The sequence below is a fragment of the Natronohydrobacter thiooxidans genome (genome assembly GCF_001884735.1).
GTDB classification, from domain to species: Bacteria; Pseudomonadota; Alphaproteobacteria; order Rhodobacterales; family Rhodobacteraceae; genus Roseinatronobacter; species Roseinatronobacter thiooxidans_A.
In genome coordinates this window covers 230,687-286,912 of the sequence record NZ_MJAP01000003.1, presented here as the reverse complement: position 1 = coordinate 286,912, position 56,226 = coordinate 230,687, and the positions used below count along the sequence as shown (strand labels likewise).

General features: G+C 63.2%; 52 protein-coding genes and 1 tRNA gene (1 of these 53 running past the window's edge). 26 read left to right on the top strand and 27 right to left on the bottom strand.

Annotation, left to right across the window (positions count from 1 at the left end):
- Window positions 1–79 precede the first annotated feature (79 nt).
- Complete coding sequence (gltA, locus tag BG457_RS03930; protein WP_071795690.1) at window positions 80–1,375, bottom strand: citrate synthase; 1,296 nt, start codon at window positions 1,373–1,375, stop codon at window positions 80–82.
- Window positions 1,376–1,442: 67 nt separating this feature from the next.
- Window positions 1,443–2,852 carry a glutamate--tRNA ligase gene (gene gltX / locus BG457_RS03925; protein WP_071795689.1) on the bottom strand — a complete coding sequence of 470 codons (1,410 nt, stop codon included), beginning with the start codon at window positions 2,850–2,852 and terminating at the stop codon, window positions 1,443–1,445.
- A gap of 83 nt (window positions 2,853–2,935) precedes the next feature.
- Between gltX and BG457_RS03920 the strand changes: the two genes are divergently transcribed.
- Complete coding sequence (locus BG457_RS03920; RefSeq protein WP_084657455.1) at window positions 2,936–5,023, top strand: ComEC/Rec2 family competence protein; 2,088 nt, start codon at window positions 2,936–2,938, stop codon at window positions 5,021–5,023.
- 87 nt (window positions 5,024–5,110) lie between these two features.
- Here the strand turns inward: BG457_RS03920 and grxD are convergent, their stop codons facing one another.
- The 5 genes from grxD to BG457_RS03895 form a co-directional block, all read right to left on the bottom strand.
- Window positions 5,111–5,470 carry a Grx4 family monothiol glutaredoxin gene (gene grxD / locus BG457_RS03915; RefSeq protein WP_071795688.1) on the bottom strand — a complete coding sequence of 120 codons (360 nt, stop codon included), beginning with the start codon at window positions 5,468–5,470 and terminating at the stop codon, window positions 5,111–5,113.
- A 15-nt stretch (window positions 5,471–5,485) separates the two neighbouring features.
- On the bottom strand, window positions 5,486–5,728 hold the full coding sequence (locus tag BG457_RS03910) for a BolA/IbaG family iron-sulfur metabolism protein (RefSeq protein ID WP_071796042.1): 243 nt from the start codon (window positions 5,726–5,728) through the stop codon (window positions 5,486–5,488).
- 82 nt (window positions 5,729–5,810) lie between these two features.
- The gene (rpiB, locus tag BG457_RS03905) at window positions 5,811–6,254 is read right to left on the bottom strand and encodes a ribose 5-phosphate isomerase B (RefSeq protein WP_071795687.1); all 444 of its coding nucleotides are present in this window, start codon (window positions 6,252–6,254) and stop codon (window positions 5,811–5,813) included.
- Window positions 6,251–8,422: a phosphoribosylformylglycinamidine synthase subunit PurL gene (gene purL, locus BG457_RS03900; protein WP_071796041.1), complete on the bottom strand. Its 2,172-nt coding sequence runs from the start codon at window positions 8,420–8,422 to the stop codon at window positions 6,251–6,253. Before purL ends, rpiB begins: the two co-directional genes overlap by 4 nt.
- Before the next feature lie 474 nt (window positions 8,423–8,896).
- Window positions 8,897–9,790, bottom strand: coding sequence for a LysR family transcriptional regulator (locus tag BG457_RS03895; protein ID WP_071795686.1), 894 nt, complete (start codon window positions 9,788–9,790; stop codon window positions 8,897–8,899).
- A 160-nt stretch (window positions 9,791–9,950) separates the two neighbouring features.
- Here BG457_RS03895 and BG457_RS03890 point away from each other — a divergent pair, with 160 nt between their 5' ends.
- The 4 genes from BG457_RS03890 to ccmE all read left to right on the top strand — a co-directional run bounded on the left by BG457_RS03890 (window position 9,951) and on the right by ccmE (window position 15,824).
- Window positions 9,951–13,364 (top strand): indolepyruvate ferredoxin oxidoreductase family protein, encoded by a 3,414-nt coding sequence (locus BG457_RS03890; RefSeq protein WP_071795685.1) that lies wholly within the window; start codon window positions 9,951–9,953, stop codon window positions 13,362–13,364.
- Window positions 13,365–13,439: 75 nt separating this feature from the next.
- The gene (locus tag BG457_RS03885) at window positions 13,440–14,252 is read left to right on the top strand and encodes a glutamate racemase (protein WP_071796040.1); all 813 of its coding nucleotides are present in this window, start codon (window positions 13,440–13,442) and stop codon (window positions 14,250–14,252) included.
- Between the two features lie 79 nt (window positions 14,253–14,331).
- The gene (gene argC / locus BG457_RS03880) at window positions 14,332–15,360 is read left to right on the top strand and encodes an N-acetyl-gamma-glutamyl-phosphate reductase (protein ID WP_071795684.1); all 1,029 of its coding nucleotides are present in this window, start codon (window positions 14,332–14,334) and stop codon (window positions 15,358–15,360) included.
- 14 nt (window positions 15,361–15,374) lie between these two features.
- A complete protein-coding gene (gene ccmE / locus BG457_RS03875) occupies window positions 15,375–15,824 on the top strand; it encodes a cytochrome c maturation protein CcmE (protein ID WP_071795683.1) in 450 nt (149 codons plus the stop codon).
- A gap of 64 nt (window positions 15,825–15,888) precedes the next feature.
- Here ccmE and BG457_RS03870 read toward each other — a convergent pair whose 3' ends face one another.
- The 3 genes from BG457_RS03870 to BG457_RS03860 all read right to left on the bottom strand — a co-directional run bounded on the left by BG457_RS03870 (window position 15,889) and on the right by BG457_RS03860 (window position 19,167).
- Window positions 15,889–16,665: an enoyl-CoA hydratase-related protein gene (locus tag BG457_RS03870; protein ID WP_071796039.1), complete on the bottom strand. Its 777-nt coding sequence runs from the start codon at window positions 16,663–16,665 to the stop codon at window positions 15,889–15,891.
- Between the two features lie 67 nt (window positions 16,666–16,732).
- Window positions 16,733–17,197, bottom strand: a complete 465-nt coding sequence (locus tag BG457_RS03865) for a cytochrome c-type biogenesis protein (protein WP_139257537.1) — start codon at window positions 17,195–17,197, stop codon at window positions 16,733–16,735.
- Entirely contained in the window at window positions 17,194–19,167 is a 1,974-nt protein-coding gene (locus tag BG457_RS03860) for a heme lyase CcmF/NrfE family subunit (protein WP_071795682.1), read from the bottom strand. The genes BG457_RS03865 and BG457_RS03860 overlap by 4 nt, the downstream gene beginning before the upstream one ends.
- Before the next feature lie 204 nt (window positions 19,168–19,371).
- On the opposite strand from BG457_RS03860, the gene BG457_RS03855 reads away from it, so the two are divergent.
- From BG457_RS03855 to thpR, 4 genes are all read left to right on the top strand, one after another.
- Entirely contained in the window at window positions 19,372–20,271 is a 900-nt protein-coding gene (locus BG457_RS03855; protein ID WP_071795681.1) for an AAA family ATPase, read from the top strand.
- Between the two features lie 86 nt (window positions 20,272–20,357).
- Window positions 20,358–21,617: a vWA domain-containing protein gene (locus BG457_RS03850; RefSeq protein ID WP_071795680.1), complete on the top strand. Its 1,260-nt coding sequence runs from the start codon at window positions 20,358–20,360 to the stop codon at window positions 21,615–21,617.
- Window positions 21,618–21,664: 47 nt separating this feature from the next.
- Complete coding sequence (locus BG457_RS03845) at window positions 21,665–21,988, top strand: antibiotic biosynthesis monooxygenase family protein (protein ID WP_071795679.1); 324 nt, start codon at window positions 21,665–21,667, stop codon at window positions 21,986–21,988.
- A 5-nt stretch (window positions 21,989–21,993) separates the two neighbouring features.
- Window positions 21,994–22,560: an RNA 2',3'-cyclic phosphodiesterase gene (gene thpR / locus BG457_RS03840; RefSeq protein WP_084657454.1), complete on the top strand. Its 567-nt coding sequence runs from the start codon at window positions 21,994–21,996 to the stop codon at window positions 22,558–22,560.
- Here the strand turns inward: thpR and BG457_RS03835 are convergent.
- Window positions 22,515–23,279, bottom strand: coding sequence for a M48 family metallopeptidase (locus BG457_RS03835; RefSeq protein WP_245770921.1), 765 nt, complete (start codon window positions 23,277–23,279; stop codon window positions 22,515–22,517). The genes thpR and BG457_RS03835 overlap by 46 nt on opposite strands.
- A 127-nt stretch (window positions 23,280–23,406) precedes the next feature.
- Here BG457_RS03835 and BG457_RS03830 point away from each other — a divergent pair, with 127 nt between their 5' ends.
- The 5 genes from BG457_RS03830 (at window position 23,407) to BG457_RS03810 (ending at window position 24,912) form a co-directional block, all read left to right on the top strand.
- The gene (locus tag BG457_RS03830; RefSeq protein ID WP_071796035.1) at window positions 23,407–23,721 is read left to right on the top strand and encodes a TIGR02300 family protein; all 315 of its coding nucleotides are present in this window, start codon (window positions 23,407–23,409) and stop codon (window positions 23,719–23,721) included.
- A 96-nt stretch (window positions 23,722–23,817) separates the two neighbouring features.
- A tRNA-Ala gene (locus tag BG457_RS03825) sits at window positions 23,818–23,893 on the top strand.
- 179 nt (window positions 23,894–24,072) lie between these two features.
- On the top strand, window positions 24,073–24,363 hold the full coding sequence (locus tag BG457_RS03820; protein ID WP_071795678.1) for a type II toxin-antitoxin system RelE/ParE family toxin: 291 nt from the start codon (window positions 24,073–24,075) through the stop codon (window positions 24,361–24,363).
- A gap of 2 nt (window positions 24,364–24,365) precedes the next feature.
- A complete protein-coding gene (locus tag BG457_RS03815; protein ID WP_071795677.1) occupies window positions 24,366–24,668 on the top strand; it encodes an addiction module antidote protein in 303 nt (100 codons plus the stop codon).
- A gap of 73 nt (window positions 24,669–24,741) precedes the next feature.
- The gene (locus tag BG457_RS03810; protein ID WP_071795676.1) at window positions 24,742–24,912 is read left to right on the top strand and encodes a YodC family protein; all 171 of its coding nucleotides are present in this window, start codon (window positions 24,742–24,744) and stop codon (window positions 24,910–24,912) included.
- A 458-nt stretch (window positions 24,913–25,370) separates the two neighbouring features.
- Here BG457_RS03810 and cobT read toward each other — a convergent pair whose 3' ends face one another.
- Complete coding sequence (cobT, locus tag BG457_RS03805; protein WP_071796034.1) at window positions 25,371–27,239, bottom strand: cobaltochelatase subunit CobT; 1,869 nt, start codon at window positions 27,237–27,239, stop codon at window positions 25,371–25,373.
- Between the two features lie 169 nt (window positions 27,240–27,408).
- Between cobT and BG457_RS03800 the strand changes: the two genes are divergently transcribed.
- From BG457_RS03800 to BG457_RS03790, 3 genes are all read left to right on the top strand, one after another.
- Window positions 27,409–27,996, top strand: coding sequence for an NADPH-dependent FMN reductase (locus BG457_RS03800; RefSeq protein WP_071795675.1), 588 nt, complete (start codon window positions 27,409–27,411; stop codon window positions 27,994–27,996).
- A gap of 233 nt (window positions 27,997–28,229) precedes the next feature.
- Window positions 28,230–28,628, top strand: a complete 399-nt coding sequence (locus tag BG457_RS03795) for a hypothetical protein (protein WP_139257536.1) — start codon at window positions 28,230–28,232, stop codon at window positions 28,626–28,628.
- A gap of 89 nt (window positions 28,629–28,717) precedes the next feature.
- Window positions 28,718–29,926, top strand: coding sequence for a DUF6895 family protein (locus BG457_RS03790; RefSeq protein ID WP_071795673.1), 1,209 nt, complete (start codon window positions 28,718–28,720; stop codon window positions 29,924–29,926).
- Window positions 29,927–30,021: 95 nt separating this feature from the next.
- Here BG457_RS03790 and cobS read toward each other — a convergent pair whose 3' ends face one another.
- The 3 genes from cobS to BG457_RS03775 form a co-directional block, all read right to left on the bottom strand.
- A complete protein-coding gene (gene cobS, locus BG457_RS03785) occupies window positions 30,022–30,993 on the bottom strand; it encodes a cobaltochelatase subunit CobS (protein WP_071795672.1) in 972 nt (323 codons plus the stop codon).
- Window positions 30,994–31,069: 76 nt separating this feature from the next.
- On the bottom strand, window positions 31,070–32,251 hold the full coding sequence (locus tag BG457_RS03780) for a cytochrome P450 (protein ID WP_071796033.1): 1,182 nt from the start codon (window positions 32,249–32,251) through the stop codon (window positions 31,070–31,072).
- Between the two features lie 5 nt (window positions 32,252–32,256).
- Entirely contained in the window at window positions 32,257–33,642 is a 1,386-nt protein-coding gene (locus BG457_RS03775; RefSeq protein ID WP_071795671.1) for a M20/M25/M40 family metallo-hydrolase, read from the bottom strand.
- A 117-nt stretch (window positions 33,643–33,759) separates the two neighbouring features.
- Here BG457_RS03775 and BG457_RS03770 point away from each other — a divergent pair, with 117 nt between their 5' ends.
- The 4 genes from BG457_RS03770 to ispG all read left to right on the top strand — a co-directional run bounded on the left by BG457_RS03770 (window position 33,760) and on the right by ispG (window position 38,294).
- On the top strand, window positions 33,760–34,161 hold the full coding sequence (locus BG457_RS03770; protein WP_139257535.1) for a hypothetical protein: 402 nt from the start codon (window positions 33,760–33,762) through the stop codon (window positions 34,159–34,161).
- A gap of 229 nt (window positions 34,162–34,390) precedes the next feature.
- On the top strand, window positions 34,391–35,614 hold the full coding sequence (hemA, locus tag BG457_RS03765; RefSeq protein ID WP_071795669.1) for a 5-aminolevulinate synthase: 1,224 nt from the start codon (window positions 34,391–34,393) through the stop codon (window positions 35,612–35,614).
- A gap of 126 nt (window positions 35,615–35,740) precedes the next feature.
- On the top strand, window positions 35,741–36,961 hold the full coding sequence (locus tag BG457_RS03760; RefSeq protein WP_071795668.1) for a RodZ domain-containing protein: 1,221 nt from the start codon (window positions 35,741–35,743) through the stop codon (window positions 36,959–36,961).
- Window positions 36,962–37,169: 208 nt separating this feature from the next.
- Entirely contained in the window at window positions 37,170–38,294 is a 1,125-nt protein-coding gene (gene ispG / locus BG457_RS03755; RefSeq protein WP_071795667.1) for a flavodoxin-dependent (E)-4-hydroxy-3-methylbut-2-enyl-diphosphate synthase, read from the top strand.
- Window positions 38,295–38,366: 72 nt separating this feature from the next.
- Here ispG and putA read toward each other — a convergent pair whose 3' ends face one another.
- Window positions 38,367–41,765: a bifunctional proline dehydrogenase/L-glutamate gamma-semialdehyde dehydrogenase PutA gene (putA, locus tag BG457_RS03750; RefSeq protein WP_071795666.1), complete on the bottom strand. Its 3,399-nt coding sequence runs from the start codon at window positions 41,763–41,765 to the stop codon at window positions 38,367–38,369.
- A 116-nt stretch (window positions 41,766–41,881) separates the two neighbouring features.
- On the opposite strand from putA, the gene BG457_RS03745 reads away from it, so the two are divergent.
- Window positions 41,882–42,352 (top strand): Lrp/AsnC family transcriptional regulator, encoded by a 471-nt coding sequence (locus tag BG457_RS03745; protein ID WP_071795665.1) that lies wholly within the window; start codon window positions 41,882–41,884, stop codon window positions 42,350–42,352.
- On the opposite strand, the gene BG457_RS03740 is transcribed toward BG457_RS03745, so the two are convergent.
- Both BG457_RS03740 and efp read right to left on the bottom strand, forming a co-directional pair.
- Window positions 42,349–43,566 (bottom strand): META domain-containing protein, encoded by a 1,218-nt coding sequence (locus tag BG457_RS03740; protein ID WP_071795664.1) that lies wholly within the window; start codon window positions 43,564–43,566, stop codon window positions 42,349–42,351. The genes BG457_RS03745 and BG457_RS03740 overlap by 4 nt on opposite strands.
- A 68-nt stretch (window positions 43,567–43,634) precedes the next feature.
- Window positions 43,635–44,198, bottom strand: a complete 564-nt coding sequence (efp, locus tag BG457_RS03735) for an elongation factor P (RefSeq protein ID WP_071795663.1) — start codon at window positions 44,196–44,198, stop codon at window positions 43,635–43,637.
- Between the two features lie 208 nt (window positions 44,199–44,406).
- Between efp and BG457_RS03730 the strand changes: the two genes are divergently transcribed.
- Entirely contained in the window at window positions 44,407–44,733 is a 327-nt protein-coding gene (locus tag BG457_RS03730) for a DUF6280 family protein (protein ID WP_071796032.1), read from the top strand.
- A gap of 60 nt (window positions 44,734–44,793) precedes the next feature.
- Here BG457_RS03730 and BG457_RS03725 read toward each other — a convergent pair whose 3' ends face one another.
- Window positions 44,794–45,390, bottom strand: a complete 597-nt coding sequence (locus tag BG457_RS03725) for a 2-hydroxychromene-2-carboxylate isomerase (protein WP_139257534.1) — start codon at window positions 45,388–45,390, stop codon at window positions 44,794–44,796.
- 90 nt (window positions 45,391–45,480) lie between these two features.
- Between BG457_RS03725 and BG457_RS03720 the strand changes: the two genes are divergently transcribed.
- Window positions 45,481–46,497, top strand: coding sequence for a ribose-phosphate pyrophosphokinase (locus BG457_RS03720; RefSeq protein WP_071795661.1), 1,017 nt, complete (start codon window positions 45,481–45,483; stop codon window positions 46,495–46,497).
- Between the two features lie 61 nt (window positions 46,498–46,558).
- Here BG457_RS03720 and BG457_RS03715 read toward each other — a convergent pair whose 3' ends face one another.
- From BG457_RS03715 to BG457_RS03695, 5 genes are all read right to left on the bottom strand, one after another.
- Entirely contained in the window at window positions 46,559–46,894 is a 336-nt protein-coding gene (locus BG457_RS03715) for a hypothetical protein (RefSeq protein WP_071795660.1), read from the bottom strand.
- Between the two features lie 3 nt (window positions 46,895–46,897).
- Window positions 46,898–47,752, bottom strand: a complete 855-nt coding sequence (locus tag BG457_RS03710) for an SPFH domain-containing protein (RefSeq protein WP_071795659.1) — start codon at window positions 47,750–47,752, stop codon at window positions 46,898–46,900.
- A gap of 66 nt (window positions 47,753–47,818) precedes the next feature.
- Complete coding sequence (locus tag BG457_RS03705) at window positions 47,819–49,042, bottom strand: multidrug effflux MFS transporter (protein WP_071795658.1); 1,224 nt, start codon at window positions 49,040–49,042, stop codon at window positions 47,819–47,821.
- Window positions 49,039–49,674 (bottom strand): DsbA family oxidoreductase, encoded by a 636-nt coding sequence (locus BG457_RS03700; RefSeq protein WP_071795657.1) that lies wholly within the window; start codon window positions 49,672–49,674, stop codon window positions 49,039–49,041. The genes BG457_RS03705 and BG457_RS03700 overlap by 4 nt, the downstream gene beginning before the upstream one ends.
- Window positions 49,671–51,182: a class I adenylate-forming enzyme family protein gene (locus tag BG457_RS03695; protein WP_071795656.1), complete on the bottom strand. Its 1,512-nt coding sequence runs from the start codon at window positions 51,180–51,182 to the stop codon at window positions 49,671–49,673. Before BG457_RS03695 ends, BG457_RS03700 begins: the two co-directional genes overlap by 4 nt.
- A gap of 63 nt (window positions 51,183–51,245) precedes the next feature.
- On the opposite strand from BG457_RS03695, the gene BG457_RS03690 reads away from it, so the two are divergent.
- Both BG457_RS03690 and BG457_RS03685 read left to right on the top strand, forming a co-directional pair.
- Window positions 51,246–51,869 carry a helix-turn-helix domain-containing protein gene (locus BG457_RS03690; RefSeq protein ID WP_071795655.1) on the top strand — a complete coding sequence of 208 codons (624 nt, stop codon included), beginning with the start codon at window positions 51,246–51,248 and terminating at the stop codon, window positions 51,867–51,869.
- A gap of 72 nt (window positions 51,870–51,941) precedes the next feature.
- Window positions 51,942–52,802, top strand: coding sequence for an alpha/beta fold hydrolase (locus BG457_RS03685; protein ID WP_084657453.1), 861 nt, complete (start codon window positions 51,942–51,944; stop codon window positions 52,800–52,802).
- A gap of 45 nt (window positions 52,803–52,847) precedes the next feature.
- On the opposite strand, the gene BG457_RS03680 is transcribed toward BG457_RS03685, so the two are convergent.
- From BG457_RS03680 to BG457_RS03670, 3 genes are all read right to left on the bottom strand, one after another.
- On the bottom strand, window positions 52,848–55,064 hold the full coding sequence (locus tag BG457_RS03680; RefSeq protein ID WP_071796030.1) for an RNA degradosome polyphosphate kinase: 2,217 nt from the start codon (window positions 55,062–55,064) through the stop codon (window positions 52,848–52,850).
- Between the two features lie 49 nt (window positions 55,065–55,113).
- Window positions 55,114–56,052, bottom strand: coding sequence for an META domain-containing protein (locus BG457_RS03675; RefSeq protein ID WP_071795654.1), 939 nt, complete (start codon window positions 56,050–56,052; stop codon window positions 55,114–55,116).
- Between the two features lie 86 nt (window positions 56,053–56,138).
- A protein-coding gene (locus BG457_RS03670) for a P-loop NTPase family protein (protein WP_245770920.1) crosses the window boundary here: on the bottom strand, window positions 56,139–56,226 show its end. It continues 617 nt past the right edge of the window; only the last 88 of its 705 coding nucleotides appear in the window; its start codon lies off the right edge, out of view; the stop codon is at window positions 56,139–56,141.

Below are 56,226 nucleotides of genomic sequence, written 5' to 3'. Positions count from 1 at the left end.
CCCCGCAGGCCCAGCCCCCCAGCCAAAGCAAAGCGCCGCCCCCAAAGGAGCGGCGCCAGGCTCTCAGCACAGAGGCGGGTCAGCGCGTCTCGATCTCGGCATAGTCGCGGCGCGGCGCCCCGATATAGCGCTGGCGCGGACGCCCGATCTTCTGCTCGGGATCGCCGATCATCTCTTTCCACTGGCTGATCCAGCCCACCGTGCGCGACAGCGCGAAAATCGGCGTGAACATCGAGGTCGGGAAGCCCATCGCCTCCAGAATGATGCCGGAATAGAAATCCACATTCGGATAGAGCTTTTTCTGGATGAAATATTCATCCTCCAGCGCGATGCGCTCCAGCTCCTTGGCGATCTTCAGCGTCTCGTTATCCTCGATCCCCAGCAGCCCCAGAACCTCATCGGCGGATTGCTTCATCACCTTCGCGCGCGGGTCGAAATTCTTGTAGACCCGGTGGCCGAAGCCCATCAGCTTGAACGGATCATCCTTGTCCTTGGCGCGTTTGATATATTCGGGGATACGATCCACCGTCCCGATTTCCTGCAGCATCTCCAGACAGGCCTGATTCGCCCCGCCATGCGCCGGACCCCAGAGACAGGCAATGCCAGCGGCAATACAGGCAAAGGGATTGGCCCCCGAAGAGCCCGCCAGCCGCACCGTCGAGGTCGAGGCATTCTGCTCGTGATCGGCATGCAGCATCATGATCCGGTCCATGGCGCGGCTCAGGATCGGATCGACCACATATTCCTCGGCCGGAACCGAGAAGCACATATTCAGGAAATTGCCCGCATAATCGAGGCTGTTCTTGGGATAGACGAAAGGCTGGCCGACCGAATATTTATAGGCCCAGGCCGCAATCGTCGGCATCTTGGCGATCATGCGGATCGCGGCGACCTCGCGCTGCCAGGGATCGTTGATATCGGTGCTGTCATGGTAAAAGGCCGACATCGCGCCGACCACACCGGTCATGATCGCCATCGGATGACTGTCACGCCGGAAGCCCCGGAAGAAATACTGCATCTGCTCATGCAGCATCGTGTGGCGCGTCACGCGCAGTTCGAAATCTTCCAGCGCCGAGGCCGAAGGCAGTTCTCCGTAAAGCAGCAGATAGCAGGTTTCCAGAAAATGCGATTTCTCGGCCAGTTGCTCGATCGGATAGCCGCGATACAGAAGTTCGCCCGCATCGCCATCAATGAAAGTGATGGTCGAAGAGCAGGAGGCCGTCGAAGTGAATCCAGGGTCATAGGTAAACACATCGGCCTGGGCATAGACCTTTCGGATATCCAGCACATCCGGCCCCACCGAGGGTTTCAGGATGGGCAGGTCCAATACCTTGTCCCCGATTGTCAGCTTCGCCGTTCCCGCACCATCCGCCATTGCACATCCTTTCCCAATAGCCCGCAAGCACAGCGCCTGTCGGGCAGATCCAGATCCGGGCAGGGCCTCAGCCCTCTCGGATCACCGCATCCTGCAACCGGCCAAGGGTTTCCTCCCGGCCAAGAAGAAGCATCATGTCAAACACGCTGGGGCTGGTCGTGCGTCCGGCAAGGGCAGCACGCAAAGGCTGCGCCAGCTTGCCAAGACCCAGACCATGCGCCTGCGCGATTTCCGAGACTACATCTTCCAGAAATTCTCGCTCCCAGCTAGCATTTTGCAGTCGCGGCGTCAATTCCCTCAGTATACCACGGGATACATTATCCAGCGCCGCCTGCGCTTTCTCATCCGGCACCACCGGGCGGTCGGTCAGGATGAAATGCGCCTTTTCAAGCAGTTGCCCGAAGCCGCGGGCCTTGTCCTTGACCAGCGGCATGGCCCGCAATAGCGCCGCGCGCCGGGTCTCACTCAAGGCATCTGCGCCGGTTGCGGCCAAATATCCCTCCAGTTCATGCAGCAGCGCAGCATCGTCGCCCGCGCTCATATGCTGGCCCGTCAGATGGTCCAGCTTCTTGAAATCCAGTCGCGCGGGCGATTTGCCAATGCCCGCAATGTCGAACCATTCTTTTGCCTGATCATCGGTAAAGAATTCATCATTTCCGTGACTCCAGCCCAGCCGCGCCAGATAATTGCGCATTGCCGCCGCCGGATAGCCCATGCGCTGATATTCCTCGACCCCCAAAGCCCCGTGACGCTTGGACAATTTCTTGCCGTCCGGCCCGTGGATCAGCGGAATATGCGCGAAAACCGGCAGATCCCAGCCCATCGCGCGATAGACCAGCATCTGCCGCGCGGCATTGTTCAGATGGTCATCCCCCCGGATCACATGCGTGACGCCCATGTCGTGATCATCCACCACCACCGCCAGCATATAGACGGGCGTCCCGTCCGAGCGCAGCACGATCATATCATCCAGCTGGTCATTGCGGATCCGCACATCGCCCTGCACCTGATCGCGGATGACCGTCTCACCCTCCTGCGGCGCCTTCACCCGAATCGCAAAGGGCGCATCCGGATGCGTCGCCGGATCCGCATCGCGCCAGGGCGAGCGGAACAGGGTCGAGCGCCCTTCTTCCCGCGCGGCCTCGCGAAACGCCTCGATCTCCTCTTGGGTCGCAAAACACTTATAGGCATGGCCCGAGGCCAGCATCTGATGCGCCACTTCGGCATGGCGCTCCGCCCGCGCCGCCTGACTCACCGGCTCGCCATCCCAATCCAGCCCCAGCCATGTCAGCCCCTTCAGGATCGCCTCACTGGCCTCGGGCGTCGAGCGCGCGCGGTCGGTATCCTCGATCCGCAGCAGAAACCTGCCGCCACGCCCCCGCGCATAAAGCCAGTTGAACAAGGCCGTCCGCGCACCCCCGATATGCAGATAGCCAGTGGGCGAAGGGGCGAAACGGGTGACGACAGGGGCAGACATGCGCGGATTAACCTTTTGGAAACCAGTTTTGGGCAGGGTGTTTTCCAGAGGGGTTCTAGGCAAGGAGAGGGGAGGAAACAAGGGTGCGCGCGCATGGCCTTTCCGCAGCGCAGCCCGGCCAGCTAGCGCATCCGGCGCTGCAGGCCATCGCCCGCCAGCGCGGGCGGCTGTTTCTCTATGTGCCGGTCTGCCTCGCCCTCGGCATCGGCCTCTATTTCGCCCTGCCGCGCGAGCCCTCCCCGCCGGAATGGGCCGCGCTCGCGGCCCTCACCCTCGCGCTTGGCCTGCTCGCGCGCGCCCTGCCCACAGATCTGGCCCCGCTCGCCATGGCCGCCGTCCTCACCCTCGGCGGCCTTTTGATCGCGGGCCACCGCGCGCATCAGGTCGCGGCCCCGGTCATGAGCTACCGCTATTTCGGCGCAATCGAGGGCCGTATCGTGAAAATCGACCGCTCCGCCAGCGACGCCATGCGGCTCACTCTCGATCAGGTCGTGCTGGAACGCACGCCCCCCGCCCGCACCCCGCAGCATATACGCATCTCCCTGCACGGCGCGCAGAGCCATTTCCCGCCCGAACCCGGCCAGCGCGTGATGACCACAGGCCATCTCGGCCCGCCGCCCGCGCCGTCAGAACCCGGCGGCTTCGATTTCCGCCGCCTTGCATGGTTCGAACGCCTCGGCGCGGTCGGCTATAGCCGTATGCCCGTCCTGATCGCCGCGCCCCCCGACCCCTCGGGCCAGAGCCTGAACCGCCTTCGCATGCGCATCTCGGCGGCGGTGCAGGACCACCTTCCCGGCGATCGCGGCGGATTTGCCGCCGCCATCCTGACCGGCGACCGCTCCGGCATCTCGCAGGCCCGCACCGAGGATCTGCGCCGCGCCAATCTCGCGCATCTTCTGGCCATTTCGGGGCTGCATATGGGTCTGCTCACCGGCTTCGTCTTCGGCCTCCTGCGCCTGCTCATGGCGTTGGTCCCGCCCTTGGCCCTCCGCCTGCCGATCCGCAAATTCGCGGCCCTCGGCGCGCTCGGGGCAGGGGGGTTCTATCTCGCGCTCTCGGGCGGCAATGTCGCCACCGAACGCGCCTATATCATGGTCGCGGTCATGCTGGTGGCGGTGCTTCTCGACCGCCGCGCCATCTCGCTGCGCTCGGTCGCGATGGCCGCCACCCTGATCCTGATCCTGCGCCCCGAAGCGCTGGTACAGGCCGGGTTCCAGATGAGTTTCGCCGCCACCATCGCCCTTGTCGCCGTGTTCCGCTTCCTCAGCGACGAGCGCGCATGGCGCGACCGCCTGCCGCGCTGGGCGTGGCCCGTGGTCTCGGTGATCCTGTGTTCGGTGGTCGCGGGCATCGCCACCGCCCCCATCGCCGCCGCCAGCTTCAACCGCATCGCCGAATACGGGCTGATCGCGAACCTTCTCACCGTGCCGCTGATGGGGCTGGTGATCATGCCCGGTGCCGTGTTGGCGGCCCTCCTCGCCCCGTTCGGCCTCGAAGGGCTGGGGCTCGCGCTCATGTCCCCCGCCATCGGCTGGATCCTCAGCGTCGCCGCACAGGTGGGCGCGCTGGAAGGCGCGGTCATGCCCGTGGTCCAGCCCGAGCCATGGGTGATCCCGATCCTCAGCCTCGGCGCGCTCTGGCTGATCCTCTGGCAGGGCCGCGCGCGGCTCGCCGGGCTGCCGGTCATGGCGCTGGCGCTGCTGCTGTGGTCCCTGACCACCCGGCCCGCACTGCTGATCGCGCCCGAGGGCGAGGTGGTGGGTCTCATGACCCCCGAGGGTCGCGCCCTCAGCCGCGCCCGCGCGGGCAGTTTCGCGGCGGCAAGCTGGCTGCAGGCCGATGGCGACGCCGCCGATCAGGCGCAGGCCCATGCCCGCACAGGCGCCGATCCGCGCGCGCAGATCACCCATCTGCGCGGCGGCGGCTTTGATGTGCTGCATCTTTCGGGCAAACGCGCGCTGGCGGATCTGGACATGCTCTGCCTGCCGGGACGGATCATCGTCACGACAGAGATGCCCGAGGACAAACCCCGCGCCTGCACGCTGGTCACACCAGCGGATCTGCGCGCCACTGGCGCGCGCGCCTATGACATCAGGGCAGGGCAGGTGGTGATGCGCAATGTGGCGCAGTCCAGCGGCACCCGCCTCTGGACCGGACGCGCCGCGCCGTAGGGTGCGTGCTCAGCACGCACCCTACCCACCAAACGAAAAGCCCCCCGCGCAAAACACGGGGGGCCTTCGCACAAACTCAATGCAAACTCAGGCGTTGGCTTCGCGGATCTTCTCGGCCGCATCCTTGTCATAGGCCACGCCCTTGGCGTCAAACAACTGATCCAGCTCGCCCGAAAGCGTCATCTCGGTGATGATATCACAACCGCCGACAAATTCGCCCTTCACATAAAGCTGCGGGATTGTCGGCCAGTCCGAGAATTCCTTGATCCCCTGCCGGATCGCCTCATCGGCCAGCACATTCACATCGGCATAGTCCACGCCCATGAAATTCAGCACCCCCGCCACGCGGCTGGAAAAGCCACATTGCGGCATCGTCTTGGTGCCCTTCATATAAAGCACCACATCGTGCTTGCCGATAGTATCCTTGATCTGCTCTGCGGCGCTCATGCCAGTCTCTCCTGATTAATCCGGGGCCTTGGTGGTCAGGGCCAGCGCATGCAACTCGCCATGGCTGCCATCCATCTTGCCCTTCAGCGCGGCATAGACCGCGCGCTGCTGCTGCACGCGGTTCAGCCCGCGAAAACTCTCGTCGATCACTTCCGCCGCATAGTGATTGCCGTCACCCGCCAGATCGGTGATCGTGACGCGCGCATTCGGAAACCCCTCTTTCAGAAGCGTCTCCAGTTCCTCGACTGTAATGGCCATCGGTGCCTTTCCCGTGTTGCTGGATCCAAGGTAATCGCGGCGCAGGGGCAGATCAAGCGCCGCCAATCGCGCGAAGGTGGCCTCAGCCCTCCATCGCCCGGATCATATCGACCCGCGTGGCATGGCGCCCGCCCTCGAATTCCGCGTCCATAAAGGCATCGACCAGTTCCAGCGCCAGCCCGATCCCCAGCACCCGCGCCCCCAGCGCCAGCATATTCGCGTCATTATGCTGCCGAATCATCCGCGCCGAGAAGGTATCGCTGCAGACCCCGCAGCGGATCCCCGGCACTTTATTCGCGGCCATCATGATCCCCTGACCCGTGCCGCAAACCACGATCCCCAGATCGCATTCGCCTGCGGCCACCAGCTTCGCCGCCGCCGCCCCCTGCGCGGGATAGGGAATGCTCTCGGGCGTCTCCGGCCCCAGATCAACCACCACATCCCCGCGCGCGCCCAGATGCGCGGCTATCGCGCGGCGCAGTTCGATCGCCGCGTGATCCGAGGCAAGAGCAATCCGCCGGCTCATGCTGCACCCCCGAAAACCGCCCGCGCAAACGCCCCGCGATACTCAGCCGAGAGCTCCGCCAGCGCCGCGCTTTCCTGCCCGAAGCGCACGGTGTCGCCGCCGAACCGCCCCACGGTTTCCAGATGCACCCCCGCTTGCCCCGCCGCGACCATCAGCGCTTCCGCCTGATCGAAGCTGCAGGCGATCAGATACCGCGCCTGATCCTCGCCAAAGAGCGTCGCGATATCGCCCGCCTCCAGCGTGACCCCCAGACCCGCGCCTTCAGCCATCTCGAAAGCCGCCAGCGCCAGCCCGCCATCCGACAGATCAGACGCCGCCTTCACCAGCGCACGGTTCGCGCGCAGGAACTCCCCATGCCTGCGCTCGGCCTCCAGATCGACCGCAGGCGCATCGCCGCCCTCGATCCCGAAAGCCTCGGTCAGCAGCGCCGATTGCCCCAGATGCCCGGCAGTCGCGCCGATCACCAGCGCCAGATCGCCATCCTCGGGCAGCCCGGCAATGATCTCATCCACATGATCAATCAGCCCCACCGCGCCAATCGTCGGTGTGGGCAGGATCGCGCGCCCATCCGTTTCATTGTAAAGCGAGACATTCCCCGACACGATCGGCATATCGAGGGCCGCACAGGCCGCGCCAATCCCCTTGATCGCCCCCACGAACTGCCCCATGACCTCGGGCTTTTCGGGATTGCCGAAATTCAGGTTATCCGTGCTCGCCAAGGGCCGCGCGCCCACCGCACAGAGGTTGCGATAGGCTTCCGCCACCGCCTGCTTGCCACCCTCGAACGGGTTCGCCTTCACATAGCGCGGGGTCACATCGCTGGTAAACGCGAGCGCCTTCTCGCTCCCATGCACCCGCACGATGCCAGCCCCCAGCCCCGGCGTGCGCAGCGTATCGGCCATCACCTGACTGTCATATTGCTCCCAGACCCAGGCCTTATGCGCGTAAGAGGGCGCGCCGATCAGCGCCCGCAACCCGTCCAGCGCCGAAATCTCCGGCACCTCGCCCAGTTCCGCCGCCGCAGGCGTCTCAACCCAGGGCCGGTCATATTCCGGCGCACTCGACGACAGTTTCGACAAGGGCAAATCCGCCTTCACCGCATTGCCATGCAGGATCAGGAACCGGTCCTCGGGGATGGTCTCGCCCACAATCGCGAAATCCAGATCCCATTTCTCGAAAATCGCCCGCGCCACATCTTCCAGCGCCGGGTTCAGCACCATCAGCATCCGCTCTTGGCTTTCCGACAGCATCATCTCATAGGCGGTCATCCCCGCCTCGCGCTGCGGCACATCGTCAAGCTGCAGCTTGATCCCGAGCCCCCCCTTGTCGCCCATCTCGACCGCCGAACAGGTCAGCCCCGCAGCCCCCATATCCTGAATCGAGATCACCGCGCCGGATGCCATCAGCTCCAGACAGGCTTCCAGCAGACGCTTTTCCGTGAACGGATCGCCCACCTGCACCGTGGGGCGCTTCTCTTCAATCGTGTCATCGAATTCGGCGCTGGCCATGGTCGCCCCGCCGACGCCATCGCGCCCGGTCTTGGCGCCCAGATAGACCACCGGCATGCCCACGCCCGAGGCCGCCGAATAGAAAATCTTGTCCGCATCCGCCAGACCCGCGGCAAAGGCATTGACCAGACAATTGCCATTATAGGCCGCATGGAAGCGCACTTCACCGCCGACCGTCGGCACGCCAAAGGCATTGCCATAACCGCCGACGCCCTCGACCACGCCCTGCACCAGATGCGCCGTCTTGGGATGACCCGGCTCCCCGAAGGAAAGCGCATTCATCGCCGCAATCGGACGCGCCCCCATGGTGAACACATCGCGCAGAATGCCGCCCACCCCGGTCGCCGCGCCCTGATAGGGCTCGATATAGCTCGGGTGATTATGACTCTCCATCTTGAAGATCACCGCCTGCCCGTCGCCGATATCCACCACGCCCGCATTCTCGCCGGGGCCGCAGATCACCTGCGGGCCAGAGGTCGGCAGCGTGCGCAGCCATTTCTTCGAGGATTTATAGGAACAATGCTCGTTCCACATCGCCGAGAAAATGCCCAACTCGGTAAAAGTCGGCTCCCGCCCGATAATGTCGAGGATGCGCGCATATTCATCGGGCTTCAGCCCATGCGCGGCAATCAACTCTTCGGTGAGGACGGGATCTGTCATGGCGGGGCACCCTTTCACGCGGCTTTCTGGCTTGGCCCGCGCAGCATCCGCGGGCGTCGCATTCCCCATAAGCCAAAGGCGCAACCGGCGAAAGGGGGGCAGCGCGCAAGCGCGGCTTCGTGGCCCGTCAAGCCAAAACCGACCAATCGCGCTGCGCTCGCTGCACTGCGGCGCGCGAATGCTCAGACCGGTTGGAAAAGCGGCAAAATGAAAACCGGGGCTTGGGTGCCAAAGGCAGAACCTGTCGCGCCGTAGCCGCAAGGCGCAATAAAAAAAGGGCCGAGCAATACTGCTCGGCCTAAGTCCAACAGGGAGGTAAGGGCATGGAAAAATCAATCACGCCCTTGAAGTGAATTAAGGTATTGCACATCCGTTACGCAAGTTAAATGCTTCTGCGCCTGCAACATTGCCGCTATGCGTTGCATACATGCCTCATGTGACAATTGGGCACAGCCTCAGGTTGCATTCGCCCGCTCAGGTCTGGCGCGCCCGCCGATAGGCCACGATTTCCTCGACCACGAATTCGCGAAAGGCACTGATCCGGCGCGAATGGCGCAGCTCTTCGGGATAGGCCAGAAACACCGGAATATCGCCGCTTGCGACATCGGGCAGCACATGCACCAGATCGGGGAAATCCTCGGAGACATAATCCGGCAGCACGCCGATCCCCAGATGATTGAGCACCGCCTGCAACACGCCGAAATAGTTGTTCACGGTGAAACTCGACCGCAAGGGTCGCGCCGTCAATTCCCGGATCAGTTGTGCGCCGACACTGACCTGCTGCGACGAGATATTCTGCGAAATCAGCCGGAAATCCGCCAGATCATCCAGCGCTTGCGGCGTGCCATTGGCGCGCAGATATTCGGTCGATGCATAGAGCCGCATATTCACCGTCATCAGCCGTTTGCGGATCAGATCGGCCTGGCTCGGTTCCTTCATGCGGATGGCGACATCGGCCTCGCGCATCGGCAGGTCCAGCACCCGCTCTTCCAGCATCAGATCGATTTTCAGATCGGGATATTGCGCATAAAGCGCGGGCAGGCGCGGCGCCAGAAACAGCGTGCCGAACCCCGTGGTCGTGGTCACGCGCAATTCTCCGTAAACCTCATCCTCGGCATCGCGGATCCGCGCCGCCGCCGATTCGAGCGTGCGCGACATGGTTTTCGTGGCATCGAACAGCAATTCGCCCTGTTCGGTCAGAATCAGCCCGCGTGCATGGCGGTGGAACAGAATCGTATCCAGTGATTCTTCCAGCGCGCGAATCTGTCGGCTGACCGCCGATTGCGACAGCTGCAGCACGTCACCCGCATGGGTCAGACTGCCCGCATCCGCGACCGCATGAAATATTCGAAGCTTGTCCCAGTCCATAGCGCAACATCCATATCACACGTTTCCGCAAACGTGACCGATTCGTTCCGGGGCTTATGGACCGATCACAAAAGCGGATAAACCTCAAAATCCGCTTTGTAGGTCAGAGATATTGACCTATGATGGATCTATACGCAAAGCTGCAACGGGAGGTGCAAAAATGCGTCAGGATATATCGCTGACAGACCGTTTCGACCTTGAAAAGTCGCCCGTGCTCCTGAACGGCACTCAGGCGCTGGTCCGTCTGATGCTCGCGCAAGCGGCCCGCGACCGGGCCGCCGGTCTGAACACTGCAGGCTATGTCACCGGCTATCGCGGCTCGCCGCTGGGAGCGGTGGATCTGCAGATGACCCGCGCGAAGAAACTGCTCGACGCCGCCCATATCCGCTTTCAGGAAGGGCTGAACGAAGATCTCGCCGCCACTGCGCTCTGGGGCAGCCAGCAGGCGGAACTGCGCGGCGAGGGGCGCTATGACGGGGTGTTTGGCCTCTGGTATGGCAAGGGACCGGGGGTTGACCGCACCGGCGATGTGTTCCGCCATGCCAATATGGCGGGCACGTCGCGTCATGGCGGCGTGCTGGTGGCGATGGGCGATGACCATACCGGCGAATCCTCGACCGTGCTGCACCAGTCCGACTGGGCGATGGTAGATGCCTATATCCCGGTCCTCTCGCCCGCCGGAGTGCAGGAACTGCTCGACTTTGGCCATTACGGCTATGCGCTGTCGCGCTTCGCGGGCGTCTGGGTCGGTCTGAAAACCATGAAGGAAAATGTCGAGGCCACGGCGGTGGTCGATGGCAACCCGCATCGCATGCGCTTCACCGCCCCCGATTTCCCCATGCCCGAGGGCGGGCTCAATATCCGCCTGATCGACACCCCCGTCGCGCAGGAAGCGCGCATGATCGACCATAAACGCTTCGCCGCCGAAGCCTTCAGCCATGCCAACCGGATGGACCGGCGCATCTGGGGCAAGCCCGGCGCGAAGATCGGTTTTGTCGCGGCGGGCAAGAACTGGCTCGATCTGGTGCATGCGCTCGACCTGCTGGGCATCGGCCCCGAAGAGGCGCTGCGCCTTGGCATCACCACCTACAAGATCGGCCAGACCTTCCCGCTCGACATGACCGGCTTTCACGACTGGGCCGAGGGGCTGGAGCTGATTGTCGTCATCGAGGAAAAGCGCAAGCTGATCGAGGTGCAGGTCAAGGAAGCGATTTTCGACGACCGCCGTGGCCGCCGCGTCTATGGCTGGCACAAGGGCGACACCTGGGAACATGGCCGTCAGGTCGAACTGTTCCCCACCCGCTACGCGCTCGACCCGATCATGATCGCCGAGAAGATCGGCGATATCCTGATCGAGGAAGGTCGCGGCACCGACCGCGTGAAAGCCGGGCTCGCGCGCATCGCCGAGGCCCGCCGCGCCGATAATGCAACCGATCTCGCCGCGCGGCTGCCCTTCTACTGTTCGGGCTGCCCGCATAATACATCGACCAAAGTGCCCGAAGGCCACCGCGCCTATGCCGGCATCGGCTGTCACTATATGGTCCAGTGGATGGACCGCCAGACCACGGGCTTCACCCAGATGGGCGGCGAAGGCGCGAACTGGATCGGCGAGGCGCCTTTCTCGACCCGCCCGCATGTGTTCCAGAATCTGGGCGACGGCACCTATAACCATTCCGGCGTGCAGGCCATCCGCGCCGCCCTCGCCGCAGGCACGCATATCACCTACAAGATCCTCTTCAACGATGCAGTCGCCATGACCGGCGGGCAAAAGAACGAGGGCGGGTTGACCCCCGACCGGATCGCCCATGAACTGACCGCGATGGGGGTGGCCAAGATCGAGGTCGTGTTCGACGAGAAGGAAGAACCCGTCCGCGCCGATTTTCCGTCCAGCGTCGGCTGGCACCCGCGCGCCGGTCTCGACAATGTGCAGCGCGATTGCGCCAGCTATCCCGGTGTTTCGGTCCTCCTTTATATCCAGACCTGCGCCGCCGAAAAACGCCGCCGCCGCAAACGCGGCCAGTTTCCCGACCCCGATCAACGCGTCTTCATCAATACCGACATTTGCGAAGGCTGCGGCGATTGCGGGGTCCAATCGAACTGCGTCTCCATCGTGCCGGTCGATACCGAATTCGGACGCAAACGCGCCATTGACCAATCCTCCTGCAACAAGGACTTCTCCTGCCTTCAGGGCTTCTGCCCCTCCTTCGTCACATTAGAGGGGGCAAAGGTAAAAAAATCGACAACAGAGCGTGTGGATCTGCCCGATCTGCCCGCGCCCGTGCTGCCCGCGATCAGCGGCACGCATAATATCGTCATCACCGGGGTCGGCGGCACCGGCGTCGTGACCGTCGGCGCGATCCTTGCCCAGGCCGCGCAGCTGGATGGCAAGGGCGCGGGGCTGATCGAAATGGCGGGGCTCGCGCAAAAGGGCGGCGCGGTGCATATCCATTGCCGCATCGCCGAAAAATCCGAGGATATCAATGCGATACGCGTCGCGGTGGGAGAGGCGGATTGCATCATCGGCGGTGATCTGGTGGTGACAGCAGGCGCCAAAACCATGGGTCTGATGCGCAAGGGCCAGACCGGGGCGGCGGTGAATGCGCATGAAATCATCACCGGCGAATTCACCCGCAACACCGAATTCCGCATCCCCACCGAGGATCTGAAAATCGCGCTTCAGGCCCGTCTGGGCGAGAAACTGCGCCTCTTCGACTATACTGATCTGGCGAAGCGCCTGCTCGGCGACAGTATTTTTTCGAACATGATGGCGCTGGGCGCGGCCTGGCAGATGGGGCTGATTCCCCTGACCGAATCGTCACTCCTGCGCGCGGTCGAGTTGAATGGCACGGCGGTTGACGGCAACAGCCGCGCCTTCGCGCTGGGCCGCTGGACGGTGGTCCATCCCAAGGCTGCGGCGCAAATGCTGAACGATAAATTAATCCGAAAGCCGCTTTCACTGGATGAAAAAATCCGGCTGCGCGAAGACCATCTTGCCGCATACCAGTCGAAAAGACTGGTTAAGACTTTCCGCAAGCTCGTCGATCAGGCCCCGGATGACCGCTTGAGGGAAGCGATTGCAAAGGGTTATCACAAGCTTCTCACCTATAAGGACGAGTATGAAGTGGCCCGGCTGCATCTGGACAGCTTGCACAAAGCCCGCATGGAGTTCGAGGGCGGTTTCACCCCGCGCTTCCATCTCGCCCCCCCGCTTCTGGCGCGCATGGGGCCGGATGGCCGCCCGGTGAAGCGCAGATTTGGACCATGGATTCTCAAGGCTTTCAAACTCTTGGCGGCGATGAAGGGTTTGCGCGGCACCCCGTTGGACCCTTTTGGCTATTCGGCCGAGCGGCGGATGGAGCGGCAGATGATCCGCGACTACGAGAGCCTGATCTTGCAGATTCTGCCGCAATTAACCCCGGAAAATCATGCGCTTGCGGTTGAGATTGCGGAACTGCCCCTGAAGGTGCGCGGCTTCGGTCCGGTCAAGCACCGCAATGCCGAGGCCGCAGAGCGCCGCCGCGCCGAGCTTCTGGCCGGTTTCCACGCGCCCCCCGACCGGATCGCCGCCGAATAGGCGCAATCAGGCTGGATTTTCGACCCTCCCGGTTCTATGCAAGGCGCAGGGTTTTCAGGGCCGGAGACAGGCAAAATGGCAGTGGGCGTATTCGATTCCGGGCTGGGCGGGCTGACCGTCCTGGGCGCATTGACCGAGCGCCTGCCCGAAATTCCCTTTGTTTATCTGGGGGATAACGCCCATACGCCTTATGGTGTGCGCGATGCCGAGGATATTTTCGACCTCACCTGCGCCAATGTCGAACGGCTCTGGGAGGAAGGCTGCGATCTGGTAATCCTGGCCTGCAACACCGCCTCTGCGGCGGCGCTGAAACGCATGCAGGAAACCTGGGTACCCGCCGACAAGCGCGTGCTGGGCGTTTTCGTGCCGCTGATCGAGGCGCTGACCGAACGCCAATGGGGCGATAACTCCCCCCCGCGCGAGGTGGCCGTCAAGCATGTTGCGCTTTTTGCGACGCCTGCTACCGTATCTAGTAGGGCCTTCCAGCGCGAACTGGCTTTCCGCGCCATCGGTGTCGATGTCGAGGCCCAGCCCTGCGGCGGTGTCGTGGACGCGATCGAGCAGGGCGACATGCAGCTTGCCGAAGCCCTGGTGCATAGCCATGTCGAATCGCTCCTGCGCCGCATGCCGCGACCAGAGGCCGCCGTGCTGGGCTGCACCCACTATCCCCTTGTAGAACATGCCTTTCGTGACGCTTTGGGGCCCAATGTCGACGTCTATTCCCAGCCCAATCTGGTCGCCGCCAGCCTTGATGATTACCTCAGACGCCATCCGGAAATGCTGGGCGCGGGCCGCGAAAGCGCGTTTCTGACCACTGGCGATCCGGTCAATGTCTCGCGCAAGGCCACGCAATTCCTGCGCCGCCAGATCACCTTCCGACCCGCCTGAGCTTCATCTTGCTCCAAATACTCCCGCGCGGAGCGCCTGAGCGATCAGCGGCTTCGCAAGACGTTGAAAGAAAAAGACAATGACCAAATCCATCGCCATCCTCGGAGCCTCTGGCTATACGGGTGCAGAGCTTGTCCGGCTGATCTCGACCCATCCCGATCTTCGGATTGCGGCGCTGACCGGCGAGCGCAAGGCCGGCCAGCCCATGGCGCAGGTCTTCCCGTTTCTGCGCCATCTTGACCTGCCCGATCTGTGCCGGATCGAGGATGTGGATTTCAGCAGCATCGATCTGGCCTTCTGTGCGCTGCCGCATGCGACCTCGCAAGCTGTTGTCAAGGACCTGCCGCGCGCTCTGAAAATCGTTGATTTATCAGCAGATTTCCGGCTGCGCGACCCGGAAGCCTATGCGAAATGGTATGGCAAACCCCATGCCGCGCCCGAGATCCAGAAGGAAGCGGTCTATGGCCTGACCGAGTTCTACCGCGACGAGATCCGCGCCGCCCGTCTGGTCGCGGGCACCGGCTGCAATGCCGCAACCGGCCAATACATGCTGCTCCCGCTGATCGAGGCGGCGGTGATCGATCTGGACCGCATCATTCTGGACCTGAAATGCGGGGTTTCCGGGGCAGGGCGGGCGCTGAAGGAAAACCTGCTGCATGCCGAGCTTTCCGAGGGCACCCAGGCCTATGCCGTGGGTGGCACGCATCGGCATCTGGGCGAATTTGATCAGGAATTCAGTGCCTTGGCCGGGCGGCCCGTGCATATCCAGTTCACGCCGCATTTGCTGCCGATGAACCGGGGGATCCTCGCGACCGCCTGGCTTGACGGCGATGCTGCGCAAATTCACGAAGTTTTGCAGGCCCGCTATTGCGCTGAATCAATGATCTGCGTGCTACCTTTTGGCACAACCCCCTCGACGCATGATGTGCGCGGGTCCAATTTCGTGCATATTGGCGTCGTCGGGGATCGCGTGCCCGGACGGGCGCTGGTGATCGCGGCGCTGGACAATCTGTGCAAAGGGTCCAGCGGGCAGGCGATGCAGAATGCGAACCTGATGCTGGGACTGGAAGAGACGGCAGGTCTGATGGGCGCGCCCCTCTTCCCGTGACGTGAGAGGAAGACATGAAGAGCCTGAAGAAAACCCGTCGGATCCAGATCATCTCGGTCGCAGCCGTGGCGCTCGCGCTTTCCACCGCCCTGATCGGCTATGCGATGCGCGACGGGATCAATTTCTTCCGCTCGCCCTCGCAGGTCCTGGCCGAACCGCCGTCGCCACATGAAGTATTTCGTATTGGCGGGCTGGTGGAGCCGGGCTCGATCCTGCGGGGTCAGTCGGATACGGTGGTGTTTCGCGTGACCGATGGTCCTGCCTCGGTCGAGGTGCATTACCGGGGGATCCTGCCGGATCTCTTCTCGGAGAATGAGGGCATGGTGGGCACCGGACGCTTTGTTGACGGGGTGTTTCAGGCCAGCGAGATCCTGGCCAAGCATGACGAGACCTATATGCCGCGCGAAGTGATGGAAGCCCTGAAAGAACAGGGCGAATGGCGCGGGCCGGATCCGCAGAGTTGACGCTTTCGGAACAGCGCGACCGGTGAAGTAAGGTGCGTGGTTCCCACGCACCCTACAGCGCCGCCTAACGGCCTTCAAATTGCGCAGGGCGCTTTTCCAGAAAGGCCATGACCCCTTCCTGAAAGTCGCGGGTCTTGCCCGCTTCCGCCTGCAATTGCGCTTCCAGCGCCAGCTGTGTGTCCAGGGGATTGGACAGGCTCTTGCGCAGCGCTTTGCGGATATTGCGATAGGCAATCGTCGGCCCCGCAGCCAGGGTCGCCGCGCGGGCCTGCCACTGGCTTTCGAACTGGCTGTCGGCCACGGCCTCCCAGATCATGCCCCAGTCGGCCGCCTGCCGCGCGCTGATCCGGTCGGCAAGCAGCATCGTCCCCATCGCGCGGGCAAAGCCGATCTGGCGCGGCAGGAACCATGTGCCGCCCGCATCGGGGATCAGGCCGATCCGGCTGAAAGCCTGAATGAAACTTGCCGATTCGGTTGCGATCACCAGATCCGCGGCCAGCGCCAGATTGGCCCCGGCGCCTGCGGCACTGCCATTCACGGCGGCAATGACCGGCACCGGCGCGTCATAGATCGCGCGCAGCATGGGTTCATATTCCTCGCGCAGCGTGCGTTCCAGATCGATCTGCGCGGCATTGCCGCCATCGCCCAGATCCTGCCCCGAGCAGAACGCCCGCCCGGCACCGGTCAGCACCAGCACCCGCACCCGCGCGCTGATCTCTTTCAGCGCATGGGTCAGTTCCGCCCGCATCTGTTTGTTCAGGGCGTTCATGACTTCGGGGCGGTTCAGTGTGATCGTGCCGATCCCGCCCTCTTCGCGGGTCAGAAGCGTGTCATATTCCATGGTCATCCCTCCGGGCTTTGCGCGCAGAGTATCGCGCCCAGCCGCCAAGGGAAGCCCGGACGGTGCGTCACTCCTTGAGAAGTTCGCGCAGCCGCGCTTCTTCTTCGGGGCTGAGCCGGTCCTTTCCGGGTTCCGGCGCATTGGCGCGCCGCCGCAGATAGAGCCCGGCGGACAGGAGCGCGATCACGAACAGCACCGGTGCCGCGATCCAGAGCAGCATATTCGCGCCTTCGGTGGTCGGGCGCAGCAGCACATATTCGCCGTAACGTTCGACGATAAAGGCCAGAACCTCGGCATCGCTGTCGCCCTCGACCAGCCGTTCGCGCACCAGAAGCCGCATGTCCCGCGCCAGTTCCGCGTTCGATTCGTCGATGGATTCGTTGCGGCAGACCAGACAGCGCAACCCCGCCGAGATATCGCGCGCGCGGCTTTCAAGCGCGGGGTCATCCAGTATCTCATCGGGCTGGACCGCCACCGAAGGGCTGGCGAGGCTGATGGCCAGCCCGATGAGGAAAATGCGCAGCCAGCTCATTCTGCCGGCACCGCATTCGGGCCCTTGCGCGCCGCCCCGGCGGCGACGCGGAATCGCCGGTCGGTCAGGCTGAAAATGCCCCCGAGCGCCATCAGGAAGCAGCCGAACCACAGCCAGTTCGCGAAGGGTTTGATATAGGTGCGCACTGCCCAGCCCCCATTATCCTGCGGATCGCCCAGCGTGATATAGAGATCGCGGTGGATCTTGTAATCGATCGCGGCTTCGGTCGTGGGCATGCCCGCAATCGGGTAGAAGCGCTTTTCCGGGTGCAGTGTGGTGATCAGCCGCCCGTCGCGATGCGCCTCCAGCGTGCCCATGGTCGAGACATAATTCGGCCCCTGCACGCGGTCGACCGAGGTCAGGGTCAGGGTGTAGCCGCCCTTTTCGAAGCTCTCGCCGATCTGGACGACGCGGATATCTTCGCTCTCCCAGCCGACCAGCGCCGCCACGGCGAAGATGGTCACGCCCAGCCCGGTATGGGCCGTGGCCTTGCCCCAATCCGCGCGCGGCAGGCGGGTCAGGCGCCTGGCGCGATTGCCGATGCTGCCGCGCCCGGTCCGGGTCCAGAGATCGACCGCAGAGCCCAGCACCACCCAGAGCCCCAGCGCCAGCCCCACCGGCACCAGCGGCGAATTGCCGGTTTGCAGGGCCCAAGTCACTGCTCCCATCGCGACCGAGAAGGCCGCGATGCCCCAGAGTGGCTGCATCACGCGCGCGAGATTGCCGCGTTTCCACGGCACCATGGCGCCGATGGGCAGCACCATGGCAAGCGCCACCATGAAGGGCGTGAAGGCAGTGTTGAAGAAGGGTGGGCCGACCGAGAGCACCCGGTCAAAGAGCATTTCCGCGATCAGGGGCCACATCGTGCCGATGAAGATGACGAAGGATGACACTGCCAGCAGGACATTGTTGATCACAAGTGCCGATTCGCGGCTGACCGTGGCGAAGACGCCCTTGGCCTCCAGCACCGGGGCGCGGAAGGCAAAAAGGGTTAACGCGCCGCCCATGAACCCGGCGAGGATCATCAGGATGAACACACCGCGCTCGGGGTCCATGGCGAAAGCATGGACCGAGGTCAAGAGCCCCGAGCGCACGATGAATGTGCCCATCAGCGAGAAGCCGAAACCCAGAATCGCCAGCAGGATGGTCCAGCTTTTCAGCGTCTCGCGTTTTTCGACCACGATGGCCGAATGCAGGAGTGCTGCCGCGAAAAGCCATGGCATGAAGGAGGCGTTTTCCACCGGATCCCAGAACCAGAATCCGCCCCAGCCCAATTCGTAATAGGCCCACCATGACCCGGTGGCGATGCCGATGGTAAGAAACACCCAGGCGGCGAGCGTCCAGGGCCGCACCCAGCGGCCCCAGGCGGCATCGACCCGGCCTTCGATCAGCGCGGCGATGGCGAAGCTGAAAGCCATCGAAAGTCCGACATAGCCGAGGTAGAGAAAGGGCGGGTGGAAGGCGAGGCCGGGATCTTGCAGAAGCGGGTTCAGGTCGGTCCCGTCGAAGGGCGGAAAAGCCAGTCTTGTGAAGGGGTTGGAGGTGAAGATCGTGAAGGCCATGAAGGCCGCCGTGATCGCCGATTGCACCGCCAGCACCCGCGCTTGCAGGGTTGCGGGCAGGTTGCCCCCGAACCATGCGGCCGAGGCCCCGAAAAGTGCGAGGATCAGCACCCAGAGCAGCATCGAGCCTTCATGGTTTCCCCAGACGCCGGAGATCTTGTAGATCAGCGGCTTGAGCGTGTGGGAATTGTCCACCACCAGCTTGACCGAGAAATCCGACACGAGGAAAGCATAGGTGAGGGCGGCATAGCTGAAGCCCACCAGCAGGAATTGCACAGTGGCCATGGGATTGGCCACCACCATCCAGTCGCGCCAGCCCTTATGCGCGCCGACCAGCGGGATGATGCTTTGCGCCAGCGCCACAGCGAAGGCGAGGATCAGGGCGAAATGTCCAAGTTCGACGATCATGTCTTCAGGATGTCCCAGACTGCGTTGCGAGACTCCTAGCGCAAATCCGCTCTCAGGCAAAGCGCGCAAGCCCTGTCAGGGCGCGACCCGGCGTCACAGTTTGGCGACCCGGTCTCGTTCATTGGTCGTAGGCACCGCGCGACGGGCTTGACCCGGACGGGCAAGCGCGCCAGCCTGTCGCAAAGCGTTTCGGGCGGCAGGGGCATGGTTTTCAGCAGTATCGACGATGTGCAGGCGCTTCTGGGGCAGCAATCCTATATTGCGGATCGCGCACTTGCGACGGTTGCTTTTCTTGCGCTGCGGCTGAACCGGCCGATCTTCCTCGAAGGCGAACCCGGCACGGGCAAGACCGAGATCGCCAAGGCCATTGCCACGGCGCTGGGCCGCCGCCTGATCCGGCTGCAATGCTATGAGGGGCTGGATGCGGCCTCTGCGGTCTATGAGTGGAATTTCGCGGCCCAGATGATCGCCATCCGCGCGGCAGAGGCCACGGGCGACAAGGCGGATCTGCGCGCCGAGCTGTTCGGGCCGGACTATCTGATCGAGCGCCCGCTTTTGCAGGCCATGCGCCCGCAGCCCGGCGGCGCGCCGGTGCTGCTGATCGACGAGATCGACCGCACGGACGAACCTTTTGAAGCCTTCCTGCTGGAGGCGCTGTCGGATTTTCAGGTCACGATCCCCGAACTGGGCACGATCAGGGCGGCAGAACCGCCCATCGTCATCCTGACCTCGAACCGCACGCGCGAGGTGCATGACGCGCTCAAGCGCCGCTGTCTCTATCACTGGGTCGATTATCCGAATTTCGCGCGCGAGCTGGAAATCCTTGCGGCCCGCGCGCCCGAAGCCTCGGAGCGGCTCTCGCGCGAGATCGTGGCCTTTGTCCAGCGGTTGCGCATGGAGGATCTGTTCAAGAAACCCGGTGTTGCCGAAACCATCGACTGGGCGAAATGCCTGCTCGCGCTTGATGTGCTGGAGCTTTCGCCCGAGGTGATTTCCGACACGCTGGGCGCAATTCTGAAATATCAGGATGATATCGCGCGCCTGCAAGGGCTGGAGGCGAAGAAGATCCTCGACGAGGCCCGGCAATCGCTGGAACCGGCATGAGTTTCATCTTGCCAATAATACTCTGGGGTGAAACCAGCCCCCTTGCGGGGCTGGTGAGGGGCCACGCCCCTGATATGGCCTGAGCGATGGCGCGCTACCCCGATCTGCCGATCCCCGAGCATGGCAAGCTGGTCGATAACATCACCCATTTCGCGCGCGCCCTGCGCCGGGCGGGGCTGCCCATCGGGCCGGGGCGGGTGAGGGCGGCGATCGAGGCCGTGGCGGCGGCAGGCTTTGACCGCAAGGCCGATTTCTACTGGACCCTGCATGCGGTTTTCGTGAACCGGCCCGAAGAGCGGCAGGTCTTTGGCCAGATTTTCCGCCTCTACTGGCGCGATCCGCGCTATCTGGAACATATGATGTCGCTGATGCTGCCGGCGCTCCGCAATGTCGCCGAGGAAAGAACAGCCGAATCGGCGGCCAGGCGCGCAGCAGAGGCGCTTCTCGACGGGGCCGAGGCCCCGGAGCTGCCGGACAGCATCAAAGACACCGAAGATACCGAGATCCAGATCGACGCCTCGCAGACGGCTTCAGGCGAGGAACGATTGCGCGTGCTCGATTTCGAACAGATGTCTGCGGAGGAGGCCGCAGCGGCCAAGCGGATGCTGGCGCGGCTGTCCTTGCCAGTAAAGCCCATCGCCACGCGCCGTTTGCAGGCCGATCCGCACGGGCGCAGACCCGACTGGCGGCGCACGATGCGGATGAGCATCCGCCAAGGCGGGGAGATCACGCGCCTGCATCTGCGCAAGCCCCGCACCCGCTGGCCCGCGCTGGTGGTGCTGTGCGATATTTCGGGCTCGATGTCGCAATATTCGCGCATGGTGCTGCATTTCGTCCATGCGGTTGCCAACCGGCAGGGGCAGGGCTGGGCGAAGGTGCATGCCTTCACCTTCGGCACCCGGCTGACGAATATCACCCGCCATCTGCGCGCCCGCGATGTGGATGCGGCGCTGAATGCCGCCGGGGCCGAGGCGCAGGACTGGCAGGGCGGCACGCGGATCGGGGGCTGTCTGCGGGCCTTCAATGTCGATTGGTCGCGCCGGGTGCTGGGGCAGGGGGCGGTAGTGCTCTTGATCTCGGACGGGCTGGACCGGGACGACCCGGCGCTGCTGGCGCGCGAGATGGAGCGGCTGCATCTGTCATCGCGGCGGCTGATCTGGCTCAACCCCTTGTTGCGCTGGGACAGTTTCGCGCCGCGCGCACGCGGGATCCGCGCCATGCTGCCCCATGTCGATGCCTTTCGCGCGGCCCATTCCATCGCCTCGCTCGAAGCGCTGGCCGAGGCGATCTCGGACGGGCAGGACCGGGGCGAAAAGGCGCGGCTGATGGCCATGCTCAGTGATTGATTTCGCGGCCCCATTGCGCGACGATGGGGGGAAAGGGGAAATCAGCCATGCAGATCAGTACCAATAGCGACGGGCAGACCGTGATCAGCACTTTCGAGATGACACCGGGGACTTGTGCGGATGTGCTGGAGGCGTTGCAGGATGCCTATGCGCAGGTGATCCGCCACCAGCCCGGATTTCGCGCAGTGGCGATCCATGTCAATGACGCCCAGACCCGGATCGCGACCTATTCGCAATGGCGCGCGCGCGAGGATTTTCAGGCGATGCTGCGCACCACCGAGATGCGCGAGCGCAACCGCGCGATTGCCGCCATGTGCGCGCGATTCGAGCCGGTGATGTATGAGGTCGCGGCCACTTTCGCGCCGGATTGAGCCTGATGCGGGTGTTTCTGGCGCTTGATCTGCCGATGGCGATTCGCAGCCAGTTGGTGCTGCAACAGTTCCTGATGCCGGTGAAGCGCAAGCTGCCGCCCGAGAATTTCCACATCACCCTGGTCTTTCTGGGCGAGGCGGATCGGTTTCAGCTTGAGGAACTCGATGGCGCGCTGATGCGGCTGGAAGTCGCGCCGTTTGATCTGCGTATCGAGGGGTTGGGGCTGTTTGGCGGGGCCAAGGCGCATAACCTGCATGCGCGGGTCGCGCCCAGCCCGGAGTTGACCGCGCTGCATGAGAAACTGCTGCGGCTGGCGCGCGCCAGTGGCTTTGCGCCCGAGGCACGGCGTTTTGCCCCGCATGTCACGCTGGCCTATCTCAAGCCCGGCACGTTTCATCAGCCGGAACTGGAAGCGGCTGTCGCGCGCGATGCGGGGTTTCGTACCGACAGCTTCGAGGTCTCGGATCTGGTGCTCTACCGCTCGCATCTGCGCAGCGACGGGGCGCAATATGATGTGTTGGAGCGCTACCCGTTCTCGGCTGCGGGGCGCGCGCTGAAGCAATATCCGTGAAGCGTCGCACCATGCGCGCGCAGCCAGTCGCGATGCGTGGCATAATCCGGCATCAGCCCGCGCACGCAGCCCCAGAAGGCGCGGGAATGGTCCATATGGCGCAGATGCGCGACCTCATGCGCGGCGACATAGCGCAGCACATCCGGCGGGGCCATGATCAGCCGCCAGGAGAACATCAGCCGCCCATCCGCCGTGCAGGAGCCCCAGCGCGAGCGGGTGTCGCGCAGGCTGATGGCCCTGACGCTGTGCCCGAGCACGCTTGCATAGTGATCGACGGCTGGCAGCAGATCGGCCTGCGCTGCGGTCCTGAGATAGGCCGCGACACGGGTGGCGGTGCGCAGCCCGTCAGGGTCGGGTGGCACCAGCAATGCCTCTGCGGATTCGGTGATGCGTCTGGTCCCGGGGCTTTCGGTGAGTCGCAGCAGGCGCCCGCGCAGCAGGATGTCATGGCCGGGGCGGATGCTGCGTTGCTCTGGCACGCGGGTGATGGCGGCGCGCAGCCAGCTTTCCTTCTCGCGCAGGAAGGCCAGCGCCTCGGCCAGAGGCAGGCTGCGCGGCATGGTCAGGGTGACGCGCCCGTCAAGGCCGGAGACCCGCAGATTGAGGCGGCGTGCCTGCGCCGATCGCCGCAGGCCGACGGCAATCTCGGGTTGCCCGGCCAGAAGCGCGGTGTCGTCCCTGACCAGTATTCCTGTGCCCTTGCGCGCGCTCTGCCCCAAGCCCATATCCTTCTTGCCGCAAATCGCGCCCCGCATGTGCCATAGGGGCGCTCGGGTCTTTACAGCTTGGCCGAGTTATGGCACGGCACGGGGCTTGAAGGAAGGCACGCGAATGAAGGAAATGTCGATGTCCAATCCAGAATGGGGCGTGAAGCGCGTCTGCCCGGAAACCGGAAAGCGGTTTTACGATCTGAACAAGAACCCGGTCGTCAGCCCGTATACCGGCAAGATCGTGCCCATCGATGCGCAGGACCGGCGCGAAGAGGCAGGTATTGCCTCTCTGAAAGCCAAGGCAGCTTCGGCGATCGAGGATGATGATGATCTGCTGGTCGATGACGAGGATGATGCCGTCGAGGTGGATGATGAACTGCTTGAAGATGATGACGATGATACCGTCGCGCTGGATGATCTGGCCGATGTCGCCTCGGATGACGAAGACTGAGGTCTGAATTCTGCGCTACAGGACAGATTTTCCTGTTGCGTTGGCATTCGCGCTTTCGTAAGAGGCACGCACGCCACGCGAAAGCGGCGAAACGGTGGGGCCATAGCTCAGTTGGGAGAGCGCTTGAATGGCATTCAAGAGGTCAGGGGTTCGACTCCCCTTGGCTCCACCAAATAAAACAAAGACTTACACGAAAAACAGCCCCGCTAGTGCGGGGCTTTTTCTTCTCCGGGTAACGTCTGGGGTAACGGGTTGTGCGTTTTGTTTCGTTCGGATTCGTTAGAAACTTTTCCTAACTCCCCGCACGCTGGCCGATTGACAGAGTGACAACTGTGAACTATATTTCACACAATGTTCGAGGTTGTTCAGACTGAAGAGTTCGAAGCTTGGTTAGATGGCCTGCGTGATACGCAGGCACAGACTCGGATAGCCAAGCGGATCGTTCGCGCGCAGTCTGGGCTTCTCGGCGACGTGGAACCCGTCGGTGATGGGGTTAGTGAATTACGCATTCACTATGGTCCCGGCTACAGGCTTTACTTTGTGACGCGGCAACAGGTGGTAATCATTCTGCTTTGTGGTGGCGACAAAGGTAGTCAGGCTCGTGACATTGCGCGGGCGAAGGAAATGGCGAAGGAGGTTTGAACATGGCACTGCAAATCAAGCCGTTCGATGCGGCCAAATATCTGGCGAGTGACAAAGATCATGCTGACCTTCTGGCAGATGCCTTTGCCACCGCTGACCCTACCTATATCGCAAACGCGCTCGGCGTGGTTGCGCGCGCAAGAGGCATGTCACACGTTGCCAAGGAAGCCGGAGTTACACGCGAAGCGCTGTATAAGGCGCTCAGTCCAAAAGGTGATCCTAAACTTTCTACTGTTCTCGGAGTAATGAAGGCGCTCGGTGTCACCATGAGCGCGTCGCCGACCCCCGCAGTTTCGGCGGAATGATTCGGGTCAGGAGCACTGAGCGACAAGCGCTTTCCCCTAAAAATTCAGATTAACGTAGTCTCAGGAGAAGAAAATGAGTGTTGAATCTCTTGCCGCTGGCGATGTGGTGCAACTGAAATCCGGTGGCCCTTTGATGACCATAAATTGGATAGAAGATGGTGCAGCTTACTGCGAATGGTTTGACGGCAAGAAAAACGCTGGATCGAGTTTTCCGATTACGTCACTAACCAAAAAGGGCAGCTAATCTCAGCCAACGTGATTGCGCTGATCCAGCATGTGTAGAACCGGCCCGGTTCGTTCGTTGTCTGCCTCGCGAATCATGCCGCCCGCGCCCGCAACTGAAACCGTTCCGGCCTATAGCTGCGCAACACGGCTTGCGGGTCCACCTGTGCCAAGTGACAGACTGCCACAAAGTCGCGCGACCTTAGGTAACGGATCAACTGTTTTCGCTCAATAACGCTGGGTGAGATCGCATCGAAATGGTCGCGGTGGTTCCACACTGGCTGCTTTCCGATGTGTTCTCTTGCTTGAACTGGGCCACAAATACGGGTATCTTGAATGTGGCTCTTGAGTGCTAAGTGTATGAAATATAATGGTGTGCTGAAGCGAGAAGTCTTCTCCCCTTGGCTCCACCAAATCTCTGACATGCATTGAAAAAAGCCCTGCTTCGCGCAGGGCTTTTTTCATGTCTGCGGCGCAGTCTCAGCGCGCGCTCTTGATCCCGGCGAACCGAGCGCGTGCGCGGGGATCCTTGTCGAAAAGGGCGGCGAGTTGCTCGGTCATTGCGCCCGCCAGTTGTTCGACATCGGTGATGGTGACCGCGCGTTCGTAATAGCGCGTCACGTCATGGCCGATGCCGATGGCCAGCAATTCCACCGCCTTGCGCCGCTCGACCATGGCGATCACGTCGCGCAGATGCTTTTCCAGATAATTGGCGGCATTGACCGAAAGGGTCGAATCATCGACCGGCGCACCGTCCGAGATGACCATGAGGATCTTGCGCGCCTCGGGGCGGGCGACCATGCGCCGATGCGCCCATTCGAGCGCTTCGCCGTCGATATTTTCCTTCAGCAGGCCCTCTTTCATCATCAGGCCCAGATTGGGGCGCACCCGACGCCAGGGCGCGTCGGCCTGTTTGTAGATGATATGGCGCAGATCATTGAGCCGTCCGGGCTGGGCGCTGCGCCCCTCTTGCAGCCAGCGTTCGCGGGATTGCCCGCCTTTCCAGGCGCGGGTGGTGAAGCCCAGGATCTCGACCTTGACGTTGCAGCGTTCCAGCGTGCGGGCCAGAACATCGGCGCAGATCGCGGCGATCGAGATGGGCCGTCCGCGCATGGAGCCGGAATTGTCCAGCAGAAGCGTCACGACCGTATCGCGGAACTCGGTGTCTTTCTCCTGCTTGAAGCTGAGCGGGGTGGTCGGATTGGCAACAACGCGCGCCAGCCGCCCGGCATCGAGAATGCCCTCTTCCAGATCAAAGAGCCATGAGCGGTTCTGCTGCGCCTGCAGGCGGCGCTGCAGCTTGTTGGCCAGACGCGACACGGCCCCTTTCAGCGGCTCCAACTGCTGATCGAGATAGGCGCGCAGGCGCTCAAGCTCGGCAGGTTCGGCCAGCTCCTCGGCGCGCACTTCCTCGTCAAAATCGGTGGCGAAGACCCTGTACTCGGCGCTGGCCTCGGAATGGGGCGGCGGGGGCGGCGGCTCGCGCGGGGCTTCGGCCTCGGGCATCTGGGTTTCGTCGGACATATCCTCGTCCGCGTCCTCGTCATAGGCCATATCGGCCTCGGCCGCATCCTGCGCGGGGTTATCCTCGGATGTCTCGTCTTCGGATTGCTCATCCTGCCCCTGACTGTCGGGGTTTTCCGGCTCGTCGGGCTGGTCCTCGCTGTCGTCTTCGGTGCCCTCATCCTCGTCGCCCTGATCGTCGGGGTCATCGCCCAACTGATCGCCATATCCCAGATCCGCGATCATCTGGCGCGCGAGCTTTGCGAAAGCGCCCTGATCGGTCAGCGCCTGATCCAGATTTTCGAGTGTTTCGCCCGCGCGCTCCTCGATGAAGCCGCGCCACAGGTCAAGCACATGATCCGCACCGGCGGGCAGGTCGCGGCCCGTGGCCAGTTGCCGGATCATGTAGCTGGCCGCGACGGAAAGCGGGGCGTCCTGGCGGCTGCGGATCTGGGCATAGCCCTTGCGCGTGGCCTCATGGGCGATTCGCGCGTCGATATTCTTGGCAGTGCCGGGCATATGGCGCGCGCCCACAGCTTCGCAGCGTGCTTCCTCCATCGCCTGATAGAGGTCGCGCGCCATCTGCCCCTGCGGCATGTATCTGCTGTGACAGGCCGCATCATGGAAGCGCCGACGCAGCGCCAGCGTGTCGGCGGTGCCGCGTGCCAGAAGCACCTCGTCGCGGGTCAGGCGGCGGGTGACCTGCGGCAGGCGCATCGCGTCGCCACTCAGCCCTGGCGGGTCGACCGAATAGGTCACGGTCAGATCGGGCGCATCGGCCAGAGTGCGCGTGGCCTCGGACAGGGCCTTCTTGAACGGATCGGCGGGGTTGTCGGATTTTGTCATGCGCGGCGCGTGTCCCTGATGCTTGCCCCAGAGATAGACCAGCCCTGCGCCGATGGAAAGCAACTCTCCGTGGGGGCTGGATTTTCGCACAGCGTATGTGCGGGCACAAAGCTTTGCACGCTGCCGTTCTGGCACCAGATAAGGCACAGACAAACAACAGGAGTTTTCCATGTCCACCACCCCTCGTATCGCCGTGATTATCGGCAGCACCCGCGATTCGCGCTTCGGCGAGAGGCCCGCGAACTGGATCTTTGAGCGCGCCAAGGCGCGTGGCGACTGGGAGGTGGAACTGCTTGATCTGCAAAAATTCGACCTGCCCTTGTTCAATGAAGTCGCTTCGAATGCCTGGGCGCCCACGCAGGATCCCGCCGCCCTGAAATGGCAGGAGACCATCGCGCGTTTTGACGGTTTCATCTTCGTGACAGCGGAATACAACCGGTCGATCCCCGGCGCGCTGAAAAACGCGTTGGATCAGGCTTATGTCGAGTGGAACCGCAAGCCATTCGGCATTGTGAGCTACGGCTCGGTCGGCGGCACGCGCGCGGCAGAGCATCTGCGCACCATCGGGATCGAGCTGCAGATGGTTTCCACGCGCTCGGCAGTTCATATCGGGGGCAGCGATTTCTTCGCCGTGCATCCCTTGGGCGAGCAGAACAAGCCCCTGAGCGATATTGAAGGATCGATCGGGCCATCGGCTGACGCGATGTTCGAGGATCTTGACTGGTGGACACGCGCCACGATGGCGGCGCGCGCCTGACAGGCGTGACCGGGGCTACCCTCCTTTCGTCCTTGAGCGTGAGACGTGAAGAATTCCCGCAGCGCCTCTGGTGCTGCGGGAATTTTGTTGCAGACCTCGACCGGCCGGAAACGCAACGCACGGTAGGCGATAATTTTGATTGCAACGAATCACCTTAAGGTAGAGTGTCTGGGTACTCGGTGGATTTTCCGCCGGGGCATTTGAATGAATCTTTTTTAGAAATGGAGGCGGATATGCCTAATGTTAACCGCGATGCGGCACGCGTTGCCGTGGAAAAGTTCATGAAATCCCAGAAGATGCTCGATATGGGGATGTCGCTCAGAGACATGTCGCGCAAGCTTGGCAATGATATCGACACAGTCGCGGGCTATACTTTCGCCTGGGACAAATATGTCTATGATATCGCCAATGCGGTTGTTGATACGGCCAGCCTACCGCCCTCGCTGCGGGGGGCCATTGCTGACCGGCGCAACAAGGTCGAGGGGCTTCTCGACATGAACACCCGCGTCGCGGATCTGTTGCAGTTGACCATCGAGACCGGCATCGATGAAGTGGCGGGCTATGTTTATACGGCCGACAAGAACACATTCATCGTGGCGTCTTTCGCCGATGAGATGATCAGCAAGACCTGATCAATTCCGTCAGGTCCGACAGGACCGGCGAGGGCGGGCTTCCCGCCCTCGCCACGGGGACATGAATTTTCATTCCAAGGGGTTTCTCCATGCGTGATTTCAAGAGTTTGCGCGCGCGCGCATCTGGCTGGGTGCTGGACAATCTGGCCAATTTCGACCCGTTGATCTGGACCGAGAAGAAAGCGGCCTATACCCGCCGCAAGGCTTTCGCGGAACTTGCCATCTATGCCTATATCGAGGGCGACGGGCTTGCCCCCGAAATCGGGGACTTCATCACCCGCATTGCAAATCATCCGGACTATCACAGTCTCCTGCGCCGCAACCCGCGCCAGTTGTTGCTTTACTCTGCACCGATTGGCTTTGTGATTGCGCGCGGCGCAGCCAGTCGTGAGACCTTTGCCGCGCTTGATGCCGTGCTGGCCTGTCCGCAGGTCATGGGGGTAGAGCGCAGCGCGCATCGTCTGATGGATTTGTGGCAGTTCCTGACCCTGACGGGGCGTTGCCCGGAGTGTCTGGACGCCCGCGCCATTCTTGCGACAAGCGCGCTGGCCCATCCGCCGACACCTTTTGATTGCACGCTGGCGGAGGCCTATGCGCTGACCCATGACGTGCTTTTCCTGCGCAATTTCGGTGTCGTGGCCCCGCAATTCGCGCGCGCCCCGGATATGAGGATGGATCCGGACAGCACGGCCTTGCAGATCGTCCGGTTCATGGCCGAGGAAAATTCGGATATCGTGCTGGAATTTCTGATCTGTCTCGGCCTCTCGGGGCAGGTGAACGGCGCCGATGCGCGGCTGATCCTTGACTGGATCGTGGCGCGCAATGGCGATGCGTCCTATATTGCCGGGCCGCGTTTCGATCCGGATGCCGAGATGGCCTATAGCGGGCTGGATCAGGACTGGGTTGCCAATTACCACACCACTCTGGTGGGGCTTGCGCTGCTGGTGCTGACCGAACGCCATGGCTGGCTTGACGGGGCTGCGCCGCAGCTTTTGCCCGAGACAGCGGAGCATGCGGTCGAATGGGGCACGGCGCTGCGCGCCTTCAACAGCTATGAATTGCCGCGCGCGCTGGCGGTGACAGATGTGATGGATCGTGACGGGGGCTTTGACCGGGTGATCCGGGCGGCGATCCGGACGCATGTCCGGCGTCTGACCGATCCGCAGACCGGGTTGGTCGGGCACTGGACGGACGAGATGATGGCGGCGCGCACCACCGGCGTTGAAAAGCAGTTCCGCGCGGATCTCGAAGTGTTCAGCGATATGGCACGGGCGATTGTCGCACCCAAAGCTGCATGACCAGAGGCCGCGATCCTTGATCTGCGGCGCCCTGCATTTTCTTGCGTCAAATACTCGCGGGGGTCCGGGGGCGGCAGCCCCCGGCCTGGTTCTGGTCAGCCCAGCGCGGTGCTGACGGCGGATTCGGGCAGTTCCTCGTCAAAGCAGCGCTGATAGAATTCGGCCACGGTCTGGCGTTCCAGCTCGTCGCATTTGTTGAGGAATGAGAGCCGGAACGCATAGCCGATCGAGCGGAAGATGCGCGCATTCTCGGCCCAGTTGATCACGGTGCGGGGGGACATGACCGTGGACAGATCGCCATTCATGAAGGCCGTGCGCGTCAGGTCGGCCACGGTCACCATCTGGCTGATTTCCTGCCGTCCCTTGGCGGTGTTATAGGCCGGGTTCTTGGCCAGCACGATGGCGGTTTCCGCGTCATGGCTGAGATAGTTCAGAGTGGCCACCAGCGACCAGCGGTCCATCTGCGCCTGATTGATCTGCTGCACCCCGTGATAGAGCCCGGTCGTGTCGCCCAGACCGACGGTATTCGCGGTCGCGAACAGCCGGAAGGAGGGGTGCGGGGTGATGATCTCGTTCTGGTCCAGCAGCGTCAGCTTGCCGTCATGTTCCAGCACGCGCTGGATGACGAACATCACATCGGGGCGGCCTGCATCATATTCGTCAAAGACGATGGCAACCGGGTTGCGCAGCGCCCAAGGCAGGATACCTTCCTGAAATTCAGTGACCTGCACCCCGTCCCGCAGCTTGATCGCATCCTTGCCGATCATGTCGATGCGCGAGATATGGCTGTCGAGATTGACCCGCACTGCAGGCCAGTTCAGCCGTGCGGCGACCTGTTCGATATGGGTGGATTTGCCGGTGCCGTGATAGCCCTGGATCATGACGCGGCGGTTATAGGCAAAGCCTGCCAGAATCGCGAGCGTGGTATCGGGGTCGAATTTATAGGTGGGGTCGATGGCGGGCACGCGGTCTGTGGGCTCGGCAAATGCCTTGACCTTCATCTCCGAATCGATCCCGAATATGTCGCGAACCGAGATTTCTTCGGTGGGTTTGTCTTGTGCCGTCATGTTCCTGTCGTCCCGCCTGTCAAAAGCTGTTGTGCCTGATGTGAAACATATCGGGCGAAGGTGCAAGGGAAAGGGGCTAGACCGGCGCGACCATCAGGCGTGAAAGCCCGTGGAAATGGTAGATATCGCCATAGCGCGGGGGCTCTGTCAGGTCCAGCCGGGGCAGGGCGCGGGTCAGGGCCTGCAGTGCAAGGCGCATCTCCAGCCGCGCGAGTGGCGCGCCAAGGCAGAAATGGAGCCCGGCCCCGAAGGTCAGATTGGGCTTTGGCGTGCGCGAGGGGTTGAACTCTGCTGCCATGTCCCAGTGTTTGGGGCAGCGATTGGCGGCACCCAGAAGGCATGCGATCTGCGTGCCCTTGGGGATGATGCGGCCCATGACGTCGATATCGTCATAAGCCCAGCGGGTGAAGAGATGCAGCGCCGGGTCAAAGCGCAGACATTCCTCGACCAATGCGTCACTGACCGGGGTGGTGCCGTAATGCCCGGTCTCGATCAGCGTCTTGACCGCATTACCAAGGCTGTGAACAGTCGCTTCATGGCCTGCATTCAGAAGCAGGATGCAGGTCGAGATCATCTCATCGGTGCTGAGGGTCTGGCCGTCCTCTTCCGCCGCGATCAGCTGCGTGATCAGATCATCGCGCGGATCCGTGCGGCGGCTGTCGATATAGAAACGCAGGAAATCCACGAATTCGCGGCTGGCGGCCACGGCACGATCCTCATCCGCGCGGGTCCGGCCGGCCTGATACATGCCGACCATCGCATGCGACCAGCGCAGCAGATCCGGCGCCATGCTGTCGGGCACGCCCAGAAGCCGGGCAATGATGATGACCGGCAGGGGCTGGGCAAATTCGGTGATCAGGTCGAACGGGCCGTCGGGGCATTTGGCCAACAGCTCAGCGCAGAGGGTTTCGATTTCGGGCGCCAGCCCGGTGATGCGGCGTGAAGTGAAGGCGCGCAGCACCAGATTGCGCAGGCGCGTGTGCTGCGGGGGTTCGAGTTCCAGCATGGAATGCGCCTCGATCGCGTAGAAGGGCGCAAGGTGGTCCGGTGGAGAGACCGGTTCCAGTGGCACACGACCGAAGCGGCGGTCGCGCAGGATGGCATTGGCGGCAGCATAGCTGACCGCGCAGGGCAGGGCGTAATCCTGCCAATAAACCAGCGGCCCAAGCGCGCGCCACTGGTCATATGAGGCATAGGGATCTTGCACAAATGCAACATCGACCGGGTTTTGCGCGACTTGCGGAAGTGACTCAAGCACGCGCTTCAAGCCTTTGAAACAGCGTCAATAATGCGCGCCCAGGACCGGATTCCGCGGTGGAAGCTGTCCAGATCATACTTTTCATTTGGCGAGTGTATCTGGTCATCATCCTTGGCAAAGCCGATCAGCATGGAATCCATGCCGAGAATGGTCTTGAAATACCCTGCAATCGGGATCGACCCGCCCGCACCGACAAAGGCGGCGGGTTTGGGCCATTCGTCAGAGAGGGCCTGACGCGCGGCCTCAAACGCCGGATGGCCGGTTTCCATGACCGAGGCGGGCGAGGCGCCATGGGCGATGAACTCTACCCGGCAGTCGGCGGGGATCTGGGCGGTCACATAGTCGCGGAAGGCCGCGCGGATCTTGTGGGGATCCTGCTGGCCCACCAGCCGGAAGCTGACCTTGGCCGAGGCGCGGGCGGGCAGCACGGTCTTGAAGCCGGTGCCGGTATAGCCCGAGATCATGCCGTTGATTTCGCAGGTCGGGCGCGACCAGATCATTTCCAGCGCGCTGCGCCCGGCCTCGCCTGCGGGCAGGTTCAGACCGACAGATCCGAGAAACGCCTCGGCGTCGAAGCCAAGCCCTTCCCATTGGGCGCGCAAGTCGTCTGAGATTTCGGGCACATCGTCGTAGAAGCCGGGCAGGGTGACGCGGCCCTGATCGTCGTGCAGCCCGGCCAGAACCCGCGCCAGAACCCGCGCGGGGTTCATCGCCGCGCCGCCGAAAGCGCCGGAATGAAGGTCGCGGGCGGGGCCGTGGATGATCACCTCATCGCCCATCAGCCCGCGCAGCATGGTGGTGATGCCGGGGGTCTGCGCGTCAAAGAGGCCGGTGTCACAGATCAGGGCGATATCGGCTTTCAGCGCCTCGGCATTCGCCTTGAGATAGGGCACGAGCGAGGGCGAGCCGCTTTCTTCCTCGCCTTCAAGGCAGAAGGTCAGTTTCACTGGCAGCGTCCCGTGCACCGCAAGCCAGGCGCGGCAGGCCTCGATAAAGGTCATGAGCTGGCCCTTGTCGTCGGAAGCGCCGCGCGCGCGGATCACTTTTCCGTTGGGCGTGTCCTCGATCTGCGGGGTAAAAGGGTCGCTGTGCCACAGATCCAGCGGATCGACCGGCTGCACGTCATAATGCCCGTAGAACAGCAGATGCGGACCCGCCTCTGCGCCGCCCTTGGCCACGACCATCGGATGGCCCGGTGTGGCATCCTTGCGGGCGTCAAAACCCAGTGTATTCAGGTCATTGACCAGCCAGTCGGCAGCTTGCGCCACATCGGCCTTATGCGCGGGATCGGTCGAGATGGACGGGATTCGCAGCAGCTCCGAGAGGCGGACGAGCGCCTGGGGCAGATCCTGGTCGATCCGGTCCAGAACGGGGGTCAGGGCTGTGCTCATTTCGGGGCCTCCGGTTGTGCGTGTTTCGCGCGAAAGTAGCAGAGCGTCCGGGGCTGTCCAGACCTGACGCAGAGGCTATAGTCCCGCGCAATGGAAAGTGATTCTGGTGAGGGAAAGATGAGACGTGTAAAGAGTGTTCTGGCCGGGGTTGTGGCGCTGGCTTTGTCCTCGATGGCGCTGGCGCAGCAACCGGGAGCCGAGCAGTACCAGCTTGACGGGGCTGAGGTTACGGTGCTGGCGCATGGGTTCCTGTCCGAGGAGGAATTGCTGACCCTGCGTCTGGTCGGGCAGAACCCGGAGGCGCTGTCCATCTTCATCCCCGAGGGCAGCGGTTTTGCCGCGCTTGCGGTTGCGCCGGATGAGGGATTCGTGCGCGCGGGCATGCCGGTGGCCTCTGCCAGTGCGATTTCGGGGCTGCCCGATATCGGATCCGCGCGCGATGCGGCGTTGGGCGCGTGCAATGCCGCCCGCAATGGCGGGCCAGCCTGTCAGGTCGTTCTGGAAGTCGCGCCGCGCTGACAGCCCGCGCCCCGAGCTGGCAGCAGGCAGAGGGGGCGATTCGCGACACAGCGTCGCGGCGCCCCCTGTTTGACGAATCTGATCTGGAATTGATCTAAGTCATATGTCTAAGTGCTCGGGCGTCTATAATTCAGTATAATGACGTGTAACCCACTCTTTCTTTGCTTTTCCGGGTGAAGGAAGATAGACAGATGCGAATATACCTAGCTGAAACGCGAGGGAGAAGGCCTTGGACTATACTGCAGCGCTCGACACGGCCCTGAATCGTCTTCACGAAGAAGGCCGCTATCGCACCTTTATCGATATCGAGCGGCGCAAGGGGTTTTTCCCGCATGCTGTCTGGACCCGTCCGGATGGCAGTAAGCAGGATATCGTGGTGTGGTGCGGCAATGACTATCTGGGCATGGGCCAGCAGAAAGTCGTTCTGGACGCCATGCATGAAGCGCTCGATGCCACAGGCGCGGGGTCTGGTGGTACGCGCAATATTTCCGGCACGACGGTCTATCACAAGCGTCTGGAAGCTTCGCTGGCCGATCTGCACCAGAAAGAGGCGGCGCTGGTCTTTACCTCGGCCTATATCGCCAATGATGCGACGCTTTCGACCCTGCCGAAACTGTTTCCGGGGCTGATCATCTATTCGGACGCGCTGAATCATGCGTCGATGATCGAAGGTGTGCGGCGCAATGGCGGCGCGAAGAGGATTTTCCGGCATAATGATGTCGCGCATCTGCGCGAATTGCTGGCCGCCGATGACCCCGCCGCGCCCAAGCTGATCGCGTTTGAGTCGATCTATTCGATGGATGGTGATTTCGGGCCGATCGAGGCGATCTGCGATCTGGCCGATGAGTTTGGCGCACTGACCTATATCGACGAGGTGCACGCGGTCGGCATGTATGGCCCGCGTGGCGCCGGGGTGGCCGAGCGCGACGGGCTGATGGGGCGGATCGACATCATCAACGGCACGCTCGCCAAGGCCTATGGCGTGCAGGGGGGCTATATCGCGGCCTCTGCAAAGATGTGCGACGCGGTGCGCTCCTATGCGCCGGGTTTCATCTTCTCGACCTCGCTGCCGCCGGCTGTTGTGGCCGGGGCAGAGGCCTCGGTGGAGTTTCTCAAGACCGCCCAGCATCTGCGCGACAAGCAGCAGGAGCATGCGCGCATTCTGAAAATGCGTCTGCGCGGGCTGGGGATGCCGATCATTGATCACGGCAGCCACATCGTGCCGGTCCATGTCGGCGATCCGGTGCATTGCAAGGCGATCTCGGATATGTTGCTTGCGCGCTACGGGATTTATGCCCAGCCGATCAACTTCCCCACAGTGCCGCGCGGCACCGAGCGGCTGCGCTTCACGCCCTCGCCTGTGCATACACCGCGCATGATCGATGATCTTGTGCGCGCAATGGATGGGCTCTGGTCGCATTGTGCGCTGAATCGCGCCGAAATTTCCGCCTGAGCACCGATAAAGCTTCAAATCGCCGTGAAACTCTTATAGTCTGGGCGGAGGCGACACTGGTCGAAGAAACCCGTGCGCCCGGTGAGTCGAGTGCAGACCTATATACAAGGCGGTAAAGGGCGGGCAATGAAGTGGTTTGGCGGTAAGCCCAGATCAGATGACGCATATCAAAACAGCGAGACTGCGGTCGGATTCGATGATTTCGAGGTTCGTCTTGGCGATCTGATGCGCGGCGAGCGGGCGACTCTGGGCAAGTCGCTTCTGGATGTGCAGCGCGAATTGCATATTCGCGCAACCTATATCGCAGCCATCGAAGCGGGTGATCTGTCGGCCTTTGAGGCGGCCAGTTTCGTGGCGGGCTATGTGCGCTCCTATGCGCGCTATCTGGGCATGGACCCGGACTGGTCCTATGCGAAATTCTGCGCCGAGACCGGATTTGCGGTCACGACAGAGCTGAGTCGCGGCCCCTCCGGGAACAAGGTCATCAGCCAGCCGGTCGCCGCGCGCGATTTCTCGCAAGGATTGCTGGCGCGCACCAAGATGGCAGCGGAACCTGATCCGTTCTGGCATCGTCTGGATCCTGTTGGCATCGGCTCTGTTGCCGTGATGATCTTTCTGATCGTCGGCATCACCTTTGGCGGCTGGACTGTTCTGCGCGAATTGCAGCGCGTCAATCTCGCCCCCGCTGATCAGCCGCCCGAAGTGCTGGCCGATCTTGATCCGGTGCTGTCCGGGGCTGCCCCGCGCATGAGCGTGGTCGAGGAACCGGCGCTGCGGCTGCCCTCAGACACGGACAGCCCGCAAGTTGCGGCGCAGGGCGTGGTGCGCAACTATCGGCCCGAAGCGCTGGATGCGCCGGTCGTCGTGTCGCGTGATGGTCCGATCGCCGCGATCAATCCGCGGGCGTCAGCCCAGGGCGGCGAGGATGTGACTTTCCGCGCGGCGATTGATCAGGCCTTGCTGGAGGCCGAAGGGCAGATCACGACGTCCGAAACGGTGCGTGTGACGCAGGACGGGCCTGCAATGGTCGAGATTCTGGCTGTGCGGCCAAGCTGGATACGGGTGCGCGCGGCGGATGGCACCACGCTTTTTGAGAAAGTGCTGGATGCGGGCGAGCGCTATACAGTACCGCAATCCGAAGCCCCGGCGACGCTGCGCGCGGGCAATTCCGGCTCGGTCTATATGATTGTCGATGGTCAGGCCTTCGGCCCGACCGCCCCCGGCGCGCAGGTGGTCGATCAGATCGCGCTTTCGCCGGATGCCGTGACCGAGCGGTTTGCATTGGCAGATCCCGATGGGGATCAGGCTTTGCGCGATTTCATCGCCGTGGCGCAGGCCGAGAACTGAGGACATGTGCCGGTGCTGTCACGTTCAGGTGACTGCCGCTTAAAGATGCGGCGTTCCGGCCTGTGATCTGGTAGTCTTGGCGCTGTAGTCCTTTTTCTGGCCCGTGGCATCAGCCCGGGCCTTTTCTTCCGGTCGGGGTGGTGGGCCCATTGCTGCACCGGGGCGATTGGCATAACTTGGCGCGACAGCTTGAACGGGTCTTCGACACATGGATCACAACCATATCCGCCCCTGGCGCAATATTGACCGGCGCAAATCGCGTCAGATCATGGTGGGGTCTGTCCCGGTGGGGGGCGGCGCGCCGATCAGCGTGCAGACCATGACCAACACCGATTCCGGCGATGCGCCTGCGACCATCCGGCAGGTTCTGGCCTGTGCCGAGGCGGGGGCCGATATCGTACGGGTCTCGGTGCCGGATACGGATGCGAGCCGTGCGCTGCGCGAGGTGGTGCGCGAAAGCCCGGTGCCGATCGTGGCGGATATCCATTTTCACTACAAACGCGCCATTGAGGCCGCCGAGGCCGGTGCCGCCTGTCTGCGGATCAATCCGGGCAATATCGGCGATGCGGGTCGCGTGCGCGAGGTGATCAAGGCTGCGCGCGATCATGGCTGCTCGATCCGGATCGGTGTCAATGCCGGATCGCTGGAAAGGCACCTGCTGGAGAAATATGGCGAGCCCTGCCCGGATGCGATGATCGAGAGCGGGCTCGATCATATCCGCATCCTGCAGGATAATGATTTCCATGAATTCAAGATCAGCGTGAAAGCGTCGGATGTGTTCCTCGCCTCCGCCGCCTATATGGGGCTGGCAGAGGCGACGGATGCGCCGATCCATCTGGGTATTACCGAGGCCGGGGGGATGATCTCTGGCACAGTGAAATCCGCCATCGGGCTGGGCAATCTGCTGTGGATGGGGATCGGGGATACGATCCGGGTCTCGCTTTCCGCCGATCCGGTCGAAGAGGTGAAGATCGGCTATGAGATCCTCAAATCGCTGGGGCTGCGGCACCGGGGCGTGAATATCATTTCCTGCCCCTCCTGCGCGCGGCAGGGGTTTGACGTGATCAAGACGGTCGCCATCCTCGAAGAGCGGCTGGCGCATATCAAGACGCCGATGAGCCTTTCGATCATTGGCTGCGTGGTCAATGGCCCCGGCGAGGCGCTGATGACCGATGTGGGCTTCACCGGCGGCGGCGCCGGGTCGGGCATGGTCTATCTGGCGGGCAGGCAGAGCCACAAGCTGAGCAATGATCAGATGGTTGCCCATATTGTCGAGCAGGTCGAGCGCAAGGCCGCCGAGATCGAGGCGGCGATGCCGAAAGCCGCAGAGTAACGCTTGCGCGTTTCATCTTGCCGAAAATACTCCGGGGGGTGCGGGGGGCAGCGCCCCCCGGCTTGGTTTGTCTTAATCCCCCATCGCGGCCAGAAGCTGCGCATTGCCGCCCGAAGCGGTTGTATCCACGCAGAGATGGCGCTCCAGAAACACATGCCCGGCATCGGGCATGTCGGTGATCAGCGGCAGGATCGGCCCCTCGCGCGCAGCGAGCGCTTCAGCGATGGCGCGCGCCTCGTCATCCGCGCCCCAGAAAATCACCCCGGAAAAGCCTGACGCCTCTGACAATTCTGCGGCAGTCATGTCCTGCACCAGCGCGCTTCCCCCCAGCGCCAGCACAGCCGCGCGCTGCGCCTCTGCCTTGTCACGCCCCGGCCCGAGGCAGAGGAGCGGCGCGCGCGGCGCATGGCGCAGGCGGTTCGATTCGCCCGTTGGTCCGGGCATTTCCTGCACAGTGGCCGCAGGACCAGAGGGGAGGGGCGAACCGGCGGGCGCATGGGTGAAGCGGCGCAGATAATGCGGCCCGCCCGCTTTGGGGCCGGTGCCCGACAGCCCTTCGCCGCCAAAGGGCTGGCTGCCGACGATGGCGCCGATCTGGTTGCGGTTGACATAGACATTGCCCACCTGCACGCGCTCGACCACATGCTGCACGCGCGAGTCGATCCGCGTATGCAGGCCAAATGTCAGCCCGTAGCCGGTGGCGTTGATCGCGTCGATCACCTTGTCAATCTCGGCCGCCTTGAAGGTTGCGAGATGCAGGACCGGGCCAAAGACCTCGCGCTCCAGCGCGGCGATGCCGGGCACGGAGATGACGACCGGGGGCACGAAGATCCCGCCCGCGTGGGGCGGTAGTTCATGCAGCACCCGCCCGTCTGCGCGGGCGGTCTCGATATACTCCGCGATCTGGCTGCGCGCCTTGTCGTCAATGACCGGGCCAACATCGGTCGCATAGTCCCAGGGGTTGCCGAGCCGCAATTCATCCATCGCGCCGAACAGCATCTTGCGGAACTCTTCCGCGATATCTTCCTGCACATAGAGGCAGCGCAGCGCCGAGCAGCGTTGTCCTGCGGACTGGAAGGAAGAGGCCAGAACGTCACGCACCGCCTGTTCGGGCAGGGCGGTGCTGTCCACGATCATCGCATTCAGACCGCCGGTTTCGGCGATCAGCGGCGCACCGGGGGCCATGTGTTCGGCCATCGCGCGGCGGATGCGCAATGCGGTTTCGGTCGAGCCGGTGAAAGCTACGCCCGCCACAAGCGGATCCGAGGTGAGCGCGGCGCCCACGCGCGCGCCTTCTCCCGGAAGCAGTTGCAGCACCTCGCGCGGCACTCCGGCCTCATGCAGCAGGCGCGTGGCCAGATGCGCGATCAGAGGGGTCTGCTCGGCGGGTTTGGCCAGCACGCCATTGCCTGTGGCAAGCGCGCCTGCAATCTGGCCGGTGAAGATCGCGAGCGGGAAATTCCACGGGCTGATGCAGGTGAAAACTCCGCGCGCCCTGGTCGAGAGTTTTCCGGCCTCGGTCGCGTAATAGCGCAGGAAATCCACCGCTTCGCGCAACTCGCCCACAGCGTCCAGCGGAGTTTTCCCGGCTTCGCGGGCAAGGATGGCGAAGATCTCGCCGAAATGCGCTTCATAGAGGTCGGCGGCGCGCAACAGCGCCCGCCTGCGCAGGCTGACATCTGCGTTCCAGGGCTGCGCGGCGGCGAGAGCGGTTGCGATATCGGAGGGCGCGGCGGGTGTGACATGCCCGATCAGATCCGCCGGGTCGGCGGGATTGCGCGCCTCATAGGGGTTTTCGCCCGTGGCCTTGCCCGCAATCAGCGGACCTGCCGAGAACCGCGCCGAGTGCCATGGGTCGCGCGCCTGCGCGATCGCATCCAGATCGCGCGCATCAGTGATATCCCAGCCCTTGGCATTGCGGCGCTCCGCGCCGAACAGATCCGGCCCGGTCGCGATTTTCGGGTTCACCCCGCGCGGCAGGTTTTCGAGCGCCTCGAACGGGCAGGCTGCGACTTCTGCGGCGGGCACATCCTCATCCACGATCTGGTTCACGAAAGAGGAATTTGCACCATTCTCCAGCAAGCGGCGCACCAGATAGGCGAGCAGGTCCTTATGCGCGCCCACCGGGGCGTAGATGCGGCAGCGCGTGCCTTCGCGCGAGAGCACCAGATCATGCAGCGCCTCGCCCATGCCATGCAGGCGCTGGAATTCATAATCCAGCGCGCTGACGCCCATCTCTTCGGCCATATGCAGCACAGCGGCAACCGTATGCGCGTTATGGGTGGCGAATTGCGGGTAGAGGCGGGCGCGCATCTCCAGCAATTTGCGGGCGCAGGCGATGTAATGCACATCCGTTCCGACCTTCTGGGTCAGCACCGGGAACCCCTCAAGCCCGAGCACCTGCGCGCGCTTGATTTCGGTGTCCCAATAGGCGCCCTTCACCAGCCGCACCATCAGTTTGCGGTCAAGGGTTTCGGCGCGGGCATGCAGGAAGTCGATCACATCGCCCGCGCGCGGCCCGTAAGCCTGCACCACCACGCCGAACCCGTCCCAGCCCTCAAGCGCGTTGTCAGAGAGCACGGCGTCGATCACGTCGAGCGAGAGCGCCAGCCGGTCGGCTTCTTCCGCGTCGATATTGAAGCCCAGACCCAGTGCTGCGGCCAGCCGTGCCAGTTCGCGCACGCGCGGGACCAGTTCGCGCATCACCCGGTCGCGCTGGCCCAGCTCATAGCGCGGGTGCAGCGCCGAGAGCTTGACCGAAATGCCCGGATTGCTGCGGATATCATTGCCGCCTGCGCGCGCGCCGATGGCGCGGATCGCTTTGGCATAGGCAGTGTGGTAGCGCGCGGCATCCGCGCCGGTGCGCGCGGCCTCGCCCAGCATGTCATAGGAATAGCTGTAGCCTTTGGCTTCCATGCCCTTTGCGCGCATCATGGCGGCGTCGATGGTTTCGCCCAGCACGAATTGCCGCCCCATTTCCTTCATGGCGCGGGCGACGGCGGTGCGGATCACCGGCTCGCCCAGCCGCTTGACCGCCCCGCGCAGCGTGGCTGCGGCACTGTTGCCGCGCTCGTCCAGCACCTTGCCGGTCAGCATCAGCGCCCAGGTTGAGGCATTGACAAGGCTGGATGAGGATCTGCCCAGATGGCGGCCCCAGTCGGAAGGGGCGATCTTGTCCTCGATCAGATCGTCGATGGTGGCAGCATCGGGCACGCGCAAGAGCGCTTCGGCCAGACACATCAGCGCGATACCCTCATCGGTGGAAAGGCCATATTCGGCGAGGAAAACCTCCATCAGGCCGGGGGTGTCGCTGCGGCGGATATCTTCGACCAATGCGGTCGCGCGGGTGGCGATGGCCTTGCGGGCATAGGCGTCAAGAGCTACGCTCCTGATCGCGGCGTCCAGTACCGCGCCCTCGTCGCGCAGGATGTCGTGACTGATGGCAGTTGGCAGAGGCGAAGCGCTGGGCATAGATGAGTCTCCTGGCGGGACGATACTCTGATGATCGCAGAAAACTCTGTTGCATGTCGCCTTATTTCCAGCGAAGATCAGGCAAGAATACTGTCTTTTGAAGGAAATGCAGCCAAATGAACCGCGTTAAGCTGGACACATTCGACCATGCCATCCTGCGGCATCTGGCAGTGAATGGCCGCATGAGCGTGACCGAACTGGCAGACCGGATCGGGCTGACCAAATCGCCGACCCAGGCGCGGCTGAAGCGGCTGGAAGAGCAGGGCGTGATCATCGGCTATCGCGCCATGATTGACCCGCATCAGGTCAATGCGGCCCATATCGCTTTCGTCGAGATCAAGCTGTCGGACACGCGCGAGGCGGCGCTGCGGGCCTTTAACGAAGCCGTGCGCAGGGTGCCCGAGATCGAGGAATGTCATCTGATCGCGGGGGCATTCGACTATCTGCTGAAAGTGCGCAGCAGCGATATCGCATCCTATCGCAGGGTGCTGGCCGAGCATATTTCGGGCTTGCCGCATATCACCTCGACCTCGACCCATGTGGTGATGGAAGCCGTCAAGGAGACCGGTGAAGCGCCGGTCTTCTAAGGCGCGGGTTTGCGTCTTGCGGTCAGCAGGGGCATCGGGCCTGCACGCAGAGTCAGCATGCCGCCCGTGCTGATCCCGAAGCCCGTTGCGGCTTCGAGCGCATCCAGAAAGCGCTGTTCCAGCGCGCCCAGATCCAGCGGGCAGGGCAGGCGGGTCGTGCCGAGATCATGGAAATCCAGCCGGTCCTCGTCGATCCGGGCCTGGGCGACATAGCGGTTGCAGGTGGCGCGGCCCGAGAGGCGGTTGTCGTTCAGTTCCAGCGTCATCTCGGCGCCTTGCGCCAGTGCCAACGGAATCCCCAGAAGGCTGGTGACGCGCCAAGGCTCGCCCGCAAGCAGGCTGAGGGGATCGCCCGCGCAGCCCTCGGGCAGGGTGGCGGTGGTGTCGATGCGCAGATGGGCCGTGACAGGGTAGATCAGATCGGCGCTGCCAAGCCTGCAAGGGTCTTCGGTCATATGCAGCGCCAGCGCGTTTCCTTGTAGCGAGACGCTGCCATCGCGCGGGGCCGAAATCGTCAGGCCGCTGGTTGAAAGGCTGGTCTCTTCCAGCCCCGGAACTGTAATCAGTGCCTGATCGCGCTGCAGTTCGATCTGCCAGTCCCCGCTGCGGGCGCGTGCGACCATGGGCAGGATGGGAGGGAAGAGCGCGGCTTCGCACTCTTCCTCGGGGCTGCCTTGCCAGTTCAGTTGTGCGCGATTGCCGTCGAGGATGAATCTGTACCCGGCCGCGTTGGCGAACGCCTCGTCCTGATCCTGCAGCGGGTCGACGAGCGCTTCCAGACCATTCCGTTTCAGGCGCAGCGATGCGCCGTCATGGCTCACGCGTAGCGGGGCCCCCTCGCCACATTGCCAGATATCGGCGAAGCCAAGCGCCAGGTCGGGGTGAAGTCGTTGCTCTGCAGTGCGGGTGGTGTCGCCATCGAGCGGCTGGACGGGCCCCTGCGCGATCACCCTTCCATCCTGTGCCAGCCCTGCCTGCAGCGTCTGTGTCCCGCGCGGCAGGTGCGGAAGGACGAACTCATGCCCGACCGCGCCCTCGGGCAGGGCGTGGCGGAGGCTGAGATTTGTGGTGCCTGTGCTGGTGCGGAATGTGAGCACGGCCTCTGTGCCCGCGGACGCCGGACTGTCCCAGCCCAGCGAGATCGAGGCTGCCTGCGCCTGCGCAAGAAGTGCCGAGAGACTGAGGGCGGTGGCGGCCAGAGGCGCGAGGCGCATGTCAAGCTCCGTCTTTCGCGATGGACAGCGCCCGACCTGGCGACGAGGGCGCCCCCCGCGCCCCCGGATCAGGCGCGTTCGCTGTATTCAAAGGTTTCCGTATTGACGACGATATCTTCGTCCGGGCCGACAAAGGGCGGGACCAGAACGCGCACGCCATTGTCCAGAACAGCGGGCTTGAAGCTGTTGGCGGCAGTCTGGCCCTTGACCACGGGTTCGGTATCCACGACCTTGCACACGACTTTCTGCGGCAGAGCCACGTTCAGCGCTTCCTCGCCGTAATATTCGACGGTTACGGTCATGCCGTCCTGCAGGAAAGGGCGGCGCTCGCCCAGGATTTCGGCATCCAGTTCGACCTGCTCATAGGTTTCCATATCCATCACGACCAGCCGACCGTCGCTTTCATAGAGAAACTGCTGATCCTTCTGTTCCAGCCGGACGCGTTCGACCTTGTCGTCCGAGCGGAAGCGCTCGTTCAGCTTGCGCCCGTCGCGCAGGTTCTTCATTTCGACCTGTGCAAAGGCACCGCCCTTGCCGGGCTTGACATGGCTGACCTTGACCGCGGCCCAAAGACCGCCGTCATGTTCCAGCACATTGCCGGGCCGAATTTCGTTACCGTTGATCTTTGGCATGAGAAACCTTGTGCAAAACTTGATGTTTTCGTTGCCATTCCTATATCGCGGGGACTGGTGCCGCGCAAGAACGCGATATTGTCGCGGAAATCAGCTGATATGCAGAATTTGCATGGGTGGTATGCATCATCGGAGTAGCGAATCGACGATGAAACCGCGTATGCAGGCTCGAGCGGTGAATGCAAGAGCAAGAACAAAGGACGAGATGATGTTTGATGCGGCGGATGGAACGGCCTTTACCCATGAGCAAGGCGCCCGCGCCCGGAAACTGTTTGCAGCTGTCGTACTGGCTGCGCTGGATGATGCGATTGCGGATGACAAGAAATACGGCAACGGGCCTGAGCAGATCGCCCGCTGGGCACGCTCGCGCGACGGGCGTGAAGTGCTGAGCTGTGCTGGCATCGACCCGAACGAGCGCGTGGTCTCTGGTCTGATGGAATTCGTGGCCAAAGGCGTGCGCACCTCGGTTGCACTGTCGCGCGAGGAAAGCGAGCGTCGCAATGCTGCTGCAGCGGCAGAGGCCGAAGCCGCCTGAGACTGCCGGGACGCGCGAAAAAGCCGGGGCCCTGTCATTGGACAGGGCCCTGGCTTTTTGTCAGCGGCTGACGCCCAGATGCTCGGCGAGGAAATCCAGCCGGTCCTGCCCCCAGAAAGCGGCCTCGCCGACCTTGAAGAAGGGCACGCCGAACACGCCGTCGGCGACGGCCTCTTCCAGATTGCGCGGGTAGATTTCGGCGCCTTGCAGCATGCCGCTGAAGGACAGGGCCGGATCGAAACCCGCAGCGGAGAGGCAGTCGCGGATCACCTCATCCTCGGCGATATTGCGTTCTTCTTCCCAGCAGGCGCGGGTCAGCCCTGTGACCAGCGCGGCCATATCGCCCCCGCCGGTTTCCTGCGCGGCGATGATGGCATAAGAGGCCGGGGCAGGGTTCGCCGGGAAAAAGGCCGGTCGCAGATTGATCGGCAATCCAAGCAGTTTCGACCAGCGCGCCAGTTCCTGCATCCGGTAGGCTTTGCGGCTCTCATGGCGCTCGGCGAGGATCTTGCCGCCGGTGCGCTGGAAGAGCGCGGTCGGATCTACCGGCTTGTAGCGGATCGCAACGCCAGCGGCAGCGGCGATCTCGGCAGGCCGGGTGCCTGTCATATGGGTCCAGGGGGAAATCGGGCTCAGGTAATAGTCGATCTGTGTCACGGTGCGCGTCCTGTCGCAGGCTGCAGGTTTGCAAGACCGTAACGGGGTGATAAGCGGTGTCAACATCTCCGAATCCCCAAGGACCGCCTGATGATCGAACGTTCCGAACCCAAGCTGATCGCTGGTAACTCCAATGTGCCGCTGGCCAAGGCGATTGCGCGGCGCATGTCGCTGCATCGCGGCATGTCCGTCGCCCCCGTGGATGCGCGCGTCGAGCGGTTCAATGACGGCGAGGTTTTCGTCGAGGTTTTCGAGAATGTCCGGGGCGAGGACATGTTCATCATCCAGTCGACCTCGAAACCCGCCAATGACCATCTGATGGAGCTTCTGATCATCGCGGATGCGCTGAAACGCTCGTCAGCAGGGCGGATCACGGCGGTCATTCCCTATTTCGGCTATGCAAGGCAGGATCGCCGCACCAAGGCGCGCACGCCGATTTCGGCAAAGCTGGTCGCGAATATGATCACCCAGGCGGGGATCGAGCGTATTCTCACACTGGATCTGCATGCCGCGCAGATTCAGGGCTTCTTCGATATTCCTGTGGACAACCTCTATGCTGCGCCGGTCTTCTCGCTTGATGTGATGCATCACTTCAAGGGGCGCCTGCAGGATGTGGTGATCGTGTCGCCGGATGTGGGCGGCGTGGCGCGCGCGCGCGAACTGGCCAAGCGTATCGGCTGCGCGCTGGCCATTGTTGACAAGCGGCGGGAGAAGCCGGGCGAGATTGCCGAGATGACGGTGATCGGCGAGGTGAAGGGCAAGATCTGTATCATCGTCGATGATATCTGCGACACGGCGGGCACGCTCTGCAAGGCCGCCGAGGTGCTGGTCGAGGCAGGCGCGACCGAAGTGCACAGCTATATCACGCATGGGGTTATGTCTGGCCCGGCGGTCGAGCGGATCACCAATTCGGTGATGAAATCGCTGGTGATCACCGATTCCATCGCGCCCACGGAGGCCGTGACCGCCGCGCCAAATATCCGCATCGTGCCCACGGCGCCGATGTTTGCACAAGGCATTCTGAACACATGGAAAGGCACCTCGGTCTCGTCGCTTTTTGACACCGAAACCTTGTCGCCGATTTATGAAGGGCTTTACGGGCTCTGATCTGCGGCTGTTGCTGCGCTCCCGCCCCGATACCCTGGGGGCAGGTCGCGGCGCAGGCGCTTCAGTCGTTCTCGCCCTGCGGGCGCATCTTTGGGCGCGACCGTTCCGAGGGCGGCAGGGCGTCGCGCGAGTCGAAATCGTTGATATCGCGTCGCGCGGCGCGGCGCTGGCGGTTCCAGCGCGAGAGGCCCAGCCAGACCGCAAGCCCCACACTGGCCCAGATCAGCCCCTGCAGGAAGATATGCAGCCCCGGCACCAGCCAGACGACAAGCCCCGCCACGGCTGCGCCCGCTGCGAAACCGAGCGCCACATAGGCGACGGTCAGCATCTCGACGATCAGCAGAAACGCCGCGATCAGGCCCCAGATTGTCCAGTCGGGCAGGGCAAACAGGTCCATGGCTTACATCTCCTTGAGGATGGCTGCGGCCTCGCGGAAGGAGTTTGACGGCCCGCCGGGCAGCATGATGAGTTTGGCATTGTCGGATTTTGCCAGACCTTCCAGCGCCTCGACCTGCATCCGCGCGGTCTGGAAGGTCAGCGCTTCGCGGGCATTCTCGCCGGACATCGAGGCCGCGATCACGCGGTTCGCTTCGGCATTGGCCTCGGCGATGGCGCGGATTGCGTCGGCACGGCGCTGGGCTTCATAGAGTTCGGCATCGGCGTTGAGTTCGGTCGCGCGGCGCACCCCTTCGGCGCGGGTGATCGCCGCGCGGCGCTCGCGTTCGGCGGCCAGAACCTCGGCCATGGCCTTTTGCGTGGTCTCGTTCAGCCGGACATCGGTGATTTCCGAGCGCGAGATGCGGATGCCGTAGGTCTGGCCTGCATCTTCCAGCGCTTCGAGCAGCGCCACATTCAGCGAGCCACGGTCAGACTGGACCTGATCCAGCTCTACCTTGCCCAGTTCCGAGCGCACCAGCGACTGCACAAGCCCGATCACCAGACTGTCGATATTGTTCACGCGGAAGACCGCCGCTTCCGGGTTCTCGATCCGGTAGACCACCAGCAATTGCGCGCCGAAGACCACGTTATCGGCGGAAACCACTTCGAGCGAGATATCGTTGAGCACCTGATCATTGACCGGCACTTTCGAATGCACGCGGTCGAGGAAGGGCACGATCACATTCACGCCTGCGTCCAATGTGCGGTGATAGGCGCCAAGGCGCGTGATCACGTAATTCTGCGCCTGAGGCACGATTTTCAATCCCAGCAGGACGATCAGCACCAGCAGTACGACAAGAGCAAGAATGAGTTCCATAAGCGTCCTCTTCAAACGGGTTGCGGCGCAGGTGCCAGATCGGCCGGGATGTGCTGCGCGGGGTAATCATGCGTCTTGCACCACAATGTGGCGCGCGATCAGCATCAGTGCAAGGGCCGCCGCCGCACAGAGCACCATACCGGCAATCAGCGGTATCGGCGTGCCGTCATAGGCCAGAGAGATCGGAACCGCGATCAGGCCTGCGAAGATGGTCGAAAAGGACATCACCACCGATGCCCCGATCCCGGCGATATGGCCCAGTGGCTGCATGGCCAGCGCGTTCAGATTGCCGAAGGTCAGCCCGATCGAGAAGAAGCCCGCGCACATGAAGCCGATGAACAATCCGAAATCCCAGGGCGCGGGCAGGCCGAGTGTGATCAGTCCGAGAAAAATCAGCGAGATCGAGAGTTGCCACAGAAAGCCCAGCGTCGCGATGCGCTGCATCCCGAAGCGCAGCACCAGATGCGCGTTGCTGACGCTGGCCGTGCCCGCGATCACGGCGGTCAGCGCAAACCAGAAGGGGAAGGTGCTGGCCCGGTCATAGACATCATCAAAGATCATCGGCAGGTTTGAAAGCCAGACATAAAGCGGCGCGAAGGCGAAGGTCAGCGCCAGCACATAGACCATGACATGCGGATTGGTGGTGATCTCGACCAGAGCCGCGCCGATCCTGCGGGGTCTGAGCGGGCGGCGGCGCTCGGGGGGCAGGGTTTCGGGCTGGCGCAGGGTCAGCCAGAGTGCCGCGACCAGACCGAAGACCACGAAGGCGAGAAAGATCATCCGCCAATGCGAGATCCACATGATCCCGGCCCCGATGGACGGGGCAAGGGCGGGCACCAGCACGAAAAGCGTCATGATGATCGAGGTGACGCGCGCCATGATCCGCCCTTCATAGAGATCGCGGATCATGGCAGTGGCGACGACGCGCGGCGCGGCTCCGCCCACCCCTTGCAGAAATCGCGCAGCCAGCAGCATCTCGATGCTTTGGGCCATGATGGCAAGCACCGCCCCCAGCAGATAGAGCGCGATACCCACCAGCAGCACGGATTTGCGCCCATAGGCATCCGAGACCGGACCGCATATCAGTGTTCCGAGCCCCAGCCCCAAGACGAAGCTGGTGATCACCAACTGGCCGCGCGCGGGCGCGTCGGGGGAAAGTTCCTGCCCGATCTGCGGCAGGGCAGGCAGCATCGCATCGAGCGAGAAGGCAACCGAGGCCATCATCAGCGCCATGAGCGCCACAAACTCGCCGAAGCGCAGCGGTTTGGTGGGCGTCAGCCGCGTGATCATGCGGGTGGGCCGGTCAATTCGTCGATGACGTTCTGCCAGACCTGCACTGGCTGCGCACCCGAGACCGCATATTTTCCGTCGATGATGAAAAACGGCACCCCGGAAATGCCGCGCGCGCGGGCCATGCGGTCGGCCTCGCGGATCAGGTTCGCATCGGCGTCGGTGCCAAGAAGGCGTTCGATCAGCGCTGCATCGAGCCCGCTCTGGCGGGCGAGGTCCAGAAGCGTGTCATGATCCCCGATATCGCGTCCTTCGCGGAAATAGGCGCGGAAAAGCGCCGCGACCATCGCGTTCTGCCGCCCCTCCAGCCCGGCCCAGTGGATCAGGCGATGTGCATCCAGCGTGCTGGGGGTGCGGGTAATTGCGGGAAAATCAAACGTGATACCCGCATCCTCGGCGGCTTCGATCACCGGGCGGTGGGCGGCGAGAATGCCCTGCGCATCGCCGAATTTCAGCGCCATGTATTCATCACGCGACATGCCTTCCGGCGGCATGTCGGGGTTGAGCTGGAACGGGTGCCAGCGGATTTCAAAGGGATGATCGGGGCGCGACTCCAGCGCGCGGTCGAGCCGGGCCTTGCCGATATAGCACCAGGGGCAGATCGGATCGGAATAGATGTCGAGCGGGATCATGTCATAGCCTCGAAGGTTTCGCGCAATTTGCGGCGGGAGAGTTTGCCATTGGGATTGCGCGGCAGGGTGTCGCAATGGCGATAGAGGCGCGGCTGTTTGTAGCGGGCCAGACGTTCGGCGGCATGGGCGGTCAGCGCCTCCTCGGGCAGGGGTTCGGGTCCGGTATAAAAGGCGGCGATCACGCTCACGCCCGCGCGCAGGGTGACTTCGGTGCAGGCGATTTCCGTGATGCCGGGATGGTCGGCCAAGGCGCGCTCAACCTCCAGCGGCGAGACGCGGAAGCCGCCTGCATTCATCATATCGTCGTCGCGTCCGAGATAGCTGAGTGCGCCATCTGCGGCCATCTGCACGCGGTCGCCGGTCAGGAACCAGTCGCCCTGCAGGGGCAGGTCGGGGCCGTCCGTGGCCAGATAGCCCAGCATCAGGCCCGGATCGCTGCGATGGATGGCGAGCACGCCCGCGTCCTCGCGTGCGACAGGCTGACCCTCGGGGTCGAGGACCGCAAGCCTGCGTCCGGGTTGCGGATAGCCTGCGCTGCCTGCCGGTGCGGGCCGCGCGGGGCTGGCCGAGACATAGGTCGAGCATTCCGACATGCCCAGCGCCTCATAGATCTCGCGACCGGTCGCGTCGCGCCAAGCTGCGCGGGTGAGGTCGGGCAGTTTCTCGCCCGCTGAAAGCCCGTGGCGCAGGCGGGGCAGATCGAGCTTGCGACCGTCTTTGAGAAGCTGGCGATAGACGCCGGGCACGGCGGCGAAAAGGGTCGCGTCAAAGCGTTTCAGCATCAGCCCCAGCGGCGCACCCTGCTCGGGGATCAGGGCGGTTGCGCCGATGGCCCATGGGTCCATCAGCCCGGTGCCGAGCGTATAGGTCCAGTTGAAGGCCCCGGCATGGAGCATGCGGTCATCCGGGGGCAGCCCGTACCAGCCGTCCCACATCATCCGCCGCGCCCAGATCGCGCGATGGGCATGGATCACGGCGCGCGGGCTGCCGCCGCTGCCCGATGTGTAGATGATATAGCCGGGGCGGTCGGGCGCGCCCATATGCCAGTCGCAGGGGGGCAGGGCCTGCATGGCGCGCAAGGCGTCGAGGGTCAGGACCGGGGCGGGGTGATCGGGCAGGGTCACGCCCTCGCCTGCGAGCACCAGCGCGGGGGCGATCTCATGGGCGATACGGGTGATCTCTGGCGCGGTAAGTTGCGTTGAGGTCGGCACCGGCACCAGCCCTGCGGCCAGCGCACCCAAGTAAGCGATGGGGAAATCCACGGTGTTTCCCAGACGCAGCAGGACGCGGGCGCCAGGTTCCGGCCCTGCGCGCAAGAGCCCGGTGCCGGTGCCGCGCACTGCTGCGATCAGTCGGGCATAGGACCAGCGTTCGGCACCGCTGCTGCGCAGGATCTGCAGCGCGATCTTGTCGGGGGTGGCGCTGCCTGCGGCCAGCACATAGCGCGCCATGTTGAAGGGCGCGGGGCAGGGCGGATGTGCGGTGTCGGGGTCGGTCAGGGACAACATGGCCAAGAGCTACGCCCGCCAACTGTCAGTTGCAAGCCCATGCGCCCGAGGCTATGGGAAAGCATGAGCGCACGCGACCCCTTGTCTGCCCTGAATGTTTCCCGTGGCGGGACGGCGCTGGAGCCTGCCCATCCCATCGATCTGGCCGCCCGCGTGCGCGATCTGCGCAAGGCACGCGGCTGGACGCTGGAGAGGGCCGCGAAATCGGCGGGGCTGGCGCGCTCGACGCTCTCCAAGATCGAGAACGGGCAGATGTCGCCCACCTATGACGCGCTGAAGAAACTGGCGCAGGGGCTGGAAATCTCGGTGCCGCAGCTTTTCACCCCGCCCGAGCGGCCCGCAGCCAGCGGGCGCATGGCGGTGACGCGCAGTGATGAAGGGCAGGCGCAACCGACGCCGACCTATGATCACCGGCTGCTGGCGGCGCAGCTGACGGCGAAGAAGATGCTGCCCTATCAGGCGCGGGTGCGTGCCCGGTCGATGGAGGATTTCGATGGCTGGGTGCGGCATGGCGGGGAAGAGTTTCTCTATGTGCTGACGGGCGAGGTGCGGCTGTTTACCGAGTTCTATGCGCCTGTCGATATGAAGCGTGGGGACAGTGCCTATTATGATGCGAGCATGGGGCATAATGTCGTGTCGCTCTCGCGCGAGGATGCGCAGATATTATGGGTGACGTCGCTGGCGTGAAGGGCTGGGAAAGAGTACTTTGCCTCCGAGGGTACAGAGGCAAGGCTTTGGAAGCAGGGTGCAGGGGCGAGAATGATGCGCAAGACGCGTTTGGTTCAGCATCAGAGCGTCACTCTGGCGACGGAAGCCTTCGGGGATCCGGGTGATCCGCCTTTGCTACTGATCATGGGAGCCACGGCATCCATGCTTGGATGGCATGATGAATTCTGTACAGCGCTGGCCGAATGCGGGCTCTATGTGATCCGTTTTGATCATCGTGATACCGGGCAGTCAACGACGGTGCCGCCGGGGCAGGCAACGTATGCGGTGGAGGATCTGGCTGACGATGCCATTGCCATCCTTGATGCCTATGGGATCGACAAAGCGCATGTCGCCGGGATGTCGCTTGGCGGGTACATCGCGCAGATGCTGGCAGTCGCGCGGGCGGAGCGCGTGGTGTCGCTGACCCTGATCGCATCCGAGCCGCTTGGTTGGGATGGTGTCGAACTGCCACATATCTCTCAGGCATTTCTGGACCATTTCAGCGCGCTTGGTGCGCTCGACTGGTTGGATCAGACCGCTGTGGCGGATTTTCTCGTCGAAAGTGAAAGACTCTGCGCCGGAACGGGCACGCCCTTCGATGAGGTTCGCGAAAGGGCGCGCGTCAATCGCGTGATGTCACGAACCCACAGCCTGCCGAGCATGTTCAACCATGCCACAGTATCGACCCGCGAGGACTGGACAGGGCGTTTTCGCGAAATCAGATGCCCCGTCCTGGTTCTTCATGGGGCCGAGGATCCGATCCTGCCCATCGAGAACGGGAGAGCCATCGCCGATGGCATATCTGGTGCATCGCTTACGGTTCTTGCCAATACCGGGCATGAGATACCCTTGCCGAGAATCCCTGAAATTGCCGGGCGGATTGCGGTTCAGGTGCGCAGGGGCAAGGTCTGAGTCCGGTTTGCCGTCAGTGACCTTTCGGCCCCGTGCACCCGCCCCTCAATCATGCGTATGGGTCAGTTCCGGCACATCGTCCTGACCGGCGGAACCGCGCCCGGAGAGGGACGGGTTCTCGACGAAAAACCGGTGGCAGTTGAAGAGTTTGCGCTCTTCTCCGTCACCGGGCAGGGTGCGGATCGCGGGGCCTTCGGGGCGGAGGATCCAGCTTTGCGCCTCATCGGCCAGATTGGCGGCCATGATCTGCCGGACGATCTGCGCCTTGACGGTCGGGTTCAGGATCTCGACCAGCGTTTCCACCCGCCGCACCAGATTGCGCCCCATCCAGTCAGCAGAGGACATGAACACCCGCGCCTGATCCGAGGGCAGATCGGCCCCGTTGCCGAAGCAGACGATCCGCGAATGCTCAAGAAACCGCCCCACCACGGATTTGATGCGGATATTCTCGGACAGGCCCTTGATGCCCGGACGGATGCCGCAGATGCCGCGCACCACAAGGCTGATCTTCACGCCCGCCTGCGAGGCGGCATAGAGTGCGTCGATCACATCGGCGTCGATGATCGAATTCATCTTGGCCCAGATTTCGGCCGGGCGGCCATTGCGGGCATTCTCGGCCTCGGCCTCGATCATCGCGATCAGGCGCGGTTTCAGGGTCAGTGGCGAGATGGCGAGGTTTTCAAGGCTCGCGGGTTCCGCGTAGCCCGAGAGGTAGTTGAAGACCCGTGTGGCATCGCGCCCGAGCGCGGGGTCGCAGGTGAAGAGCGAGAGGTCTGTATAGATGCGCGCGGTGATCGGGTGATAATTGCCGGTGCCCCAGTGGGTATAGGTCACAAGCCGGTCGCCTTCGCGCCGGACCACGGTGCTGATCTTGGCATGGGTCTTGTAGTTCACGAACCCATAGACCACATGCGCGCCCGCGCGTTCCAGCCGACGGGACTGGCGGATATTGGCGGCCTCGTCGAAGCGCGCTTTCAGTTCCACCAGTGCCGTGACCGATTTGCCCGCCTCGGCGGCTTCGCAGAGCGCGGCCACAATGGGGCTGTCGCGCGAGGTGCGGTAAAGCGTCTGGCGGATGGCCAGCACATCGGGGTCGCGCGCGGCCTGTTCCAGAAAGCGCACCACCATGTCGAAGGTCTCATAAGGGTGGTGCAGCAGCATGTCCTTGTTGCGGATCGCGGCGAACATATTGCCGCCGTGATCCTGCACCCGCTCGGGCACGCGGGGGGTGAAGCTGGGCCATTGCAGATCGGCGCGCTCATCGAGCACCAGCTCTTTCAGCGAGGCGATGCCCATGATGCCATCGACCTCGATTACATCGGCTTCGGGTACGCCAAGCTCTTCCATGACGACCTCCCGCAGATCGCGCGGGGCGCCTGCCGAGACTTTCATGCGCACCACTTCGCCTCGGCGGCGGCGTTTCAGCGCCACTTCGAATTCGCGCACGAGATCTTCGGCTTCTTCCTCGACTTCCAGATCACTGTCGCGCAGCACCGAGAATGTGCAGGAACCCAAGAGCTTGTAGCCCGGAAACAGGTTGTCCAGTTCGGCGAGGATCAGTTCTTCCAGCGGCAAGAGGCGGATCGGGTTGGTCCCGAGACGCAGAAACCGGTCGATCTGGCTGGGGATCGGCACCAAGGCGTCCAGTTTGCGCCCGCGTTTGTCCTGCAATTCCAGCGCGAGGCAGAAGCCTGCATTGGGGATGAAGGGGAAAGGGTGCGCCGGATCAATGGCCAGTGGCGACAGGACCGGAAAGACCTGGCTGAGGAAATAGCTGTTCATCGCGTCACGATCCGCGGGGGTCAGATCTGATTGCGAGAGGATGGAGATTCCGGCCTTGTCCAGTTCCGGGCGCAGTACGGCCCAGACTTCCTGCTGGTAGTCCATCAGGCGGCGTGCATCCTCATGGATCAGGACAAGCTGTTCGGCCGGGCTGCGCCCGTCATCCGAGGGGGTCGTATTTCCGGCCCGCGCCAGTTCGCGCAGACCGGCCACGCGGACGGTGTAGAACTCGTCGAGATTGGTGGCGGAAATCGACAGGAAGCGCACGCGTTCCAGCAAGGGCACGCGCGCGTTCATCGCCTCTTCCAGCACCCGCCAGTTGAAGGCGAGCCAGGAGAGTTCGCGATTGAAAAACCGCTCCGGCCCCTGCGGGTCGAAATTCTCCAGCTTCAGCGGCGCGGGAAACGGGCTGTTCAGGAAATCCGCTGACAGTGGAAGCTCAGTTGTCTGAACAAGGGGGAGGGGCTGGGGCGCGGTCATCTGCGTGGGGCTCATGGCTGGGTTGGTGAGGGGGGCGGCTCGGACAGGGTTACTTGCGCGCCTGTATGACGGGGACGCCGCCCGCAGTCAGGGTCAGGCGCGTGGCTTCGGAATCCAGCAGGTAGCCGTCGATCATACTCAATGTATCGGCAAAGGTTCGCTCCTGTTCGTCCAGCCCGTCCGGGCAGGCGATCCGGGTGCTGGCGATGCGCCCGAAGGACAGGATGCCACCGTGACGCCGATAGCCACCGATCAGGCGATTGCATCCCACAGTCGCGCTGACGCGTCCATCCGGGAAGAAAACAAGCTCTGTGCGGGACGGAAAGAGTGTGGGTTTGTCCCTGATCGAGCTGATATTCCACAGACCTTGCGTGAAATCGACTTCGGGGAGGGCGAAGCGGCATTCCGACAGTTCCGCGCCGTCGATCTTCAGCAGGGCCGAGTCGCCCTTTGTATGGATCGAACTGGCCGGGTTGGCGGGGTCGACATAGAGCGCGCCCGATGCGGCCGGTTGCGCCGACATCGACAATACCTGTTCGTTCAGCCGCAGACGCACGGAATCGGGCAGAAAGCCGATCTCGACCAGTGTATTGCCGCAGATCAGCAGTGTCGCGAACCCCATCTGCGGTGCCCTGAGCGCGCGGATGCTGCCGAGTTCCAGATCGTCCGATCCTGCCGTGATCGCGCGCGGCTCGCTGAGCCAGAACATGTCGTCATCCGCCCGCAGGCCCACGCGCAGCACGAGATCCGCGTCAATCGGGGCATCGATGCGGAAATCGAACGGGCTTTGGCGGCCTTCGCCGGCTGCGCGGCTCTGGGCAAGCCCGCGATCCCCCGCAGTACTGATATCGACGATGATGGTGGTCGTCTCGGGCAGCGCCATGCGTTCCAGCACCATGATCTGTCCGGAAATGCTGCGCATTTCCGTTGCTGCCGCAGGCAGGGACAGCAAGGACAGCAAGATGATGAGACATGCGGGGAAACGCATGGTCGTGACCCTCCGGTACAAGAAAACTAACAGTTCAAGCCTAGGCGCCGTGGGGTCAATACACAAGCGTGAAGCCCACGATGCCTTTAGTCAGAATCGCGTGACATTTGCATGACATCGGCAGCAAGTTGTCGCGATATTGCGCATTTGCGCGCCAGTGACTCGGCGTCGAGC

Bases quoted from the DNA above. Each gene is read 5' to 3' on its own strand.
- gltA (WP_071795690.1), bottom strand. From the start codon at position 1,375: ATGGCGGATGGTGCGGGAACGGCGAAGCTGACAATCGGGGACAAGGTA.
- gltX (WP_071795689.1), bottom strand. From the start codon at position 2,852: ATGTCTGCCCCTGTCGTCACCCGTTTCGCCCCTTCGCCCACTGGCTAT.
- grxD (WP_071795688.1), bottom strand. From the start codon at position 5,470: ATGAGCGCCGCAGAGCAGATCAAGGATACTATCGGCAAGCACGATGTG.
- BG457_RS03910 (WP_071796042.1), bottom strand. From the start codon at position 5,728: ATGGCCATTACAGTCGAGGAACTGGAGACGCTTCTGAAAGAGGGGTTT.
- rpiB (WP_071795687.1), bottom strand. From the start codon at position 6,254: ATGAGCCGGCGGATTGCTCTTGCCTCGGATCACGCGGCGATCGAACTG.
- purL (WP_071796041.1), bottom strand. From the start codon at position 8,422: ATGACAGATCCCGTCCTCACCGAAGAGTTGATTGCCGCGCATGGGCTG.
- BG457_RS03895 (WP_071795686.1), bottom strand. From the start codon at position 9,790: ATGGACTGGGACAAGCTTCGAATATTTCATGCGGTCGCGGATGCGGGC.
- BG457_RS03890 (WP_071795685.1), top strand. From the start codon at position 9,951: ATGCGTCAGGATATATCGCTGACAGACCGTTTCGACCTTGAAAAGTCG.
- BG457_RS03885 (WP_071796040.1), top strand. From the start codon at position 13,440: ATGGCAGTGGGCGTATTCGATTCCGGGCTGGGCGGGCTGACCGTCCTG.
- argC (WP_071795684.1), top strand. From the start codon at position 14,332: ATGACCAAATCCATCGCCATCCTCGGAGCCTCTGGCTATACGGGTGCA.
- ccmE (WP_071795683.1), top strand. From the start codon at position 15,375: ATGAAGAGCCTGAAGAAAACCCGTCGGATCCAGATCATCTCGGTCGCA.
- BG457_RS03870 (WP_071796039.1), bottom strand. From the start codon at position 16,665: ATGGAATATGACACGCTTCTGACCCGCGAAGAGGGCGGGATCGGCACG.
- BG457_RS03865 (WP_139257537.1), bottom strand. From the start codon at position 17,197: ATGAGCTGGCTGCGCATTTTCCTCATCGGGCTGGCCATCAGCCTCGCC.
- BG457_RS03860 (WP_071795682.1), bottom strand. From the start codon at position 19,167: ATGATCGTCGAACTTGGACATTTCGCCCTGATCCTCGCCTTCGCTGTG.
- BG457_RS03855 (WP_071795681.1), top strand. From the start codon at position 19,372: ATGGTTTTCAGCAGTATCGACGATGTGCAGGCGCTTCTGGGGCAGCAA.
- BG457_RS03850 (WP_071795680.1), top strand. From the start codon at position 20,358: ATGGCGCGCTACCCCGATCTGCCGATCCCCGAGCATGGCAAGCTGGTC.
- BG457_RS03845 (WP_071795679.1), top strand. From the start codon at position 21,665: ATGCAGATCAGTACCAATAGCGACGGGCAGACCGTGATCAGCACTTTC.
- thpR (WP_084657454.1), top strand. From the start codon at position 21,994: ATGCGGGTGTTTCTGGCGCTTGATCTGCCGATGGCGATTCGCAGCCAG.
- BG457_RS03830 (WP_071796035.1), top strand. From the start codon at position 23,407: ATGTCCAATCCAGAATGGGGCGTGAAGCGCGTCTGCCCGGAAACCGGA.
- BG457_RS03820 (WP_071795678.1), top strand. From the start codon at position 24,073: ATGTTCGAGGTTGTTCAGACTGAAGAGTTCGAAGCTTGGTTAGATGGC.
- BG457_RS03815 (WP_071795677.1), top strand. From the start codon at position 24,366: ATGGCACTGCAAATCAAGCCGTTCGATGCGGCCAAATATCTGGCGAGT.
- BG457_RS03810 (WP_071795676.1), top strand. From the start codon at position 24,742: ATGAGTGTTGAATCTCTTGCCGCTGGCGATGTGGTGCAACTGAAATCC.
- cobT (WP_071796034.1), bottom strand. From the start codon at position 27,239: ATGACAAAATCCGACAACCCCGCCGATCCGTTCAAGAAGGCCCTGTCC.
- BG457_RS03800 (WP_071795675.1), top strand. From the start codon at position 27,409: ATGTCCACCACCCCTCGTATCGCCGTGATTATCGGCAGCACCCGCGAT.
- BG457_RS03795 (WP_139257536.1), top strand. From the start codon at position 28,230: ATGCCTAATGTTAACCGCGATGCGGCACGCGTTGCCGTGGAAAAGTTC.
- BG457_RS03790 (WP_071795673.1), top strand. From the start codon at position 28,718: ATGCGTGATTTCAAGAGTTTGCGCGCGCGCGCATCTGGCTGGGTGCTG.
- cobS (WP_071795672.1), bottom strand. From the start codon at position 30,993: ATGACGGCACAAGACAAACCCACCGAAGAAATCTCGGTTCGCGACATA.
- BG457_RS03775 (WP_071795671.1), bottom strand. From the start codon at position 33,642: ATGAGCACAGCCCTGACCCCCGTTCTGGACCGGATCGACCAGGATCTG.
- BG457_RS03770 (WP_139257535.1), top strand. From the start codon at position 33,760: ATGAGACGTGTAAAGAGTGTTCTGGCCGGGGTTGTGGCGCTGGCTTTG.
- BG457_RS03760 (WP_071795668.1), top strand. From the start codon at position 35,741: ATGAAGTGGTTTGGCGGTAAGCCCAGATCAGATGACGCATATCAAAAC.
- ispG (WP_071795667.1), top strand. From the start codon at position 37,170: ATGGATCACAACCATATCCGCCCCTGGCGCAATATTGACCGGCGCAAA.
- putA (WP_071795666.1), bottom strand. From the start codon at position 41,765: ATGCCCAGCGCTTCGCCTCTGCCAACTGCCATCAGTCACGACATCCTG.
- BG457_RS03745 (WP_071795665.1), top strand. From the start codon at position 41,882: ATGAACCGCGTTAAGCTGGACACATTCGACCATGCCATCCTGCGGCAT.
- BG457_RS03740 (WP_071795664.1), bottom strand. From the start codon at position 43,566: ATGCGCCTCGCGCCTCTGGCCGCCACCGCCCTCAGTCTCTCGGCACTT.
- efp (WP_071795663.1), bottom strand. From the start codon at position 44,198: ATGCCAAAGATCAACGGTAACGAAATTCGGCCCGGCAATGTGCTGGAA.
- BG457_RS03730 (WP_071796032.1), top strand. From the start codon at position 44,407: ATGTTTGATGCGGCGGATGGAACGGCCTTTACCCATGAGCAAGGCGCC.
- BG457_RS03720 (WP_071795661.1), top strand. From the start codon at position 45,481: ATGATCGAACGTTCCGAACCCAAGCTGATCGCTGGTAACTCCAATGTG.
- BG457_RS03715 (WP_071795660.1), bottom strand. From the start codon at position 46,894: ATGGACCTGTTTGCCCTGCCCGACTGGACAATCTGGGGCCTGATCGCG.
- BG457_RS03710 (WP_071795659.1), bottom strand. From the start codon at position 47,752: ATGGAACTCATTCTTGCTCTTGTCGTACTGCTGGTGCTGATCGTCCTG.
- BG457_RS03705 (WP_071795658.1), bottom strand. From the start codon at position 49,042: ATGATCACGCGGCTGACGCCCACCAAACCGCTGCGCTTCGGCGAGTTT.
- BG457_RS03700 (WP_071795657.1), bottom strand. From the start codon at position 49,674: ATGATCCCGCTCGACATCTATTCCGATCCGATCTGCCCCTGGTGCTAT.
- BG457_RS03695 (WP_071795656.1), bottom strand. From the start codon at position 51,182: ATGTTGTCCCTGACCGACCCCGACACCGCACATCCGCCCTGCCCCGCG.
- BG457_RS03690 (WP_071795655.1), top strand. From the start codon at position 51,246: ATGAGCGCACGCGACCCCTTGTCTGCCCTGAATGTTTCCCGTGGCGGG.
- BG457_RS03685 (WP_084657453.1), top strand. From the start codon at position 51,942: ATGATGCGCAAGACGCGTTTGGTTCAGCATCAGAGCGTCACTCTGGCG.
- BG457_RS03680 (WP_071796030.1), bottom strand. From the start codon at position 55,064: ATGACCGCGCCCCAGCCCCTCCCCCTTGTTCAGACAACTGAGCTTCCA.
- BG457_RS03675 (WP_071795654.1), bottom strand. From the start codon at position 56,052: ATGCGTTTCCCCGCATGTCTCATCATCTTGCTGTCCTTGCTGTCCCTG.